At 63.2% G+C, this 55903-nt stretch carries 58 protein-coding genes (2 of these 58 only partly in view); 20 read left to right on the forward strand and 38 right to left on the reverse strand.

What is annotated here, in order from left to right; translation table 11 throughout:
* On the reverse strand, positions 1–816 hold the 5' portion of the coding sequence (locus LB524_RS23205) for an aldo/keto reductase (RefSeq protein ID WP_224530465.1). Its footprint begins 213 nt before the window's first position; only the first 816 of its 1029 coding nucleotides appear in the window; its start codon is at positions 814–816; its stop codon lies off the left edge, out of view.
* 182 nt (positions 817–998) lie between these two features.
* Here LB524_RS23205 and LB524_RS23210 point away from each other — a divergent pair, with 182 nt between their 5' ends.
* The 4 genes from LB524_RS23210 (at position 999) to kdgD (ending at position 5106) form a co-directional block, all read left to right on the forward strand.
* Positions 999–2090, forward strand: a complete 1092-nt coding sequence (locus tag LB524_RS23210; protein ID WP_141907291.1) for a sugar ABC transporter substrate-binding protein — start codon at positions 999–1001, stop codon at positions 2088–2090.
* A 111-nt stretch (positions 2091–2201) separates the two neighbouring features.
* Positions 2202–3269: an ABC transporter permease gene (locus tag LB524_RS23215; RefSeq protein WP_224530468.1), complete on the forward strand. Its 1068-nt coding sequence runs from the start codon at positions 2202–2204 to the stop codon at positions 3267–3269.
* Positions 3266–4093, forward strand: coding sequence for an ATP-binding cassette domain-containing protein (locus LB524_RS23220; RefSeq protein WP_224530470.1), 828 nt, complete (start codon positions 3266–3268; stop codon positions 4091–4093). The genes LB524_RS23215 and LB524_RS23220 overlap by 4 nt, the downstream gene beginning before the upstream one ends.
* Before the next feature lie 65 nt (positions 4094–4158).
* Positions 4159–5106 carry a 5-dehydro-4-deoxyglucarate dehydratase gene (gene kdgD / locus LB524_RS23225; protein WP_224530478.1) on the forward strand — a complete coding sequence of 316 codons (948 nt, stop codon included), beginning with the start codon at positions 4159–4161 and terminating at the stop codon, positions 5104–5106.
* Between the two features lie 49 nt (positions 5107–5155).
* Here the strand turns inward: kdgD and LB524_RS23230 are convergent, their stop codons facing one another.
* Positions 5156–5887: a FadR/GntR family transcriptional regulator gene (locus tag LB524_RS23230; RefSeq protein ID WP_140789313.1), complete on the reverse strand. Its 732-nt coding sequence runs from the start codon at positions 5885–5887 to the stop codon at positions 5156–5158.
* A 156-nt stretch (positions 5888–6043) separates the two neighbouring features.
* Here LB524_RS23230 and LB524_RS23235 point away from each other — a divergent pair, with 156 nt between their 5' ends.
* Positions 6044–6868: an NAD-dependent epimerase/dehydratase family protein gene (locus LB524_RS23235; RefSeq protein ID WP_224530480.1), complete on the forward strand. Its 825-nt coding sequence runs from the start codon at positions 6044–6046 to the stop codon at positions 6866–6868.
* Here the strand turns inward: LB524_RS23235 and LB524_RS23240 are convergent.
* A complete protein-coding gene (locus LB524_RS23240; RefSeq protein WP_224530482.1) occupies positions 6865–8466 on the reverse strand; it encodes a GMC family oxidoreductase in 1602 nt (533 codons plus the stop codon). The genes LB524_RS23235 and LB524_RS23240 overlap by 4 nt on opposite strands.
* A 211-nt stretch (positions 8467–8677) precedes the next feature.
* Between LB524_RS23240 and LB524_RS23245 the strand changes: the two genes are divergently transcribed.
* From LB524_RS23245 to LB524_RS23260, 4 genes are all read left to right on the forward strand, one after another.
* Positions 8678–9754 carry a sugar ABC transporter substrate-binding protein gene (locus LB524_RS23245; protein WP_141907284.1) on the forward strand — a complete coding sequence of 359 codons (1077 nt, stop codon included), beginning with the start codon at positions 8678–8680 and terminating at the stop codon, positions 9752–9754.
* Positions 9755–9875: 121 nt separating this feature from the next.
* Positions 9876–10859 carry an ABC transporter permease gene (locus LB524_RS23250; RefSeq protein ID WP_140789321.1) on the forward strand — a complete coding sequence of 328 codons (984 nt, stop codon included), beginning with the start codon at positions 9876–9878 and terminating at the stop codon, positions 10857–10859.
* Between the two features lie 5 nt (positions 10860–10864).
* Positions 10865–12367 (forward strand): sugar ABC transporter ATP-binding protein, encoded by a 1503-nt coding sequence (locus tag LB524_RS23255; RefSeq protein WP_224530716.1) that lies wholly within the window; start codon positions 10865–10867, stop codon positions 12365–12367.
* Positions 12368–12371: 4 nt separating this feature from the next.
* A complete protein-coding gene (locus tag LB524_RS23260) occupies positions 12372–13340 on the forward strand; it encodes an ABC transporter permease (RefSeq protein WP_141907283.1) in 969 nt (322 codons plus the stop codon).
* Between the two features lie 71 nt (positions 13341–13411).
* On the opposite strand, the gene gloA is transcribed toward LB524_RS23260, so the two are convergent.
* Complete coding sequence (gene gloA / locus LB524_RS23265; protein ID WP_019856614.1) at positions 13412–13822, reverse strand: lactoylglutathione lyase; 411 nt, start codon at positions 13820–13822, stop codon at positions 13412–13414.
* Positions 13823–13983: 161 nt separating this feature from the next.
* Here gloA and LB524_RS23270 point away from each other — a divergent pair, with 161 nt between their 5' ends.
* Together LB524_RS23270 and LB524_RS23275 are read left to right on the forward strand one after the other, a co-directional pair.
* Positions 13984–15420, forward strand: a complete 1437-nt coding sequence (locus LB524_RS23270; RefSeq protein ID WP_224530488.1) for an FAD-binding oxidoreductase — start codon at positions 13984–13986, stop codon at positions 15418–15420.
* Positions 15421–15423: 3 nt separating this feature from the next.
* Positions 15424–16227, forward strand: a complete 804-nt coding sequence (locus LB524_RS23275) for a FadR/GntR family transcriptional regulator (protein WP_140789327.1) — start codon at positions 15424–15426, stop codon at positions 16225–16227.
* Between the two features lie 74 nt (positions 16228–16301).
* Here LB524_RS23275 and LB524_RS23280 read toward each other — a convergent pair whose 3' ends face one another.
* Complete coding sequence (locus LB524_RS23280) at positions 16302–17207, reverse strand: NAD(P)-dependent oxidoreductase (RefSeq protein WP_224530489.1); 906 nt, start codon at positions 17205–17207, stop codon at positions 16302–16304.
* A gap of 119 nt (positions 17208–17326) precedes the next feature.
* On the opposite strand from LB524_RS23280, the gene LB524_RS23285 reads away from it, so the two are divergent.
* Positions 17327–18067: a FadR/GntR family transcriptional regulator gene (locus tag LB524_RS23285; RefSeq protein WP_140789331.1), complete on the forward strand. Its 741-nt coding sequence runs from the start codon at positions 17327–17329 to the stop codon at positions 18065–18067.
* A 26-nt stretch (positions 18068–18093) separates the two neighbouring features.
* On the opposite strand, the gene LB524_RS23290 is transcribed toward LB524_RS23285, so the two are convergent.
* The 5 genes from LB524_RS23290 to LB524_RS23310 all read right to left on the reverse strand — a co-directional run bounded on the left by LB524_RS23290 (position 18094) and on the right by LB524_RS23310 (position 22699).
* The gene (locus LB524_RS23290) at positions 18094–18825 is read right to left on the reverse strand and encodes an ABC transporter ATP-binding protein (protein WP_224530490.1); all 732 of its coding nucleotides are present in this window, start codon (positions 18823–18825) and stop codon (positions 18094–18096) included.
* Positions 18822–19541 (reverse strand): ABC transporter ATP-binding protein, encoded by a 720-nt coding sequence (locus LB524_RS23295; protein WP_224530491.1) that lies wholly within the window; start codon positions 19539–19541, stop codon positions 18822–18824. The genes LB524_RS23290 and LB524_RS23295 overlap by 4 nt, the downstream gene beginning before the upstream one ends.
* Positions 19538–20548: a branched-chain amino acid ABC transporter permease gene (locus LB524_RS23300; RefSeq protein ID WP_224530493.1), complete on the reverse strand. Its 1011-nt coding sequence runs from the start codon at positions 20546–20548 to the stop codon at positions 19538–19540. The genes LB524_RS23295 and LB524_RS23300 overlap by 4 nt, the downstream gene beginning before the upstream one ends.
* Positions 20545–21417, reverse strand: coding sequence for a branched-chain amino acid ABC transporter permease (locus tag LB524_RS23305; RefSeq protein ID WP_096455234.1), 873 nt, complete (start codon positions 21415–21417; stop codon positions 20545–20547). The genes LB524_RS23300 and LB524_RS23305 overlap by 4 nt, the downstream gene beginning before the upstream one ends.
* A gap of 73 nt (positions 21418–21490) precedes the next feature.
* A complete protein-coding gene (locus LB524_RS23310; RefSeq protein ID WP_140789339.1) occupies positions 21491–22699 on the reverse strand; it encodes an ABC transporter substrate-binding protein in 1209 nt (402 codons plus the stop codon).
* Between the two features lie 176 nt (positions 22700–22875).
* Between LB524_RS23310 and LB524_RS23315 the strand changes: the two genes are divergently transcribed.
* The gene (locus tag LB524_RS23315; RefSeq protein WP_224530495.1) at positions 22876–23862 is read left to right on the forward strand and encodes an aldo/keto reductase; all 987 of its coding nucleotides are present in this window, start codon (positions 22876–22878) and stop codon (positions 23860–23862) included.
* 131 nt (positions 23863–23993) lie between these two features.
* On the opposite strand, the gene LB524_RS23320 is transcribed toward LB524_RS23315, so the two are convergent.
* The 10 genes from LB524_RS23320 to LB524_RS23365 form a co-directional block, all read right to left on the reverse strand.
* Complete coding sequence (locus tag LB524_RS23320; RefSeq protein WP_224530719.1) at positions 23994–24221, reverse strand: hypothetical protein; 228 nt, start codon at positions 24219–24221, stop codon at positions 23994–23996.
* A 140-nt stretch (positions 24222–24361) separates the two neighbouring features.
* Complete coding sequence (locus tag LB524_RS23325; RefSeq protein WP_224530496.1) at positions 24362–25447, reverse strand: tartrate dehydrogenase; 1086 nt, start codon at positions 25445–25447, stop codon at positions 24362–24364.
* On the reverse strand, positions 25434–26525 hold the full coding sequence (locus LB524_RS23330) for an isocitrate/isopropylmalate dehydrogenase family protein (RefSeq protein ID WP_224530500.1): 1092 nt from the start codon (positions 26523–26525) through the stop codon (positions 25434–25436). Before LB524_RS23330 ends, LB524_RS23325 begins: the two co-directional genes overlap by 14 nt.
* 58 nt (positions 26526–26583) lie before the next feature.
* Positions 26584–27993 (reverse strand): MmgE/PrpD family protein, encoded by a 1410-nt coding sequence (locus tag LB524_RS23335; protein ID WP_224530502.1) that lies wholly within the window; start codon positions 27991–27993, stop codon positions 26584–26586.
* A gap of 242 nt (positions 27994–28235) precedes the next feature.
* A complete protein-coding gene (locus LB524_RS23340; RefSeq protein WP_224530505.1) occupies positions 28236–28943 on the reverse strand; it encodes an FCD domain-containing protein in 708 nt (235 codons plus the stop codon).
* A gap of 210 nt (positions 28944–29153) precedes the next feature.
* Positions 29154–30884, reverse strand: coding sequence for an ABC transporter permease (locus tag LB524_RS23345; protein WP_224530517.1), 1731 nt, complete (start codon positions 30882–30884; stop codon positions 29154–29156).
* 134 nt (positions 30885–31018) lie between these two features.
* Positions 31019–32065 carry an ABC transporter substrate-binding protein gene (locus LB524_RS23350; protein ID WP_224530520.1) on the reverse strand — a complete coding sequence of 349 codons (1047 nt, stop codon included), beginning with the start codon at positions 32063–32065 and terminating at the stop codon, positions 31019–31021.
* A gap of 13 nt (positions 32066–32078) precedes the next feature.
* Entirely contained in the window at positions 32079–33137 is a 1059-nt protein-coding gene (locus LB524_RS23355) for an ABC transporter ATP-binding protein (protein ID WP_224530720.1), read from the reverse strand.
* A gap of 166 nt (positions 33138–33303) precedes the next feature.
* Positions 33304–33843 (reverse strand): chromate transporter, encoded by a 540-nt coding sequence (locus LB524_RS23360; protein ID WP_224530522.1) that lies wholly within the window; start codon positions 33841–33843, stop codon positions 33304–33306.
* Positions 33830–34411: a chromate transporter gene (locus LB524_RS23365; RefSeq protein WP_224530525.1), complete on the reverse strand. Its 582-nt coding sequence runs from the start codon at positions 34409–34411 to the stop codon at positions 33830–33832. Before LB524_RS23365 ends, LB524_RS23360 begins: the two co-directional genes overlap by 14 nt.
* Before the next feature lie 105 nt (positions 34412–34516).
* On the opposite strand from LB524_RS23365, the gene LB524_RS23370 reads away from it, so the two are divergent.
* The 3 genes from LB524_RS23370 to LB524_RS23380 all read left to right on the forward strand — a co-directional run bounded on the left by LB524_RS23370 (position 34517) and on the right by LB524_RS23380 (position 37382).
* Positions 34517–35227, forward strand: coding sequence for an FCD domain-containing protein (locus LB524_RS23370; RefSeq protein WP_224530527.1), 711 nt, complete (start codon positions 34517–34519; stop codon positions 35225–35227).
* Positions 35224–35973: an SDR family NAD(P)-dependent oxidoreductase gene (locus LB524_RS23375; RefSeq protein WP_224530530.1), complete on the forward strand. Its 750-nt coding sequence runs from the start codon at positions 35224–35226 to the stop codon at positions 35971–35973. Before LB524_RS23370 ends, LB524_RS23375 begins: the two co-directional genes overlap by 4 nt.
* A gap of 65 nt (positions 35974–36038) precedes the next feature.
* Positions 36039–37382, forward strand: coding sequence for an MmgE/PrpD family protein (locus tag LB524_RS23380; RefSeq protein WP_224530534.1), 1344 nt, complete (start codon positions 36039–36041; stop codon positions 37380–37382).
* Between the two features lie 85 nt (positions 37383–37467).
* Here LB524_RS23380 and LB524_RS23385 read toward each other — a convergent pair whose 3' ends face one another.
* Positions 37468–38541 carry a tartrate dehydrogenase gene (locus LB524_RS23385; protein ID WP_224530547.1) on the reverse strand — a complete coding sequence of 358 codons (1074 nt, stop codon included), beginning with the start codon at positions 38539–38541 and terminating at the stop codon, positions 37468–37470.
* 31 nt (positions 38542–38572) lie between these two features.
* A complete protein-coding gene (locus LB524_RS23390; protein ID WP_224530550.1) occupies positions 38573–39631 on the reverse strand; it encodes a PdxA family protein in 1059 nt (352 codons plus the stop codon).
* Between the two features lie 173 nt (positions 39632–39804).
* On the opposite strand from LB524_RS23390, the gene LB524_RS23395 reads away from it, so the two are divergent.
* Complete coding sequence (locus LB524_RS23395) at positions 39805–40767, forward strand: alpha/beta fold hydrolase (RefSeq protein WP_224530552.1); 963 nt, start codon at positions 39805–39807, stop codon at positions 40765–40767.
* An 88-nt stretch (positions 40768–40855) separates the two neighbouring features.
* Here the strand turns inward: LB524_RS23395 and LB524_RS28920 are convergent, their stop codons facing one another.
* The 14 genes from LB524_RS28920 to trbB form a co-directional block, all read right to left on the reverse strand.
* Positions 40856–41050, reverse strand: a complete 195-nt coding sequence (locus tag LB524_RS28920; protein ID WP_263486748.1) for a pyruvate kinase alpha/beta domain-containing protein — start codon at positions 41048–41050, stop codon at positions 40856–40858.
* Between the two features lie 60 nt (positions 41051–41110).
* Positions 41111–41335, reverse strand: a complete 225-nt coding sequence (locus LB524_RS23410) for a hypothetical protein (RefSeq protein WP_224530733.1) — start codon at positions 41333–41335, stop codon at positions 41111–41113.
* 846 nt (positions 41336–42181) lie between these two features.
* Complete coding sequence (locus LB524_RS23420; RefSeq protein ID WP_224530554.1) at positions 42182–42343, reverse strand: hypothetical protein; 162 nt, start codon at positions 42341–42343, stop codon at positions 42182–42184.
* Between the two features lie 251 nt (positions 42344–42594).
* Positions 42595–42816 carry a DUF2274 domain-containing protein gene (locus LB524_RS23425; protein WP_224530555.1) on the reverse strand — a complete coding sequence of 74 codons (222 nt, stop codon included), beginning with the start codon at positions 42814–42816 and terminating at the stop codon, positions 42595–42597.
* A 1-nt stretch (position 42817) separates the two neighbouring features.
* Positions 42818–43951 (reverse strand): TrbI/VirB10 family protein, encoded by a 1134-nt coding sequence (locus LB524_RS23430; protein WP_224530557.1) that lies wholly within the window; start codon positions 43949–43951, stop codon positions 42818–42820.
* Positions 43948–45009: a P-type conjugative transfer protein TrbG gene (gene trbG, locus LB524_RS23435; protein ID WP_224530559.1), complete on the reverse strand. Its 1062-nt coding sequence runs from the start codon at positions 45007–45009 to the stop codon at positions 43948–43950. The genes LB524_RS23430 and trbG overlap by 4 nt, the downstream gene beginning before the upstream one ends.
* Positions 45006–45695 carry a conjugal transfer protein TrbF gene (gene trbF / locus LB524_RS23440; RefSeq protein ID WP_224530562.1) on the reverse strand — a complete coding sequence of 230 codons (690 nt, stop codon included), beginning with the start codon at positions 45693–45695 and terminating at the stop codon, positions 45006–45008. The genes trbG and trbF overlap by 4 nt, the downstream gene beginning before the upstream one ends.
* Before the next feature lie 2 nt (positions 45696–45697).
* Complete coding sequence (gene trbL, locus LB524_RS23445) at positions 45698–47065, reverse strand: P-type conjugative transfer protein TrbL (RefSeq protein WP_224530565.1); 1368 nt, start codon at positions 47063–47065, stop codon at positions 45698–45700.
* A gap of 2 nt (positions 47066–47067) precedes the next feature.
* Positions 47068–47394 carry a putative entry exclusion protein TrbK-alt gene (trbK-alt, locus tag LB524_RS23450; RefSeq protein ID WP_224530567.1) on the reverse strand — a complete coding sequence of 109 codons (327 nt, stop codon included), beginning with the start codon at positions 47392–47394 and terminating at the stop codon, positions 47068–47070.
* An 11-nt stretch (positions 47395–47405) separates the two neighbouring features.
* Positions 47406–48164, reverse strand: coding sequence for a P-type conjugative transfer protein TrbJ (gene trbJ / locus LB524_RS23455; RefSeq protein WP_224530575.1), 759 nt, complete (start codon positions 48162–48164; stop codon positions 47406–47408).
* Positions 48161–50611: a conjugal transfer protein TrbE gene (gene trbE / locus LB524_RS23460; RefSeq protein ID WP_224530578.1), complete on the reverse strand. Its 2451-nt coding sequence runs from the start codon at positions 50609–50611 to the stop codon at positions 48161–48163. Before trbE ends, trbJ begins: the two co-directional genes overlap by 4 nt.
* 10 nt (positions 50612–50621) lie before the next feature.
* The gene (locus LB524_RS23465) at positions 50622–50903 is read right to left on the reverse strand and encodes a VirB3 family type IV secretion system protein (protein WP_140789410.1); all 282 of its coding nucleotides are present in this window, start codon (positions 50901–50903) and stop codon (positions 50622–50624) included.
* On the reverse strand, positions 50903–51235 hold the full coding sequence (locus LB524_RS23470) for a TrbC/VirB2 family protein (protein WP_140789412.1): 333 nt from the start codon (positions 51233–51235) through the stop codon (positions 50903–50905). Before LB524_RS23470 ends, LB524_RS23465 begins: the two co-directional genes overlap by 1 nt.
* Positions 51232–52215 (reverse strand): P-type conjugative transfer ATPase TrbB, encoded by a 984-nt coding sequence (trbB, locus tag LB524_RS23475; protein WP_224530581.1) that lies wholly within the window; start codon positions 52213–52215, stop codon positions 51232–51234. Before trbB ends, LB524_RS23470 begins: the two co-directional genes overlap by 4 nt.
* 409 nt (positions 52216–52624) lie before the next feature.
* On the opposite strand from trbB, the gene LB524_RS23480 reads away from it, so the two are divergent.
* Genes LB524_RS23480 through LB524_RS23490 form a run of 3 tightly spaced genes read left to right on the forward strand, consistent with a single transcriptional unit; the run spans position 52625 to position 54709 of the window.
* Positions 52625–53284: an amino acid ABC transporter permease gene (locus LB524_RS23480; RefSeq protein ID WP_141907260.1), complete on the forward strand. Its 660-nt coding sequence runs from the start codon at positions 52625–52627 to the stop codon at positions 53282–53284.
* Positions 53274–53933 carry an ectoine/hydroxyectoine ABC transporter permease subunit EhuD gene (gene ehuD, locus LB524_RS23485; RefSeq protein ID WP_224530584.1) on the forward strand — a complete coding sequence of 220 codons (660 nt, stop codon included), beginning with the start codon at positions 53274–53276 and terminating at the stop codon, positions 53931–53933. Before LB524_RS23480 ends, ehuD begins: the two co-directional genes overlap by 11 nt.
* On the forward strand, positions 53933–54709 hold the full coding sequence (locus tag LB524_RS23490; RefSeq protein WP_224530587.1) for an amino acid ABC transporter ATP-binding protein: 777 nt from the start codon (positions 53933–53935) through the stop codon (positions 54707–54709). The genes ehuD and LB524_RS23490 overlap by 1 nt, the downstream gene beginning before the upstream one ends.
* Positions 54710–54793: 84 nt before the next feature.
* On the opposite strand, the gene LB524_RS23495 is transcribed toward LB524_RS23490, so the two are convergent.
* Together LB524_RS23495 and LB524_RS23500 are read right to left on the reverse strand one after the other, a co-directional pair.
* The gene (locus LB524_RS23495) at positions 54794–55492 is read right to left on the reverse strand and encodes a winged helix-turn-helix domain-containing protein (protein ID WP_140789421.1); all 699 of its coding nucleotides are present in this window, start codon (positions 55490–55492) and stop codon (positions 54794–54796) included.
* 106 nt (positions 55493–55598) lie between these two features.
* On the reverse strand, positions 55599–55903 hold the 3' end of the coding sequence (locus LB524_RS23500; protein WP_224530590.1) for an acyl-homoserine-lactone synthase. Its footprint extends 310 nt past the window's final position; 305 of the gene's 615 nt are visible here — the last part of the coding sequence; the start codon falls outside the window, past its right edge; it ends in the stop codon at positions 55599–55601.

Consider the following 55903-nt stretch of genomic DNA (forward strand, 5'->3'; position numbering starts at 1 on the left):
GATGCGGCGGACACGTTCGAGCACCGGCTCAGGCGCCGGCTTGGTGTTGAAGGTCGCGCCCTTGACGGCGCCCGTCGCCAGGATGCCGGAATTGTAGGGCCCGCCGATGATGATCCTGGTTCCGCGCTGCTCGCAGAGAGGCAGCAAGGTCGACAGCGGCTCCTGTTCGAGCAGCGTGTAGCGGCCGGCGAGCAGGAAATAGTCGAACGCTCCAGCCACGACGAAATCGGACAGCATCTGCCATTGGTTGATGCCGACGCCGACCGCCTTGATGACGCCTTGCGAGCGAAGTTCGTCGAGCGCCGGATAGGCGCCGTCCATGGCTTCCCGGAAGCGGCTCCGGGCATATGGATCCTCGCCTGCAGCAAAATGAATGGCCTCGTCGGGATCGTGGATCGAGACCATGTCAACATAGTCGATGCCAAGACGCTTCAGCGTGCCTTCGAGCGAACGCATCACCGCATCGCGTGAATAGTCGAACTCGGCGCGGAACGAACCGGGCTGGTCCCACAATGCCGGTTTCAGCTCTTCCGGCGGGATCGGCACGAGGTCGTAGCCGATCTTCGACGAGATGACGATGTCCGCGCGGGGTAAGGATTTGATCGCCAGCCCAAGCCGTGTCTCGCTGACGCCGAAGCCATAGACAGGTGCGGTGTCGAAATAGCGGATGCCGTTGTCATAGGCCGCCTGCGCGGTCTTGACCGCGGCGTCGGTATCGACGGCGCGGTACATGTTGCCCAGCCCGGTGCCGCCGAGCCCGATGGTCGTCACTTTCAAGCCGCCCTTACTAACAGCCCTGAACTCGATTTCAGCCATTTTCTCTTCCTATAGTCCGTGATGGTCCATTCGTGCCGGCCAGCGCCGTCTTCCCCGCCATTCAGTCGCAAAGGCCCGTCCTGAATTCGGCATCGAAAGACCATTGACACAAAAGTTGTCATATAACAATGTAACCAGATGACTAATGCTGCAACGCCTACAAAGGGACAAGGGAGGAACGCATGGACGACGAAACAAAGAAGCACACCGAGATGGTGAATGCCGCCATCTCGAGGCGCAGCGCTTTCGCGCTGGCCGGGAAGCTTGGCCTGGGCGCGGCTGGCCTCGCCAGCGGACTGGCGGGCGCAGGCTTGGCCGGGGGCATCAGCGCGGTCCGAGCAGCCGATTCATCGCCCGGCCTGCCGAAGAAGCCCTACAAATTCCACTTCGTCTGCCATGTGACTCTCGACCAGTTCTTCACCCCGACCGTCTACGGCATCCAGGATGCCTGCGCCGCCTTCGGCTGCAGCTATCAGTGGACCGGTTCGCAGAAGAACGTGGTCTCCGAAATGGTCAGTGCCATGCAGACCGCGATTGCGCAGAAATCGGACGGCATCGCGGTGTGCCTGGTCGATCCGACCGCCTTTGACGCCGCCACTGACATGGCGGCGCAGGCGGGTATCCCGGTCGTCGCTTTCAACGCCGACGTGGCGGTCGGCAGCCCCAACAAGCGCCTGTCCTATGTCGGCCAGCCGCTCTACCAGTCGGGCTACAATTCGGCGCTGAAGTGGTTGAAGCTGATCCCCAAGGGCGGCCATGTCATGCTGTCGATCGGCGTGCCCGGCTCGCTCAACACGCAGCCGCGTCTCGACGGCTATATCCAGGCGATCAAGGACTCCAACAGCGGCGTCACCTACGATGTCGTCAACACCGGTCCGGATCCGGCAACCGAGATCTCGCGTGTCGAGAGCTATTATCTCAGCCACAAAAACGTCAACGGCCTGTTCGGCACCGGCGGCTCCGACACCTATGCCTGCGGTTTCGTGTCCAACAAATATGGCCTGGTGAAGGGAGGCGGCGCGGTTGCCGGCTTCGACCTGTTCCCGCAGACACTGGACTTCATCAAGGCCGGCGATGTCAACTTCACCACCGACCAGCAGGCCTATCTGCAAGGCTTCCTACCGGTGCAGCAGATGTATCTCTACAAGCTCTCCGGCGGTCTCGTCGGCCCGGCCAACAGCGACACCAGCCAGGCCTATGTTACGAAGGACAATGTCGACGCCTATGTCGGCAAGTCGCGCTTCGAGGGCCGCAGCGACGTCGAGCCAACCTGACGCGGCCAACCCCGTGAAATACCTGCTCTCGCCGCGTCATTTGGGGTGATGTGGCGGGGGCGGCGACGGCTGCCGCTTCTTCGCCCATAGTTCGAAATCAGGAAGACAAGAGTGCCGCCCACAGAAACCAAGCCTGCGAAGAAGACCGGCGTCAAGGCTCCGCACACGATGACGGAAAGGCTGCTGATCCTTTTGTCCCGTTATCGCGAGGCCAGCATCGCCGTCGTCGCCACCGTGCTCGTCATCTATTTCCAGTTCGGCAGCGATGGCGGCTTTCTGTCGTCGCAATTCATGAGCGTCGTGCTGCGCGACACCGGCCGGCTTGGCCTGATCGCCGCGGCGGAAGTCATGCTGATGATCACCGGCGAGATCGACCTGTCGCTCAGCGCCATCTTCTCGATCGCCCCCTATGTCATGGCGCTGCTGTCGGTCACCTATGGTGTGCCGCTGGCCGTCGGCGCGCTGATCGGCGTGCTGATCGGAATATTGGTCGGCGCCATCAACGGCTTCATCACCGTGCGCTTCAAGGTGCCGTCGCTGATCACCACCGTCGGCATGCTGTTCTTCCTGCAAGGAATTGTCGTCTCAATCTACAACAGCCAGCCGATCGTGGCGCCGGTCGAACCGCCCTTCAACGCTTTCTTCGGCCAGAGCCTCTACCAGCCATCGGACGCGCTCTTGTCCTGGCACGGCATCACCGCCTTCACGCCCTTCCTGTGGGCGGTGGTGCTGGTTCTGGTGCTGGCGCTGGTGCTTTCCCGCACCACATTCGGCCTGCACACCATCGCAACGGGCTCCAACATAATCGGCGCGCGCGAGATCGGCGTGCGCACCGACCGCATGAAGATCTACAATTTCATGATCGCGGGCGGCTTCGCGGCCTTCGCCGGCATCATCAACACGGCGCAGTTCACCTCGGCCGACCCGCAGGCCGGCAGCCCCTTCCTCACCTTGCAGGCGATCGCGGCGGCGGTCATCGGCGGCACCTCGCTGCTTGGCGGCTCCGGCACCGTCATCGGCGCGCTGATCGGCGCCTTCGTCGTCGCCTCGCTCAACAACGGCCTGGTGATGATCGGCGCCCAGGCCACCGTGTCCGACATCTATCTCGGCGCGGCCATCATCGCGGCGATGATCCTATCGATCCAGGTCGACCGCCTGCGCACACGGAGGCGCGTATGAACAATCAAACCATTCCGCCCCTGGCTCCGGACGCATCCGTGGTGCTGGAGATGTCCAACATCTCCAAGAGTTTCGGTGCCGTCACCGCACTTGTCGACGTCTCGATCAAATTGCGCCAGGGCGAAGTCCTGGCCCTGGTCGGCGACAATGGCGCCGGCAAGTCGACGCTGATCAAGATCCTGTCCGGTTTCCACCAGCCCGACACCGGCACGATCGTCTCGCAAGGTAAGGAGGTGCGTTTCGCCTCGCCGCGCAATGCGCGCGCCCAAGGCATCGAAACCGTCTATCAGGACCTGGCTCTGATCGGCGACCTCAGCGTCTTCCACAATATGTTTCTGGGCCGCGAGTACCACAAGCGCTTCTTTGGCCTGAACCTGCTGGACAACAGGAAGATGCGCGAACAGGCGCAGCTCTATCTCGATACGCTCGGCATCTCGATTCCCAGCGTCAACAGCACAGTCGACCTCCTGTCGGGCGGGCAGCGCCAGTGCATCGCGGTCGCCCGCTCGATCTATTCGTCACCGAAGATCCTGGTGCTTGACGAACCGCTGGCGGCACTGGGCGTGCGCGAGAGCGCGCATGTGCTGGGCCTGATCCAGAATTTGCGCCAGCAGCGCCAGGTCTCGGTGATCCTGATCGTCCATAACTACAACCAGATTTTCGAAGTCTGCGACCGCATCAACTTCCTGCATTCGGGCGAGGTCGCGCTGGATGCGTCCACCGCTGACACCAGCGAGGAGGAACTGATCCGCATCGTCAAATCGGGCCTCGGCCGCAAGGCGATAGACGCCGCCGCGGCTGAAGTGCGGCCGGGCCCCGTATGAACCTGCCGGCAAGTCACGGCTGAACCAATCCCCGCCGGCCCGACCACGATCGGCCGGCCCCTTGCATGGGAGTGCTTGTTTTGACGTTCTCACCCACCGAACTGACCAGATCCCTTGGCCGTGGCCTGCTGTCCTTTCCGCTGACCTTTTTCGACGATGACGGCGGCTTCAACGAAGATGGCTATCGCGCCCATGTCGCCAGCCAAGGCACTGCCGGCGCCAGCGGGCTGTTCGCCGCCGGCGGCACGGGCGAATTCTTTTCGCTGACGCTCGAGGAATACAAGCGCGTCGTGCGGGCGGCGTGTGACGAGGTGCCTGATCATTTGCCGCTGCTGGCCGGCGTCGGCTACGGCACGCATATGGCGGTCGAGTTCGCCAAGGCCGCCGAGGCCAATGGCGCCGATGGCTTGCTGGTGCTGCCCCCCTATCTGGTCAAGTCGGAGCAGGAGGGCTTGCGCCGGCACCTGACCGCCATCTGCCGCGCGGTTGGCATCGGCGTGATCGCCTATAACAGGGACAATGCCATTCTGACACCCGAGACGCTCGAGCGTGTGGCTCAGGATTGCCCTAATTTGATCGGCTTCAAGGACGGCGTCGGCGACATCGAGTTGCTTACCGCCACACGCTACCGCATGGGCGACCGGCTGGTCTTCATCGGCGGCATGCCGACGGCTGAGGTCCATGCGAGTGCGGCGGCCGCCATCGGCATGACGACCTATTCGTCGGCCATCTACAATTTCGCGCCCGAGACTGCGCTGCGCTTCTTCAATGCGCTGCGCGCCGGCAACAAGACGGAAGTCGACGACCTCATCCGCTCGTTCTTCCTGCCCTACCTCGCCATCCGCAACCGACGCGCCGGCTATGCCGTGTCGATAGTCAAGGCCGGTGCGCGCATCGCCGGCATCGATTGCGGCCCGGTCAGGTCGCCGCTTCTCGACCTGACTGATGATGAGGAGCGGCAGCTCGCTGATCTCATGCAGTCCTGCGAGATGCCGGTCGCGGAGCTGGCGTAGGGACGGGATGATTTGCTGGAGTGGATCGAAGACCGGAGTTGACGGCGCGCTACGATCGGGCCGAACCGTCGACCATGCGGCGATAGCGTTCCCGGCCAGCCTCCAGATGCTCGCGCAATGTGAAGCGGGCGGCTTCGACATTCTGCCGCTCGATGGCCTGATAGATGCGGCGGTGCTCCATCTGGACTTGTTCCAGATAGTGCCGCCGCTGCTCCGGCGTTTCGTCGCGCGGACGCATCAGCTGGCGTGGAATGACGACGGGTCCGAGAAAATGCATGAAGCGTTCGAAATAGGGATTGCCGGTGGCCGAGGCGATCGCCCGATGGAAGGCAAAATCCGGCTCGATGGCGCTCTCTCCCGCCGCGATCGAGGCATCGATGGCGTCGAGGCAGTCGCGCATGCGGGCAAGGTCGTCGTCGCTGCGTTTCTCGGCGGCGATGCCGGCGGCTTCCTGTTCCACCGCCAGCCGGAGCTGCAGCACGTTCTGGACTTCGGTCAGCGAGTGCAGCTCGTCGGAGACGATGCGAAACGTGGTGTTGGCCTGATGGTCGGCGACGAACACGCCAGAACCCTGGCGGCTGAGGACGAGCCCTTCCGATCGAAGAGAAGCCATGGCTTCGCGGATCACCGTGCGGCTGACACCGAATTGCGCGATCAGTTCCTGCTCGGTCGGCAGTTTCTCGCCGCTCGTCATATGGCCGGCACGTATTTCGCGCGCAAACCAGTCGGCAACCTGCGCCGTGCGGCTGATCTGCGGGGGAAGGCCAAAGGAACGTTTCATTGCCACCAAAGCAATAAACGAACCGCCGTCCTTGGCAACTGGTTATTTATACGGTGATATGATGACATTTGCGGGATCCTCGCCACGACCAATCTTCATTCGCCTTATCAGCTCCGCGCGAACATGTCCGCGGTCTCAGCGAAAGGACAGGGCGTGATGATCCCCCAAAAACCGGTGCTGTTGACCGGAGCCTCCGGCACGATCGGACGGCTGCTCTCGGCCAGGCTGGCGGCGCTCGGCTGGACCTTGCGGCTGACCGATGTCGTGCCGTTACCGATCCCGTTGCCGCCAAACGCAAGCTTCACCATCGCCGATCTCGAAGACCAGCAGGCGGTGAACGATCTGGCGGAGGGCTGCGGCCTGATCCTGCATTTCGGCGGCATCTCCACCGAGCACTCCTTCGAGACCGTGCTTGGCCCCAATTTTCGCGGCAGCTTCCACATCTACGAGGCGGCACGCAGCCAGAAGGCGCGGGTGGTCTTCCCGTCTTCGGTCCATGCGGTCGGCCTCTACGAGCGGACGCAGATCCTCGATCAGGACTGCCTGCTCAGGCCCGACGGCTATTACGGCCTGTCGAAGGCCTATGGCGAGATGCTGGCGCGGCTCTACTTCGACAAGCATGCGGTGGAAAGCGTGCTGATCCGCATCGGCTCGGTGCTGCCCGAGGTGCCGGACGAACGCATCCTGTCGACCTGGATTTCGCATGACGATTTCGTGCGGCTGATCGAGCGTTGCGCAGCGGCGGAGCGGGTCGATTGCTCCGTCATCTGGGGCCAGTCCAATAACAGCCGCGGTTTCTGGCGTCATGATGCCAGGGACAAGATCGGCTGGACCCCGCTCGACAGTTCAGACGACCAGGCCGAACGCGTGCGCGGCAAGGTGACTGATAATCCGGTGGTCGAGCGCTACCAGGGCGGCAAATTCATCGTGGTGGACTACAGCCGCACCGACTTTCCGCCGCGTGAGATGTTTGACGACTAGGCCGTCGCCGCAGGCAGCGGGCCGCGCCCAGCGATTAGATCCGCCGCCTTCTCGGCAATCATGATGACCGCGGCGTTGGTGTTGGACGACACAATGCTTGGCATCACCGAGCTGTCGCAGACACGCAGGCCTAGCAACCCGCGCACACGAAGCTCGGGATCAACGACGCTCCCGGCATCGCCGCCCATCCGGCACGATCCGACCGGATGATAGGCGCTGCGCCCATGTTCGCGGGCGAAGGCTTCGAGTGCGGAGCGTCCCTGCATGGCGCCTGGAAGATGCTCGCGGCTGATGTATTTTGAAAAAGCCGGCTGCGACAGGATCTCGCGGCTGATCTCGATGCCGTCGATGGCGCGCTCGAGATCGTAGCGCTCGGCGAAGGGGTTGGGGTCGATGACCGGCGCATTGCGCAGGTCCGCCGAGCGCAGCGTGACGCTGCCGCGCGAGCGGGGGCGCACATGGTAGGAATTCAGTGTGCAGCCATTGCCGCCGGGAACCGAGCCGATGCCTTCCTCAACGCCGGCGCCGGGCAGAAAATGGAACTGGATGTCGGGCGTTTTCTCCGCGCGGTCGCCCCACCAGAAACCGCCGGCTTCGACGATGTTGGAGGCCACCGGCCCCTTGCCGAATAGCGCATATTCGAGGCCTGCGACGGCCTGCCAGCGCTTCTTCTTGTAGCGATCTATGCCATGCGGTCCGTTGAGCTCGGCGACGACGTCGACATCCATGTGATCGTGCAGGTTCTGGCCAACGCCGGCGAGATCGTGGACCACCTTGATACCGTGCGCGCCGAGATGCGCGGCCGGGCCGATGCCGGACAGCATCAGCAGTTTCGGCGAGCCGATGGCGCCGGCGGTGACGATCACCTCACGCTCGGCGCGCAAGAGTTCGGTGCGGTCCTTGACGATGACCTCGACGCCGATGGCGCGGCCGTTCTCGACGACGATGCGGCTGACCGTGGCGTCGGTGCGCAGCGTCAAATTCCGACGGCCAATCGCCGGCTTGAGATAGGCGACGGCCGTGCTCGAGCGTTTCCCCTGACGCGTCGTCGTCTGGTAGAATCCGGCGCCTTCCTGCTCGCCGGCATTGAAATCGGCGCGGAAGGGAAGACCGGCCTGCTGCGCCGCCTTGACGAACACCCGGGTCAGCGGATGCGGGGCGCCGCTTGAAACGCCGAGCGGGCCATCGATGCCGTGCTCACGACCGGCGAAGGTGTCGTTGCCCTCGGAGCGGATGAAGTAGGGCAGCACCTCGGCGTAGCTCCATCCCTTACAGTCATCATCAGCCGCCCAGCCGTCGTAATCCTGCGGGCAACCGCGCGTGAACACCTGGGCATTGATCGAGGAGCCGCCGCCCAGCACGCGCGCCTGCGGATAGACCATGGTGCGGCCGTCGATCGCCTTGCCGGGGGCGGTATCATAGCCCCAGATCAGCGGCCCCGACGTCATCTTGAAGAAGCCGACCGGCAGATGGATGTAGCGATTGGTGTCAGGCGGGCCGGCTTCGAGCAAGGTGACGGAAACGTGCGGATCCTCGCTCAGCCTGGCGGCCAGAATGCAGCCGGCCGAGCCGCCGCCGACGATGATGTAGTCAGACATTCTCACTCCCTTGGCAGCGCGAAATCATCGCCCTGCTCTGCTGCGCAACGTCTCAAGTCGCTTGTGCGGCGTCAAGAGAAAGGGTATGGTTATCGTGTTGAAGGGTTGTCGTACAAGCGGAGGAGCTTGGCAACACGTCGATCGGAGGCCCGGCCGCGCTCCCCGCGCATGCCGCCGGGCGGGAAACAGATTTCAATCGGGAGGTTTGAACATGAAGGACAGGACAGATTTTACGCTTTCGGTCAGCCGCCGGACGCTGATGATGGGCGTCACCGCCGGCGTGGCGGCGCTCGCCATGCCGAGGGTCTTGCGCGCCCAGGAAAAGCCGACGCTGGTGACGTCGATCCGCTCGCTCTCAAACCCCTATCATGCAGTGTGGAAGACCGGGGCCGAGGCCTACGCCAAATGGGCCGGGCTCGAACATGTCACGCTGGTCTCGGAAGGCAACAGCGAGAAAGGCATCGCCGACATCAAGGCGATGCTGGCAAAGACTGGCGGCAACATGGTGCTCAATTCCGATCCCAACGACACGCCGGATGCGCGCCCTATCGTCGAAGCCTGCGCCAATGCCGGCGCCTATGTCGTGACGCAGTGGAACAAGCCGGCGGATCTGCATCCGAAGGACTTCAACCCGAACTATGTGTCGCACATCGAGTTCGACGGCATCGCAAGCGGCAAGACCATTGCCGAGATCCTGTTCAAGACCATCGGCGGCAAGGGCGGCATCGTCGCGCTCGGCGGCCTGATCTCGACCACGGCGGCGATCGAACGCAAGAAGGGCCTCGACGCGGCGCTGGCCGCCAATCCTGACATCAAGCTGCTCGACTTCCAGGTCGCCAACTGGAAATCGACCGAGGCCTTCGACCTGATGGGCAACCTGCTCACCCGCTTCGGCGACGACATCAAGGGCATCTGGGCCGCCAATGACGACATGGGCTCCGGCGCGCTCGAAGCGCTGCGCGCCGAAAACCTCGCTGGCAAGGTCCCGATCGTCGGCGTCGACGGCATCAAGACGGCGGTTGATGCGGTGCGCACCGGCGAATTTGCCTGCACCGTCACCTCCGATCCGTTCTGGCAAGGCGGCATGGGTCTCGCCATCGGCTACAACGCCAAGATCGGCAAGTTCGATCCGACCAAGGAACCGCCGGAACACCGTGAATTCTACGGCAAGGCGGTGCTGATCTCGCACGACAATGTCGAGGAATATTACAAGACCAATGTCGACGCCAAACCGGAGATCGACTGGAACGATCTGTGGGGCCGGGTGACTGGAGCCATCCGCACCTGAGCGCCGGGCGGGCCGCTGCTCCCTGGCGGCCCGCTCCCCTTTTCAGCAGACGGGAAGCGGTTTCTTGACAATCCATACAGAACCCCTGAAGTCCGTTTCGGACATCGAGCGGACAACGCTTATGACATTGATCCCCGGCCGTATCGCCGCTGTGTTCGGTGGCAGGCGCTGGCGCAGCCTGGCGCCGCTGGCGGTACTGATCGTGCTCTGCGTACTGATCGCCATCGCCAATCCCAACTTCATCGAGCTGCGCAATCTGGTGCGGCTTGCCAACTCGGCCGCCGTGCCGCTGACGCTGGCGATGGGGCTGACCTTCATCATCCTGATGGGCAGCATCGACCTTTCCGTCGAAGGCACGCTTTCGGTCTCGGCCATGGTGGTGGTGCTGCTCGCCGCCAATGACGCGAACGGCAATGACTATGGCTGGTGGGCCGTGCTCGCCGCCGTTATTGCAGGCACCGCGATGGGCCTGCTCAGCGGTCTTGTCCAGACCATGCTGCGCATCCCATCCTTCATGGCGACACTCGGCATGTGGTTCATCGGCCTCGGCCTGTCGGTATATATGCTGGGCGGCTCGGCGATCCGCCTAAACGACGCCTCGATCCGCGACCTTGCCTTGCATCGCTTCTTCGGCCTGCCGCTGGCGGTCTGGGTCGCGTTCGCAGCCTTCCTGCTCGCCGCTGTCATCCAGTACCACACCAAGCTCGGCCGCCACATTCTGGCGATCGGCGGCGACGAGGATGTCGCCAAGCTATCCGGCGTCAACGTAACCCAGGTGCGCATCACCGCCTTTGCGCTGGCCGGTTTCTTCTTCGGCATATCAGGCGTGCTTGCCGCCGCGCAGCTTGGCCAGTCCCACGCCGTCATCGGCGACGGCAGGCTGTTTGCCGCCGTCACCGCCGTGGTCGTCGGCGGCACGGCCCTGACCGGCGGCGAAGGCGGTGTCGTCAACACGCTGATCGGCGTGCTGATCGTCACTGTGCTTGCCAACGGCATGATCCTGCTCGGCATCTCGCCCTACATCCAGCAGACCGTGCAGGGCCTGATGATCATTGCCGCGGTGGCACTGTCGCTCGACCGCGTGCGCCTGCGGATCGTCAAGTGAGCGCCATGCTGAACGCCTCCCACATCATCAAGAACTTTCCCGGCGTCCAGGCCTTGCGCGACGTGTCAATCGAGGTGCGGCCCAACGAAGTGGTCGGGCTGATCGGCGAGAACGGCGCCGGCAAATCGACGCTGATGCGCGTGCTGGCCGGCAGCTACCGGCCCGATGGCGGCAGCCTGACACTGGACGGCGAGCAGTTTCGCATGCGCGGCCCTCGCGACGCTGCCAGGCACGGCATCGGCATGGTGTTCCAGGAGCAATCGCTGGTGCTCAACCTCTCGGTCGCCGAAAACATCTATCTCGGCGATGAAGACCGTTTCACTCGCTTCGGCATCGTCAACTGGCGCGCCATGAACGCCGCGGCGCGCCGGCAGCTGGCCAAGATCGGCATCGACATCGACGTCACCCGGCGCATCTCCGAACTCACCTTCGCGGCGCGCCAGATGGTGGAGCTCGCCAAGGCGCTGACCTTGGAGGAAGTGGTCGAGCGGCCGCTGCTCATCCTGCTCGACGAGCCGACCTCGGTGCTCAACGCCGCCGATATCGAGGTGCTGTTCGCGCGCGTGCGCTCGCTCAAATCCCGCGCCAGCTTCGTCTTCGTCTCGCACCGCCTCGACGAGGTGCTGGCGATATCAGATCGCGTCTACACGATGAAGGATGGCGCTGTCGTCGCCGAACATCGCGCTGCCGATGTCACCGCGCCGGAGCTGCACGAGATCATGGTCGGGCGCGGCCTGCAGGCCGAATATTATCGCGAGGCCCGCCAGCAAGCGCCGCGCGACACCGTCATGGTCGAGGCCAGGGGATTGGGCGCCAACGGCTGTTATCACGGCGTCGACCTGAAAATCAGGGCCGGCGAGATCGTCGGCATTGCCGGCGTCGTCGGCTCGGGCCGCGAGGAGGTGACGCGCACCATCGGCGGCTTCCTGCAGCATGATACCGGCGAGATGAAGATCGCCGGAGACACAGTGCGCTTCGGCTCGCCGGAACCGGCGGTGCGCAAGGGTATCGGCTATGTGCCGCGCGAGCGCCGGCTCGAAGGGCTGGTGATGTTTCTGTCGATCGCGGAAAACATCTCGCTCGCCGATCTTTCCAGCGTCATGCGTCATGGCGCCATCGACTATGGCAAGGAGCGCCGGCTGGCAGCCGACTGGATCAAACGGCTGCGCATCAAGGCGCCCGGCCCCGATGCCGCCTGCCGCAAGCTCAGCGGCGGCAACCAGCAGAAGGTGGTGCTGGCGCGCTGGATGACGGCCGGCTCGCGCATCCTGGTGCTCGACCACCCGACGCGCGGCCTCGATGTCGGCGCCAAGGAGGAAGTCTACGAACTGGTACGCGATCTCTCCGCGCAAGGCGTGGCGATCCTTTTGATTTCCGACACGCTGGAAGAGACGATCGGCCTGTCGCACCAGGTGCTGGTGATGCGCGACGGCGAAATCACCGCGCGCTTCGACGCCAGCCCGGGCAAGAAGCCGAACCAGGTTGATCTACTGCGAGCGATGGTATGAACCGATGAGTGAAGGCTTTTCTATCAGGCAGGTGTTCGAAGGCAAGTGGACGCAGGGCGCCATCCCGCTGGTCCTGCTGGTCGCGCTTTTGCTGATCATCGAACTCGCCGCGCCCGGCTTCCTGACCGGCGAGACCGTAGCGCTGCTCTTCGCCAACACCGCCGTGCTGTTCATCCTGGCGACCGGCGTCACCTTCGCCATCCTGCTCGGCGGCATCGACCTGTCGATCCAGGCGGTCGCCTCGCTGGCGAGCGTCATCCTGGCGCAGTTGCTGCCCTCGCTCGGGCTTGCCGCCTTCCCGGTGGCAATTCTGTCCGGCCTTGCCTTCGGCACGCTGAGCGGCATCGTTCATGTCAAGCTGCGCGTCCCATCCTTCGTGGCGACGCTCGCCACCGGCGGCGTGGTCACGGGTCTGGCGCTCTGGGTTTCCGACGGCCGCGCCATCACCATCGAGGAAGGTGGCCGCCAAAACACCGCCTGGATCAACGCCACCGTCGCCGGCGTTCCAGTGGTGGTGCTGATTTCGGCGGTCATCGGCATCGCCGCCTTTCTGGCGCTACGCTACACGCGCTTTGGCCGCCAGGCGATCGCCGTCGGCGCCGGCGAACCGGCCGCCTGGGCGGCGGGCATCAATGTCGACCGCACCAAGATCATCGCCTTCGCCGCCTCAGGCATGCTGGCCGCTGTCGCCGGCGTGGTGCTGGCGGCAAGGCTGTCGAGCGGCTCGCCGGTGCTTGCCAATCAGCTTTTGCTGCCAGCCATCGCCGCCGTCATCGTCGGCGGCACCGCCATCACCGGCGGGCTGGGTGGCGTCGCCCGCACGGCGGTCGGCGCGCTGATCATCTCGATCGTGCGCATCGGCATGACCTTCGTCGGCGTCAACATTTTCCTGGAAAACATGGTGTTCGGCGCGGTGCTCATCGCCGCCGTCGCCATCACCATCGACCGCAGCAAGATCGCGGTCATCAAGTGATCCCGCCTCCCAAGCAAGCGCGGACAGGACGGGGTCGCATCATAAACTCGATGCGGCCCCGCCTGAGATCCTTACATCGTGTCAAGGCCGATCAGTTCGATCTTGTAGCCGTCCGGGTCTTCGACGAAGGCAATGTGAGTGGTGCCATGCTGCATCGGCCCGGGCTTGCGCGGAATCTTGGCGCCGCGCTTTTCGAGCTCGGCGCAGACGGCGTAGATGTCGTTGACGCCGAGCGCCAGGTGGCCGAAGCCGGTGCCGATCTCATAGGGCTCTTCCCTGCCCCAGTTCAGCGTCAGCTCGACGACGGCCTCCTTGTCCTCCGGCCCATAGCCGACAAAGGCGTTGGTGAACTTGCCGCCGGGATAGTCGTCGCGGCGCAGCAAGGTCATGCCGAGAACCTCGGTATAGAAGGCAATCGACTTGTCGAGGTCGAGCACCCTGATCATGGTGTGCATATAGCGAAAGCCCGGGGCGTCGCTCATTGGGAAAATCCTCCGAATTCAGTGATTTGCTGGTCTGATCATCCACATCAAACAGGTGGTGGGAACGCGGCCTCGCTTGATGTTCTAAATCAGGGTTGTATGATAACACGACAAGAACAGTGCTTGTCCAGTCGTTTTACCAGAGGGTCCATAACCAGGTCATGACTATCGTGCCCTCCCTATCCCTGATATCGGCCCTTGCCGGCGTGCTGCCGAATGGTGGGCTGCTGACCGCGGACGAAGACCTGGCGCGCTACAGCCGCGACTGGTCGGGCGACCATTTCGGCCGCCCGCTGGCGGTGGCGCGGCCGGCCTCGGTCGAAGAGATGTCGGCGCTGCTGCGGCACTGCCATGCCGAGCGCATCCCCGTCGTGCCGCAAGGCGGCCTGACCGGCCTCGTCGGTGCGGCGGTGGCGGCCGATAGCGGCGAGATCGTCATCTCGCTGGAGCGCATGAACCGGATCCGTTCGATCAGTCCGATCGACTTCGCCATGGTGGTCGAGGCCGGCTGCATCCTCGAGGACGCCAAGCGCGCCGCCGAAGAGAGCGACTGCCTGCTGCCGATCACCTTCGGCGCGCAAGGCAGCTGCCGCATCGGCGGCAATGTCGCCACCAATGCCGGCGGCTTTAATGTGCTGCGCTACGGCATGACGCGCGACCTGGTGCTCGGCCTCGAAGTGGTGCTGGCCGACGGCCGCATCTGGAACGGGCTGAAGGTGCTGCGCAAGGACAATCGCGGCTACGACCTCAAGCAGATCTTCATCGGCTCGGAAGGCACGCTCGGCATCGTCACCGCTGCCGCGCTGAAACTGTTTCCCAAGCCGACGCAGATCGAGACCGCGCTGGTGGGCCTGCGCTCGGTCGAGGATGCGATGGCGCTCTATGCCCGCGCCCGGCGCGATTGCAGCGACCTGCTGACCGCCTTCGAACTGATCCTGCGCGGCGGCATCGAGATCACCATGCGCGAAGGCAAGGATTTTCCTGATCCGCTAGGCAAGCCCTACCCGGCCTATGTGCTGATCGAGGTTTCCTCCGGCGGGTTGATCGACCTGTCCGCCATGCTGCTGGGGTTTCTCGGCGGCGTCGCGGATATCGTCGAGGACGGCATCGTCGCCTCGACGCGGGCCCAGGCCGAGCGGTTGTGGCTCTACCGCGAGATCATGGTCGAGCGGCAGGGCCGCGGCGGCCGCTATCTGCGCACCGACGTTTCGGTGCCGATCTCGAAACTCGCCGATTTCGTCACCGACGCGCTGGCAGCGCTGGAGCAGACGCGACCCGACGCGCTGGCCGTCACCTACGGCCATGTCGGCGACGGCAACATCCATCTCAATGTCGTGCCGCCGGAAGGCATGGGCGCTGAAGCGATCGAGCAGCTGTTCGAGGAGGCGGAGGCCGAGATTTTCGCCGTCGTCGACCGCTATGGCGGCTCGATCAGCGCCGAGCACGGCATCGGCCGCGTCAAGCAGAAGGCGTTCCTCGAACGCATCGATCCGGTGACGCTCGACCTTGCCGCCGGCATCAAGGAAGCGTTCGATCCGCGCCACATCTTGAGCAACGGCCGCATTCTGGCGTCCACATCCGCCGTCGACTATAGGTGAGCGATGACGCTGAAACTTGACAAGGTCAATCGCGGTCCGCACCTCTCCACTTTGGTGGCGAGTTCCATCTCGCGCGAGATCGCGCAAGGGCGCTTGAAGCCCGGCGACCAGTTGCCGACCGAGCAGGCGCTTGCGACCACTTTCGGCGTCAGCCGCAACGTGGTGCGCGAGGCGATCGCGCGGCTGCGCTCGGAAGGCCGCATCTGGTCGCAGCAGGGGCGCGGCGCCTTCGTGGTGGAGAGCAACAACCCGACGGTGCTGACCATCGACTATGAGGCGCTGCAGCGCGCCGATTCCTTCCGCAACCTGTTCGAACTGCGCGGCATCCTCGAAGTGCAGGCGGCAGCCCTTGCCGCCAAACGGCGCTCGGAAACCGATCTCGCCGCGATGGGCGATGCGCTGGCCGGCATGCGGGCGGCCCCCTATGGCAGCGTCGCCTGGCTGCGCAGCGACCTCGAGTTCCACCGCACCGTCGCCGAGGCGACGCGCAATTCCTATATGGGCCAGTTCCTGGTCTTTGTTTCCGAGCGTGTCCGCGAAAGCATCCTCGCCGCAGGCAACCAGCAGAAGTCGGACGACATGGCCCGCATCACGCTGGGCGAACACGAGCGCATCCTGTCCGCCATCCGCGCCGGCGATGTGGAGGGCGCGCAAGCGGCGATGCGCGACCATCTGGCGGGCGCGGCGCTGCGGGTTGGGCTGCATGATGGGGACGTGGCTGCGGAGGCAGCGCTGGTGCCGGAGGCGGCGTCTCCGATGCGGCATTCGAGATCGCGAAAGGCGGTTCGTGGGCGGGCTGGGGGATAAAGTCTTAGCCAGCCGCGCTCGCCTGAACCATGCCGATCGCCAGGCAGCCCCCACTCCGGAGCCGCCACGCGATTTCACGCCCCCGGTGGCTCCACCAACGACACCCCATTCAACCCCGCGACAATATCCGACAGCGCCGGCACGAACTTCTCGCCATGGCCTGTCGTGACGGCGGTGGCAAACCCGTTGCGCACCGCCGCGCCGATCGGATTGGCGATGCCGGCAGCCTGCGCGAACGAGGCAAGATAGGTCATGTCCTTCAGCGCGTTCGCGATGGCGAAGCGCTGGGCGTTTTCGTTGCGGTTCAGCACGAAGTCGAAGAAGGCCTGGTAGAAGCCGCAATCCATGCGGCTGCCTGAGATGACGCTGTTGAAGACCTGCGGCGTCAGTCCGGCCTTGGCGCCGAGCGTCAGCGCTTCCGAATAGATGGCGGAATAGCCCATCGAGACGAAATTGTTGAGCAGCTTCATGGTGTGGCCGCTGCCGGTCGGGCCGGTGTGGACGATGCGGGCGGCGAAGGCTTCGAGCACCGGCCGCGCGCGGGCGACTGCCTCGGCCGGGCCGCCGACCATGACGTCGAGCTTGCCTTCGGCGGCTTCCTTGGGCGTGCGCGCCAGCGGCGCGTCGATCAGCGTCATGCCGTGCGTGGCCAACTCGGCGGCAAGCGCCGTCGTCGAAGACGGGTTGGAGGTCGAGCAGTCGATGATCAGCAGCGGCGTGCCGGCTGCGGCCAGCCCATCCGGCCCCTTGACCAGCGCTTCGACCTCGCGCGAGCCGGTGACGCACAGGATGACGATGTTGCTGGTGGCGGCGAGTTCGCGCGGACTTGCCGCCTCGGCGGCGCCGCCCGCGATCAATTGGTCGGCGGCGGTGCGGCTGCGGTGCACGCAGACAGTCAGCGGCCAGCCCTTGCGCAGCAGATTGTCGGCCATGCCGGCGCCCATGCTGCCCAGGCCGATGAAGCCAATGCGTTCTTTCATAAAATCCTCCTTTGACCCGCGTGGGCGGGCTCAACTTTCGTCACCTTGCGGCGCGCACCTGTCGATGCAATCCTTTGCCGAATCGGCCTTTGCCGAAGACTCGGACCGGAGCCCGCGCGATGGCAGAGACCATGCTTTTCGATGCCATACCGCAGGCGCCCAATTTGCGGACCGGGCTGGTCAACACGCTGATCGCTCAGATCGAGTCCGGCGATCTGGCGCCCGGCCAGCGGCTGCCGACCGAGCAGGAGATCGTCGCCGCCACGGGTGTGAGCCGCACCGTGGTGCGCGAGGCGCTTGCAGCACTGCGGGCTCGCGGGCTGATCACTACCCGCCAGGGCCTCGGCGCTTTCGTCGCCAAGGATCCGCTGCCACGGACTTTTTCCATCCTGCCCGACGATCTCGAATCGATCGACGAGGTGCTGCGCGTGCTGGAACTGCGCATGGGCATCGAGGTCGAGGCGACCGGCCTCGCCGCCGAGCGACGCAGCGACGCAGCACTCGGGCAGATGAGCGCGCGGCTCAACGCGCTGGAGGCGGCGGTGCGTGGCGGCGGCTCGGGCTCGGAAGAGGATTTTGGCTTCCACCGCGCCATTCTCGCGGCGACGCAGAACCTCAATTTCACCCGGCTGTTCGACACGTTCGGCAGCGCCATGATCCCGCGCCAGTGGACACGGCTCGATCGGATGACCGAGGCCGAGCGGGAGAAATACCTGGACCGAATGCAGCGCGAACACCATGCCATTCTTGCCGCGATCGAAGCCAGGGATGTCAACGCGGCGCGGCGCGCCATGCGCAACCATCTGACCAAGAGCTATGCCCGCTTCGAGGATTTGCGCGACAAAGCTGCTCACGACTGAGAGGCAAGCCACGACAGAGGGATTGCTCATGCGGCTGCTCCCGCCACGCCGCCGAGATAGAGTTCGCGCATCAGCGACATGTCGCGCAATTCGGCGATCGGCCCGGAGACGACGATGCGGCCGTTCTGCATGAGATAGCCGCGCGAGGCGACGGCGAGCGCGAGACCGGCATTCTGCTCGACCAGCAGCACCGAGGCGCCGAAGCGCACGCCGATATCCAGAATGATCGCCTTGATCTCCTTGACCAGCAGCGGCGACAGGCCGAGCGACGGCTCGTCGAGCAGCAACACGCGCGGCCGCGTCATTAGCCCGCGCGCGATCGCCAGCATCTGCTGCTGGCCGCCGCTCAGCGAGCCGCCTCTGTCGCGCCGCTTGGTGGCCAGGATCGGGAAGAAGGCCAGCATGGTTGCGAAATCGACTTCCACGGCGGCCTCGTCGCGACGCGCATAGGCGCCGAGGCGCAAATTCTCCTCGACCGTCATGTCGACGAAGATCCTGCGGCCTTCCGGCACCAGAACGACGCCGCGCCTGGCCATGACATCGGCGGCAAGCCCGGTCACCTCGGCGCCATCGAAAGCGATGCTGCCCGCGCGGGGTCTGATCAAGCCGGCGATGGCCTTGAGCAGCGTCGACTTGCCGGCGCCGTTGGGGCCGAGGATGGTGACGATCTCGCCTTCGGCCAGTGTCAGCGAGACGCCGCGGTTGACGATGGTCGGGCCATAGCCGGTGACGACATCGGAGACGGCGAGCAGGCTCACAGATCGCCTCCGAGATAGACTTCCAGCACCTTGGGATCGGCAAGCACCTTTTCCGTCGGTCCGTCGGCGATCTTGGAGCCGAAATCGAGCACGGCAAGGCGCCGACACAGAATCTGCATCAGCTTCATGTCGTGGTCGATGACGCAGACAGTGATGCCATGGCCGGGAAGCTGGCGGACAAGGCCGACCAGGGCCGTGGTTTCGCGGTCGTTGAGGCCGGCGGCGGGCTCGTCGAGCAACAGCAGCGACGGACGCGTGGCGAGCGCCAGCGCAAGGCCGAGCAGGCGCAGGCTGCCGAACGGCAGCACGCCGGCTTTTTCGCCTGCAAGCGCCTTCAGGCCGACGAAATCGAGCAGTGCCTGTGGACTGGGCCACGGGCTGGCGATGCCGGCTCTGGCATGCTCGCCGGCGATCTGGACATTCTCCAGCACGCCAAGTCCGGCAAAGGCCATGGCCTGCTGGAAGGTGTAGCCAATGCCTGCCCGCGATATGGCGTGCGGCTTGAGACCGGTGATGTCTTGCCCGCGAAACGCCACGCTGCCGCCGCTTGGCCTGTGGACGCCGGTGACGACGTTGAACAAGGTCGTCTTGCCCGAGCCATTCGGGCCGACGACGCCAAGGATTTCGCCTTCTTCGATGGCGAGGTCGACGCCGGCAAGGGCTGTTACGCCGCCGAATTGTTTGCTGAGGCCGCTGATCGCCAGGAACGGGCTCATCGCCGAGCCTCCGCTGCGTCGCGCTCTTCCGTCTCCTGTTTCGGCTTGCCCGAAAATGCCGCGCGGAGCGCTCGGACGATGCCGGCGATCAACCCGTCGGGCAAAAGCATGATCACCGCAATCAGGCAGACGCCGTAGACGATGCGCGACTGCACCGGATCGAGGTTGAGCACCTCCGGCAGGAAGGCGACAAGGATGCCGCCGGCCAACGGTCCCTCGATCAGCCTGGCGCCGCCGATCATCACCATCAGCGCCAGGTAGATGCTTGGGAAAGAAGAAAATTGCGAGGGCGAGATATGGCCAAGGAAATAGGCCAGCAGCACGCCGGAGATGCCGGCAAAGATGCCGCTGACGACAAAGGCGCCGATCTTGTGCCGTCCGACATTGATGCCGAGTGAAGCGGCCAGTTTTTCGTTTTCGCGGATGGCCCGCAATGTGCGGCCATAGGAGGAGTGGATGATCGCCCAGCTCGCCACCGCCGCTATGGTCACGAAGGCAACGACCATCAGATAGTAGCGCGTCAGGTCGGTCATATCGGCGCCGAACAGGGTGACCGGACCGGCGATATCAAGCCCGGTCGCAGCACCCGTATAGTCGCTGCCATTGGTGAGCACGATGGCCAGCAACTGGCCGAAGGCAAAGGTCATGATGACGAAGTGATGGCCGCCGACGCGCAGCGAGGGAATGCCGACGATCATGGCGAAGACAGCACTCGCAACAGCCGCCGCCGGCAGCGCCGCCCAGAAGCCGACGCCAAAGTCCCGCGCCAGGATCGCCGCCGCGTAGGCGCCGACGCCGACCAGTGCGGCGTGGCCCATCGACAGGATGCCGGTCTGGCCGAACAGCACCGACAGGCCGTAGAGCGCAATCACATTGATGCCGGCCGATATCGCCAGCGACAGGAAGCGGTTGCTCGGTGAAAACAGCGGCACGGCCGCGATCAGCGCGAGGATGACCAGTACCGGCAGAAGCGACCGCGACGGCTTGAGGGCAGAACCTGCATTCATGACGCCATCCGGGGTCCGCTGGTGCCGCCGAACAGGCCGTGCGGGCGCACGATCAGCACCAGGATCATCAAGGCGAATGAATAGGCATCGGTCCATTGCGAGAAGCCGTAGCCGGCGCTGAAGCCTTCGACGATGCCGAGGATGAGGCCGGCGGCGACGGCACCATAGATGTTGCCGAGCCCGCCGATCAATGCCACGGCAAACCCCTTCATCACCATGGTGCCGCCGGTGAACGGCGTGATCGGAAACAGGGCGATCAGCAGCGCCCCGCCAAGCCCGGCCAGCGCACTGCCGAGCACGAAGACGCCGGTGATGTAGCGGCGCACCGGAATGCCCATCAGTGCGGCCGTATCACGGTCCTCGACGCTGGCGCGCAGCGCCCGGCCGTAGCGGCTTGCAGTGATCATGCGGAAGCTCAGCGCCACCACGGCGATGGTGATCAGGATCACCATGACGCGCACCGAGGCGATACGCACGCCGCCAACTTCCCACACCGTGGTCAGCGGGCGCGGAATGCTTTTCTGGTTGGGGTTCCAGAACAAGACGACGACATGCTGCAGCACGACGATGAGGCCGAGCGAAACGATGAAGCCATTGGTCGGTCGCTCCAGCGTGAAGCGGAACAGGCCGCGCTCGAGGATGTAGCCCATCAGCCCGACCGCCAGGATCGCCAGCACCACCGCCAAGGGGAAACCGAGGCCGGCGCTGACGGCGAGCCAGGTGACGATGCCGCCGATCATCAGGAACTCGCCATGGGCGAAGTTGATGATGCCGGTCAGGCCGAAGATCAGGGTCACGCCGATGGCAATGAGCGTGATGACGCTGGCGATGGAAAGGCCGTTGAGGATTTGCTGGATGAAAATATCCACGGCGATCGAGACCTGTATTGCAAGAAACGGAGTTGGCGGCGGGTAGCGCCGCCAACTCGGGGACTATGCTGGATCAGCTCTTCGGCGCTTCGGCCGGCGGCTGCTGCATGGCGCAGGAGATGGTGCCGCCGGGTGCCGCGGCGCAGACCTCGGTGGCGTGGGTGACCTGATGCGTCGGATTGAACGTCAGATCATCCGAGACCACCCCCTGATGGTGGAGGCTCAGCAGCGCCTCGACCGTCTTGTCCGGATCGAAACTGTCGGCCTTCTGCCAGGCTTCGACGAGGAAGTGCACATAGTCGTGGTAGAGCAGCGACACCGACGAGGTCACGCCATGCGGCGCGCCGGCGGCAAAATAGGCGTCGAAATAGGCCTTGGCCTTCGGGTTGGAGGACTCGCCCCAGCACACCGGCACACAGCTCATCGCCACCGGCACATCGGCCGAAAGCTGCTTTTCCTTCCAGATGCCGGGGTCGACGCCGAACAGGAAATAGCTTTTCGCGGCCCCGAGTTCGAGCGCCTGCGGCAGCGCCGTCAGCGTTGAATCGCCATTGTACCAGAAGTGGATGATGTCCGGATTGAGGCTCTTGGCCCGCGTCAGGAAGGGCGAGAAATCGGTCGTGTCCGGCGGGTAGAAGATGATGTCCGGAACATCCTGGCCCTCGGCCTTCAGCGCCTTGTAGTAGTAGGACGACAGGAACTGGCCGGTGGCGTCATTGCCGACGATCATCACCGATTTCTTCGGCTTGAAGCCAAGCAGCGGCTCGAGCAGGGAGAGCACGCCGCGCGCGGTCGATCCGGAGCGCTGGAACTCCTGCGGTTCGGACTGGAAGAGATAGTGGTCCTCGCCGCCCGGCTTGACGCTATCGGGGTTGAGGATTTTTGCCAGCGTCGAATTGCCGGCGAAATGGATGATCTTGGCCGGCTGGGTGATCTTGGCCATGGCCAGCGTGAAGTCATGCGTTTCCGAGCCGAAGATTGCCTGCACCTTGACGTCGCGCACCAATTCCTGGGTGGCGGCGATTGCGGTCGCGATATCGGTGCGGTCGTCGCGCTTGACCATTTCGAGCTTGTAGGTCTTGCCGCCGACTTTGAAGCCGCCGGCATCGTTGATCTGCTTGACGGCAAGGCCGACGCCCGCCGGCAAGGTATGGCCGGCGGACACGAACGAGCCCGACTCGGCCGCGACAACGCCAATCTTGACGATGCTGTCCTCGGCCAATGCAGGATGAGCAAGCGCGCCAAGGCACAGGGCCGCGCCCAGTTTAAGAACGGTTTTCAATTTGAGATCCTCCCGACTCCAAATGATTGCAGCCTTACCGGGTTGTCATACAACCCTGTAATCTGGTAAATCTTACGGACGGGGATGTCAATCGCATTGCCATGCGATAAGAGGCTTCCCGAAAATCAGAATCGCAAAGCCGGAATTGCCGGCAAGCCGCAGTCAGGAATAGCAAGATGCAATCACGGAAATTCGGCCGTACCGGCAGATCAGTCAGCGAAATTGGCTTTGGCTCATGGGCGATCGGTGCCGCCTGGGGCGAGGTCAATGACGACGATGCGGTGGCCGCTCTCCATGCAGCCCTCGATGCCGGCGTCACGTTCGTCGACACCGCGGACGTCTACGGCGACGGCCGCTCCGAAAAACTCATCGCCAGGGTGATGAAGGAGCGCGGCGGCGAACGGCCGTTCATCGCCACCAAGGCCGGAAAGCGGTTGCCGTCACAGAGGGTCGAGGGCTTCAGCCAGGAGAACCTGACCGACTGGATCGACCGCAGCCTCAAATATCTCGAGGCCGACACGCTCGATCTCGTGCAGCTGCATTGCCCACTGACCGACCTCTACTATCACCCGGAGGTTTTCGAGCGCCTCGACCGGCTCGTCGAGCAAGGCAAGATCCGCAATTACGGCGTCAGCGTCGAGCGAGTCGAAGAGGCGCTGAAGGCGATGCAATATCCCGGCGTCGTCAGCGTGCAGATCATCTTCAACGCCTTCCGCCAGCGCCCGGCCGAACTGTTCTTCGAGCAGGCGAAAAAAAACGATGTGGCCATCATCGCCCGCGTGCCGCTGGCCAGCGGCTTGCTGTCGGGCAAGTTCAAGGCCGACACCAAATTCGAGACCACCGACCATCGCCTGTTCAACCGCAGCGGCGAAGCCTTCGATGTCGGCGAGACGTTTTCGGGCGTGCCCTATGAGGTCGGGCTGGCGGCGGTCGAGCGCATCCGGCCGCTGGTTTCCGGCGACACGACGATGGCGAAATTCGCGCTGCGCTGGATCCTGATGTTCGACGCGGTGAGCGTCGTCATTCCGGGCGCTCGCAATGCCACACAGGCCCGTTCCAACGCCGAAGCCGCAGACCTCCCGCCGCTATCCGATGAACTCATGAGCAAGATCCGGGACGTCTACGACCAGGACATAAAGCCCCATGTGCATCAACGCTGGTAAGCAATATCTCCTCGACATCGCGAGCGCCACATTGACGCTTCCGCAGCCTGATATGACGAAATAAGCGTTGCCTCAGAAACCAAAGGCCCAAGCGGCCCCAATCAATCCTGATGCCGTTTCTCCGCGATCGATCAGGTGGTTTCGATCGTCTCGACGGCCAGCGTTGCGATGGCGAGGTCGAGAACCGGCAAGCCGGTCAGATCGACGATCGTGATGCGGGCATCCGTGTTTCGTCCCAACGCCTCGCCGGCCAGGATCCTGCCGAGTGACGTGTGGCTGTGGGGACTGACGAAGCCGCCGCGAACCGCATGACCAAAGTCGCCATGATCGGTCCATTGTTGGTGATCGTCGGTGGCGATATCTGAAGCCGGAAGATGGCGACCAGGTCAGCGGCCATCAACGCGGAACAAAGCCTTAGCGCGACCGATAATAGCGAGCGCGCAAGCGTCTGCAGTCTGGCGAAAGGCGCGTGTAATGTGAACTTCTGTCCGGGCGAGCGTCAGGAGCTTGGACTGTTCACACCCGAAACTGCGGCGATCACCGCGGCGGTTACCTCGGCGGTGCTGGCGGCGCCACCAAGGTCGGGGCTCAGATATTCTCCTCGGCCGGTGACGGTTTCGATCGCAATCATGAGACGTCGCGACGCAGCCTGCTCACCGAGATGGTCAAGCATCAAGCTTGCGGTCCAAAACGATCCAAGCGGATTGGCGACGCCCTTGCCGGTTATGTCGAAGGCCGAACCATGGATGGGTTCGAACATGGACGGCCGGCTGCGCGACGGATCGATGTTCGATGTCGAGCCGATGCCGAGCGACCCGCCAAGTGCTGCGGCCAGATCGGAAAGGATATCGGCATGGAGGTTGGTCGCCAGAACCGTGTCGATGCTGCCGGGCTTGTTGACCATGCGCTGTGTCATCGCATCGACCAGCATCCAGTCGACGATCAGACCGGGGTAGTCGCGAACCACTTCGCGCACGACTTCGTCCCAGAGCACCATGCCATGGCGTTGTGCATTGGACTTTGTGACCACTGTCAGCAGCTTGCGGGGGCGCGACATGGCAATGTCACAGGCAAAGCGGGCGATCCGTTCGATGCCGGTGCGGGTAAAGACGGCTACATCCATGCCGACTTCGATCGGCAGGCCGCGATGGGCGCGACCGCCGACGCCGGCATATTCGCCTTCGCTGTTTTCGCGGACGATTACCCAGTCTATCTGCTTGCCGAGTTCGGGCCGCAGAGGGCCGGTCAGCCCAGGCAGGAGGCGCGTCGGCCGCACATTGGCGTATTGGTCGAATCCCTGGCAGATAGCCAAACGCAGGCCCCAGAGCGTGATATCGTCGGGAAGGTTCGGATCGCCGACCGAGCCGAAGTAGATGGCATCGAAGCCTTTGATCTGTTCGAGGCCATCCTGCGGCATCATGCGGCCGTTGCGGCGATAGTAGTCCGAGCCCCAGTCGAAGCGCTTGAAGTCGAAGGCAAGGCCCGGCTCGACGGCAGCCAAGGCTTCCAGTACCTCGACGCCGGCCTCAACCACCTCCGGCCCAATACCGTCACCGCCAATGACCGCAATCTTATGCGAGCACATTTTCAGATTCCTTCTCGATGGCAGCGACAATGGCGCTGGTCATTCCTTCGGTGTGGGTGGTTCCGCGTATGTCGCCCGTTCGCGTTTCGGGCCGGGCAAGTGCGGCAACGGTGGCTTCGGCCATGATCGACGCCGCGGCGAGCGCCTCGGCAATGCCACGGTTGTGGCCAAGCCATTCCAGCAGCATGCGGGTGGATTCGATCATCGCGTAGGGATTGACGATGCCCTTGCCGGCGATATCGGGGGCTGACCCGTGCGCCGCCTGCGCCATGGCTATGTTGCCTTCGCCGATACACAGGCCAGGCGCCATGCCGAGGCCGCCGACAAGGCCTGCGGCCTCGTCGCTCAGTATGTCGCCGAACATGTTGGTGGTGACGACGACATCGAATGTCTGAGGATCGCGCAGCAGCCGCATGGCGAAGGTGTCGACGATAACCTCATCGACCGCGACATCGGGGAACTGCTCGGCGGCCCGATAGCACTCCTCCACGAACATGCCGCAGCCCAGCTTGAACACGGTGTCCTTGTGAACGATCGTCAGCTTCTTGCGCCGGTTCCTGGCAAGTTCGAGCGCGGCCCTGGCGACACGATAGCTGCCGGCGCGGGTGATGACACGAACTGAAATCGTCGTGTCGTGCGTTGGGCGAAATTCTCCCGAACCAGCGACCACATTGCGATCAGGCTGGAAGCCTTCGTTGTTTTCCCGAACGATGACGAGATCGACGTCGTCGAACAGTGCGCCGAGACCGGGGAAGGAACGCGTCGGCCGGACATTGGCGAAAAGGCCGAAGTGCTTGCGCAGGATCGGATGCGGATTGATCGCACCAGGCACCTTTGGATAGGCGCGATGCCCGATCGGGCCGAGGATGAAGCCATCAAGCGTCGAAAGCGTCTCAAGCGTGCCGTCGGGCATTGTCGAGCCGTGCGTGTCGAGTGCCGAGCGGCCGATCGGCATTGGTCGCCAGTCGATCTCCAGACCCGTTCGAGCCGCGGCGGCCCGGGCGATGCGCACCGCAGCGGGCACGATTTCGTCTCCGATATCATCGCCATTGAGCATGCCGATCGTGAGATGGGCCATCGGACCAACCTTTCTAAATGCCGGCTGCGGCGCTGCCGCCGCAGCGCCACGAAGACCGTCAGCCGGCCTTGGCGACCAGTGCCATCAACCGCTCGAGCGAGGGCTGTTCTTCGAGGTCACGCACCAGCGAGACGACCTCGTCGGCCGCCGAACGGGCAAGGCGGGCATGAGCCGCATTGTCCCGAAATTTGTCGGCAACCTCTTCATAGCTCATCGGATTGGCGGGGCTGCCCTTGCCGAAATCAGCCTCGCCGTGGATGACGCGGCCATCATTGAGCGTGATGTCGATGATCGTCGTCATCTTGTGATAGCCGGCCTTCTCTGCCCTTTCGTCAACGACGAAATCAACCTTGTCGATCATCGCTTTGACGTCGTCGCGCTGAGTGGTCGCATCCGTAAACTCGCCAAGCCCGGCCTTGCCGTCGAGCAAGAGGATCGCCATGCAGAACTCCATGGAGAACTTGGCTTGGAGTTCGTCATGTGGATGGTGATGGATCAGGGCATTCGGCATGTTGGAGTTGGTGCCGACCCGCACGTGCTTCACATCCCCAGCCTTGATGCCATGCTCGCGGATAAGGCGCGCCATCTCCGTCATCCCCGGATGAGTCAACGACCCCGAGGGATGCGGCTTGATCGAGATGCCCGGGTTGGCGAACGTCCAGGAGGCGCCGAGGCGTCCGCGGATGGCGTTCTCGTCGTAACCGCCGCCGGCTGCCTGGAAGAACCCGCGCGGGGCCTCCAGTATCTTGTCGGTAGCAGTCCATCCATGGGCGGCGAATTGTGCAGCGGCGACGCCGCTTTCCGATGCACGCCCCGCATGGAACGGCTTGGTCATCGTGCCGAAATTCTCCCGCAGGCCAGCCGACTGGCTGCCGGCGATGGAAAGCGCGCGAGCCGTGGTTTTCGCGTCGAGACGCAGAAGCCAGGCCGCAGCCGAGGCGGCGGCAAAGGTCCCGCAAGTGGCCGTCGCGTGAAATCCGGTCTGATAGTGGCGGGGCGCGATGGCCTCGGCGATCTTGCACTCGACCTCGACGCCGAGATGGTACGCCAACATGACCTGCTTGCCCGAGGCACCCACCTGTTCACCGATGGCCAGGGCCGCGGGCAATGCCGGCGCCGTGGGATGGGTCAGCAAGCCGTAGACGCGATCTGTCGCCACGGCCAGCTGGGTGTCGTCATAGTCGTCGGCATGAATGCCGACACCATTGGCGAATGCCGCAAAGCGGGGGGCAACCTTGCGGCCAGCTCCGATGACCGTCGCGGCACCTGGCATAAGCCCGAGCTCATCGAGATGGCGGCGGACAAGGTCGCCGCTTTGCGCGACCGAACCTGAAAGAGCCAGCCCAATGCCATCCAGTATCGACTTCTTGCCGAGAGCAACAACGTCGGCCGGCAGATCCTCCGGAGTGGCTGTTGCGACGAATTCCGCCACGTAGTTTGTGAGACCTGCAGGCGCGGTGTCGTGCATTGGTAATCCTCTCCGTCGACCGGTATAGCGGCACAGACAGGCACCGAGTTCGAGCTCGACTCCATGTCATGGCCTCGTGGTGCAGAGGACTAGGAAGGCAGTTTTGGTAAACTGTCAACAATTTTTTGTCGACAGGATGAGTAAGTTTTTTGGAAGGCAAACCACATCACCGGCATGCCAATGCTACGGGCGCCCGTATCCTCGACGTCGCATGCAGAAGTGAGTGCGAGCGCCCTGGGAGATCAGTCGGAGCCGTGGCGCAAAGCCGCGTTGGCCCTGCGTGTGCGCGACGTGCCATTGACGATATGCGCGCGCCCGGCCGTGAAGGCCCGTTGCGGATCGCGAGCGGCGACAGCCTCCACTATGGCCCGATGCTCGTGGTTGGAAATGTCGAGCACGTCACCACTTGCCAGTGCCCGATAGCGCTGGATATGGAGCTCACGAGCGAGACCGAGATAAATCTGCGCCAAGCGTGCGTTGCCACACATCCTGGCCAGTTCGGAATGGAATTCCAGATTGACCGGATAGTACTGGCTCACCTCGCCGGTCTTCGCCAGCGCATCCATGCGATCGACGAGCGCACTCAACCTGGTGACCTCGGGGTCGGTGATCCTCTCCGCAACACTCATGGTCATGCAGGCAAAGATGTACGCGCGCGCTTCCGAGACATCACGGGCCTCGTCATCGCTGAGTTCACGCACGAAAAACCCCCGGTTGGGGATCACCTGGATCAGTCCGAGAGCCGCCAGCGCGCTGCACGCTTCCCGGATCGGCCCCCTACTGACCTTGAGTTGCTGGGCCAGGGCGTTTTCGTTGATCCTCTCGTTAGGCGTGAATTCTCCCTCGACTATCATTCGCTCTATTTCGTGCTGCACGACATTGGCGAGCGAGCGCGTGCGCAAAAAGTCGATGGGCGAAAATCCCTGCATGCTCTCGGTTTCGTTAGCCATGGGCCCGAATTCCGTTCAATGCCCCACGGAAGATACCGCTTGCTTGATCCGGTCTCGATGGCCGCCAGCGCCTTGCCTGCGCGTCATCCACGGTTTGATCTCCCTCATCGAATTGATGCCGACACATCCAATCGAACCCATGACTGAGACGATACTTCCTCTTGTCAAGCGAAACGCTGATAATTGCTGTGGAACCAGACCACCATCCCGTCAACTGCCACTTCTCGAAGGCGCTCCGCCGAGAACTGGAACCTTGTTGGCTATGAAGACGACGGTGAACGAGACCACCAGCAGCAGAATGCCAAGCACCGAAATCGCCCCATAGTCGCCGCTTTCGTTTAGGTCATAGATGATGACCGAGACCAGCTTGGTCTGCGCCGTCGTCAGCAGGACCGTCGCCGACAATTCCCTGATGGTACCGATGAAGACGAAACACCAAGCTGCGATCAGGCTGGTGCGCAACAGCGGTGCGGTGATCTGCCAAAGCGTCTTCAGACGGGTGGCGCCGAGAATGCGGCTGGCTTCCTCCAACTCCGGATGCACGCCGTGGAAGGCTGATGACAGTTGCTGATAGCCGGCCGGAAGCTCGATCGTCAGGAACGCAATCAGCAGGATCCAGAGCGTGCCATAAAGTCCGAAGGTCGGATTGGCGTAGGCCAGGAAGAGGCCGACGCCGAGGACAATGCCTGGAATTGCAATCGGGGCGGTTGCCAGCATGCCGAGCAGCGAGGCGCCCGGCACGGCTCGGCGCGCGACCAAATAGGACACGACAAGAGCTATGCCGGTCGCGATCGTTGCCGTCGCCAGGCCGAGGATTAAGGTGTTCCAGATGGCGAGCCGCGTGCTGGAAAATTCGAAAAGCACGAAATGGAAGTTGTGGAGCGTCAAGGAACTCCAGGTGAGCGGTTCGGAAATGTTGTGGGTCAGAGCCACCTTGAGCAAGGCCAGGTAGGGAAACAGGATCGTCACGCACAGGATGAACAGGACGTATGCACCCGCCAGCCATTTCCAGTTGCCCAGCTTCACACGCCGAGGGGTGCCGCTCTTGCCGCCGAGCACGGTGTAGCCACGGCGTCCGAGCAGCCATCTCTGCCCCCACAGCAAGAGCATGGTCACCACAAGCAGGGGCACGGCGCTCGCTGCCGCCAGATCAAGCCGTGGAGGAAACTGGAAGAAACTCCAGATCTTGGTGGTGAGAACGTGGAACCCGGCCGGCAGCGCCAGGATCGCCGGCGAACCGAACATGGTGAAGGCTTGGACGATGGCAACCAGGGACCCAGCGAGCATCGCCGGCAACACCATCGGCAACGTCACCCGCCGCAATGTGGTGCCTGGCTTGCCGCCAAGGATCGCCGATGCTTCCTCGAGATCGGATGGCACTTTGTCGAACGCGTTGGCGACAAGCGTGAAGACGAAAGGGAACGAGTAACAAGTGACCGCGAACACCAGCCCGGTGAAGGTGTAGATGTTGAACAGGGCCTGTGATTGATCGAGGCCAAATGCCCAGCGGTAGATATTGTTGAGAATGCCGCTGTTCGGTGCGGCCAGCATCGCCCAGGCAATAGCACCCAGGAATGGCGGCGTCACAAAGGATGCCGTCACCAGACTGCGGACCAGGCGCTGTCCCGGCATATCGGTGCGCGCGACAAGCCAAGCCAACGGTGTGGCCACCAGGCAAGAAAACAGGCCGACACAACCGGCCATGCTCAGCGATATAAGGAAGGCCCGGCGAATTGTGGCATCGGTAAAGAGACGAGCCAGGTTCGCCAGGGTTGGTGAACCAGCCTTGTTGGTCAGAGCATAGTATCCCAGCCAGAACAATGGCAGCAGGACCAGCACACACAGAACGACCGCAAGAAACACGAACAGCGGCGTCGACAAATCGAACCTGCCGAGGTGTCGCCTGTTGGCGGAATCGGGGGACAATGCAGCGATGGTCACCTGGTCACCTCTGGGTTTGATCCGATGTCGGCGAGACATCCGCCGGACTGGCCCGGGATCTCGCGATGTCGCCAGCGGCGACATCGCCTGATCTTCTACTCCGCGGCCCAATCCGGGGGGCGCCGAGCCGCTTCTTAGGTGCCGAAATACTCTTCGTACTTCTGCTTGATCTCTTCGACGGCATCCCGAACGTTGGATGGATCTGAGTCGAGAAGCTTGATTTGCGACAGCGGGGTGCGGTTGGATTTCTCCTTCACATCTGGGCGAACCGAACGCAAACCACCGAAATCATCGTTCAACTGCTGTGCTTCCTGCGAGAACATGAAGGAATAGAACAGCTTGGCTGCGTTCGGGTGAGGAGCGTAGGCCAGGATCGCCGCGTTGCCGTAAGCGATCGAGGTTCCTTCCGCCGGATAGACAGCCTTGATCGGCACGCCTTTGTCCTGGAGGATGAACACGTTGTATTCATTGCCGTCAGCCTGGATCGGGCGTTCACCCTGGGCGAGGACCTTCGGCGGTTCCGTCGAGGACTGAACCTGCATCACACCCTGCTTGCCCAATTTCTCGAAATAGTCCCATCCGAGAAGCTGGCTAAGAGCATAGGTGGCGGTCATCACGTTGCCGCTGTAGCCGGGGTGCGACTTCACCAGCTTGTCCTTGTATTTGGGATCGAGCAGATCGGTCCAGGTCTTCGGCGCGTCCTCTTCCTTGACCATGTCGGTCCGGTAGGCGATTACCGTCAGCGTGGCGCGGAAAGCCGCATAGAGACCATCGGGGTCACGATCCTTTTCCGGCCACATCTTGGCGACATCCTCCGGAACGGCAGGCGTCAACCAGTTCTGATCCTTGAACGTCAGGAAGTGGGATGCGTCGGAGGTCTCGATGACGTCGGCGTTGTGGATGCCGCTCGAATACTCCTGGCCTATGCGCTGGAAGACGCGCTCCGAACCGGCCCTTTCAACGTGGACCTTGATGCCCGGATAGTGCGCCTCGAATGCGGCGCCCAGTTTCTCGGCGACCTGGACGTCGGTGGAGGTGTAATAGACGACCGACGCTTCCTTGGTTGCGGCGGCGACAAGATCGTCCGTGACCTTGTAGGGCTCGGGCGGGGCTGCCCATGCCATCTGCCCCCATGTCAAGGCCGCCAAGAGCGCGCCTGCTGCGACTTTCCTGTTGGACATTCTCTCTCTCTCCCTAGTGTGCGAGCGCCCGGCAACGATCAGGTGGGCAATGAAGCCAAATTTGCTGGTTTTCCGGGACCGCGACATCGACAGGCGCGATCGCCCGCACGGTTTCGCCACCTGATAGATTGACGAGATAATCGCGATGCGACCCGAGATAGACCTGGCGCACGACCTTTCCGGTGGCCCAGTTACTCGGATCGCCTTTCTGTTTCTCGTTGGTGAGATGCAGATCGTGATGCCGCACGGATACGGCGGTCTGGCCACTGGCGGCATAGTCGCCGCTGCCACAGCGCAGCACCAGACCGTTGCCGCAATCGACGGTGTCCGTTCCGACCCGATTGCCCTTGAAGATGTTGGTGCCACCGATGAATTGCGCGACAAATTCCGATCGAGGCCGCTCGTAAATGTCCTCGGGTGAACCCGCCTGCTCGACATTGCCCTGGTTCATCACCACGATGACATCGGCGGCGGTCATGGCCTCCGTCTGATCGTGCGTGACATAAACAGTCGTGTAGCGGAACTCGTCGTGAAGCCGGCGGATTTCAAACCGCATCTCCTCGCGAAGATTGGCGTCGAGGTTGGAAAGCGGCTCGTCGAGGAGCAGCGTCTCCGGCTCGATGACAAGGGCCCTCGCCAGGGAGACACGCTGTTGCTGACCGCCTGACAACTCGCCCGGATAGCGCTCGGCCAGACATTCGAGCTTGGTCGCCTGGAGGATGCGACCTGTCTTTGTCTGAATATCGGCCTTGCCCATGCGACGAAGCCGCAAACCGTAGGCGATGTTCTCGAACACCGTCATATGCGGCCAGAGCGCATAGCTCTGGAAGATCATCGACATGTTGCGCGCTTCCGGCGGTTCGCTGGCGTGCGGCGACGACACAACACGGCCACCGACGCGGATCTGGCCATCCGACGGCTGAACAAAGCCAGCGATCAAGCGCAGGGTCGTGGTCTTGCCGCAGCCCGACGGTCCGAGCAGGCACACCAGCTTTCCCTTTTCGATGGCGAGATCGACACCGTTGACCACCGTCAACTTGCCGTAGCGCTTGGTCAGCTTGTCGAGCTCCACAAAGGCCAAAGGGGTCCTCCCGAACATTTCCTCACAAGCGCGATGCGCTTATGCATGCTGCTAAAGGTCCGTCTAATTTTGTCAATTGTCAACAATTAACTGACGACTATCTGCATGATGCAGAGGCGCCGTGACGTCTTTCGGCCCGGAGATAGGGCTGAAACGCCTATCCAACAGTCGTCATCAGCCCGCAGAAAACGACCGATCCGACGATCATCAGCGTCAGTGGCCCGAGGCGGATCATCCGCGCCGCGACAGCGACCATGATAGCCACGCACCAGGCAATCCATCCGCCTTTCGCATTGCTCAAGAGAGTGAACACGCTTGACAGGACCAGCCCGGCGGCAAGCGGTGCCAAACCATAAACCAGAGCACCTTGCCATGCCGCATTGGGGCGGCTGTGCCAGAAATGCGCGACCACGATCACCAGCAGCGACGACGGCGCAAAAATCGCAATCGTCGAAACGATCGCGCCCGCCCATCCAGCCAGATGCCAACCCATCAGGGTGACGATCAGCGTGCCCGGTCCGGGTGCAACGCGGGAGATGGCAAACATGTCGAGGAAGCTCTTGTTGGTCAACCAATGCCGGTTGTCGACAACGCTGTGTTGCAGTTCGCCCAGGATGGAGGCCCCGCCGCCGATGGCCATCAAAGACAGGGGCGCGAAGACCAGAAACAGACTGACGAGCAGATTATCGTCTTTCATGCCGGTTTCTTGAAAAGCCGACGCCGATGCCGATGGGCGCGAGCACCGCCACCACGACGAGAGCCGAGAAATGAAAGACCGTCGCGCCGATCAGCGTGCATGTGAAGAGGGCTATTGAAACAACGTCGATGCAGGCATAACGCATGGCAAGGTAGCCGACCGATAGTGACAACCCGGATGCCGCAACCGCGAGACCCACGAGCATCGCGCCGATCACAGGATCGGTGCTGAGCCTCAGCACGATGTTTCCTACCAGGACTATCGCCACAGCAGGGGGGAGCACCACCGCAGCCAGCGCAACCACGGCTCCAACAACACCGCGACATTGAAACCCGAGCCAGAGCGCCAAGTTTGCAACATTGACACCCGGAAGGGACTGGCTAAGCGCCAGCCCGGACAAAAACTGCTTGTCGGTGAACCAGCGCCGGTTCACCACGAACTCGGTGTGCATCATACCGTTCACACCACCACCGATGCTGGTTATGCCGAGCTTGGTGAATGCCAGGAAGAGATCGAGGAGGCCTGGCGGGGGCAACGCGTCTGTCGTCGGGACGTCCATTTGGTCCATGAAACCTCCGATTTTCGTGCTTTCACCCAGGAACGCCCACGACCGTGATCAGCGGACACACTGTATTCTGTTGACAGTTTGCAGTAAATAGTAGATCACGATGCCATGAGGGCCGAGCTTGAATTTCTCCAGACCCACTCCCTGACCAGCGTCCTGCGGCGCGAGTTGGAGACCCTCATCCTGTCGGGAGAATTCGCCCCTGGCGAGCGATTAAATGAGAACTCGCTGGCGATCCGTTTCTCTGTGAGCCGCGGCCCGATCCGCGAAGTCTGCCGCGCACTTGCCGAAAAGGGCTTGCTCGAACTCGTGCCCAATCGAGGCGTGTTCATGCGCAAGATTGGCGAGGAACAGGCCGCGGAACTTTACGATGTGCGCGCCGGTCTCTTTGCATCAGCGGCGCGACTTCTGGCCACGAGAGTAACGCCGGAGCAGATTTCGGAACTCGAAAGCTTGCTGGATCGCATGGAAGAGGCGGCCATCGCGCATTCCCTCGATGATTATTACCCGATCAATCTGACGTTCCACGATTCCATCCTGCGCTTTGCAGGAAACAGCCGGTTGCACAAAGCCTATTCCGAACTCGTCAAGGAACTGCACCTGTTTCGGGAACGCGCCTTGCTGCAGGGCGGCGGCCTGATCGTATCCAATGTCGAGCATCGCCGTATCGTTGCAGCATTGCGGGAAGGCGACGCCGCGGCAGCCGTGGAAGCGGCCTTCCTTCATGTGCTCAGCGGCAAGAGCCGCATGACCTTGCCGGCGTCGGCCGACCCGACGCATGCGATCGGCGATGCTGCCAAAACCAGGGATATCGTATGAACGGCGCTCGGGAACTTGAGGGCCGCGTCGCAATCGTGACCGGAGCGGGACGCAATATCGGCCGCGTGATGGCCCTGGAACTGGCTCGTGCCGGAGCCGCGGTGGTCGTCAACGCACGCACGTCTCATGCTGAAGCCGAATCCGTCGTCAATGATATCACCGCTGCCGGAGGCAGGGCCGCGGCCCTCCTCGCCGACGTCGTCGACCCAAATGCCGTCGACGCGCTGATCGACGCGACGGTCCGGCAGTTCGGCGGCATAGACATTCTCATCAACAGTGCTGCCGTGCGACGCGAGACCGCCTTTGCAGATCTGAGTTTTGTCGAGTGGCGCGAGGTGCTTTCCATCATTCTCGATGGTGCGTTCCTGACCGCTCATGCGGCGCTCCCGCACCTCAAGAAATCTGGACAGGGCGTGGTGATCAACATCGGCGGTCTGTCGGCTCATACGGGCGCCAGTGGCCGCGCGCATGTCATTGCGGCGAAGGCTGGCCTGGCCGGCTTCACGCGGGCGCTCGCCCATGACCTTGCCGGCGAAAACATCACCGTCAACTGCGTTTCGCCTGGGATGATCGACACGCAGCGTGCTGGCGAAGAACCTTCTCACCATGCCGGGAAACTGCCGCCTGTCGGGCGGCGCGGAACGCCCGAGGAAGTTGCATCGCTCGTGCGCTACCTCTGCGGGCCGGCGGCTCGCTACATCACCGGCCAGACCGTCCACGTCAATGGCGGTGCCTTCATGGCGTAATCCACGCCAGTCCGAAAGCATGCCGGTGCGCCGCGCGATGCTCAGCAGCGATCCAGGGAGATCCAATGATGGACGTCACAGCCACACTGGCGCGCTATGTCGTGTCGGCATCCGCAGACAGCGTACCCGCCAGCGTCAAGCGCGAGGCAGTGCGCTCGTTCCTCAACTGGACCGGCTGCGCGGTTGGCGGCTCGCAACACCCAAGCGTCGACATTGCCCTAGGCGCAGTGTCGCCTTTCGCCGGCAAGGATCAAGCGGCGATCCTCGGCCGTGGCGAACGGCTGGACGCCTTGAATGCCGCGCTCATCAACGGCATCGCCAGCCACGTTTTCGATTTCGACGACACGCATCTGAGGACCATCATCCATCCGGCAGGGCCGGTCGCTTCCGCGATCCTGAGCCTCGCGCAGCTGCAGCCGACGAGCGGGCGCGATCTCCTGCATGCCCTCATCCTTGGGGTCGAGGTCGAATGTCGCATCGGCAATGCCGTCTATCCCGCGCACTATGACGTCGGCTGGCATATCACGGGAACGGCCGGCGTTTTTGGCGCGGCCGCCGCCGCGGGACGGCTGCTTGGCCTCAACGAACAGCAGATGATCTGGGCGCTTGGCATCGCCGGCACGCAGTCTTCCGGTTTTCGCGAGATGTTCGGAACCATGTGCAAGAGCTTCCACCCCGGACGGGCGGCGCAAAATGGCCTGCTCTCGGCCGTGCTGGCGCAACGCGACTTCACCTCGTCAAACCGCGTGCTCGAGGCGCCGCGCGGTTTCGCCCATGTCATGTCCACCGAGCGGAATTTCGACGAGATTACCAAAGGCCTGGGCGATAGTTTCGAGATCGCTCTCAACACCTACAAGCCGTTCGCTTGCGGTATCGTCATCCACCCGATCATCGACGGCTGCGTGCAGTTGCGCAATGAATTCGGCCTGGAGGCCGATGAGATCGAGAGCGTCGAGTTGGAAGTAGACCCGCTGGTGCTGGAATTGACCGGCAAGAAAACCCCGCAAGTCGGCCTCGAAGGCAAATTCAGTGTCTACCACTCGGCAGCGGTCGCCGTCATAGAAGGCCGCGCCGGCGAAGCCGAATACAGCGACGCGAAGGTATGCGATTCCCAGGTCATTGCACTGCGCGATCGCGTCAGTGCGCTGGCGTCACACAGCGTTGCCGAAGACGAATGTCACGTCACGATCAAGCTCAGGGATGGCCGTGTCCTCAAGCGACATGTCGAGCACGCGATCGGCAGCCTGGCGCGACCGATGACCGATGAGGATCTGAACGCAAAGTTCGGCGGTCTGGCCGAGCCGGTTCTGGGTGCAAAGGCAGCGGCGCGCTTGCGCGATCTGTGCTGGGATATCGAGAGCCTCGACGATACCGCCGTCATCGCCCAGGCAGCGACGCCGGCAGCCTAGGCGCAGGTCGATGCGACGGCATCGGTCAGGGCCGACGAGGCAGCCTGCCGTCCCGGTTCTAGGCCAACGTGATTGATCTAAAAAATCAGAGCGCGGCGACGATTGCCTTACCGCACTCGACGGTGTTTGCGGTTCCGCCGAGGTCACGCGTGCGCAGCGATGGCTCGGCTAAAACGGTCTCGATGGCCGAAACAATCCAGGCACCCGCCTCGGCATGTCCGAGGTGGTCAAGCATCATAGCAGCCGACCAGATCTGTCCAACCGGATTTGCAATCCCCTGCCCGGCGATGTCCGGTGCCGAGCCGTGAACCGGCTCGAACAGGGACGGAAAATTGCGATCTGGATTGATGTTGGCGCTCGGCGCGATGCCGATCGTTCCCGTGCAGGCAGGCCCGAGATCGGAAAGGATATCGCCGAAAAGGTTCGATGCGACCACGACGTCGAACCAGTCGGGGTGAAGGACGAACTGAGCCGTCAGGATATCGATGTGATATTTGTCCCAGCGCACGTCGGGAAAGGCCTTGGCCATTTCCACCACGCGTTCGTCCCAATAGGGCATGCTGATCGAGATGCCGTTAGACTTGGTCGCCGAGGTCAGGTGTTTGCGCTTGCCCTTGCCGGCAAGCTCGAACGCGAACTTCAGCACGCGATCAACGCCGATACGCGTCATGACCGTTTCCTGCACCACCACTTCGCGCTCGGTACCCGGGAAGATACGGCCGCCGATCGACGAATACTCGCCTTCTGTGTTTTCGCGCACGACCCAGAAATCGATATCGCCAGGACCGCGACCGACGAGCGGGCTCGGAACCCCGGGCATAAGGCGCACCGGCCGTAGATTGACATACTGATCGAACTCGCGCCTGAACTGGAGAAGCGACCCCCACAGCGACACATGATCAGGCACGCCGGCTGGCCAGCCGACGGCGCCAAAGAAGATCGCGTCATGTGATCCGATCTTGTCCTTCCAGTCTTCCGGCAGCATCCGGCCGTGGCGGGCATAATAGTCGTAGGAAGCGAAATCGAACCAGTCGAACGACAGCCCGATGCCGAACCGCGAAGCGACCTTTTCCAGGACGCGCACGCCCTCGGGTACGACTTCCTTGCCGATCCCGTCGCCAGGGATGACCGCGATGCGGAAACTGTTGGATTGTGTCATTTTGCTTTCCAGGCTGATCGGCGGAAATTGCTCAGGCTGCGGCGTCTGCGTGCTGCACGCCCTTTCGGCGCGCAAGCTGGGCCGCGAGTTGAATGGCGCTCTCCAGCGCGCCTGTCGACGCGATACCCTTGCCAACGATGTCGAAGGCGGTGCCGTGCGCCGGCGTCGTGAACACGGTCTCCAGGCCAGCCGTGACGGTTACGCCGCGGTTGAAACCGCGCAGCTTGGTCGCGATCTGTCCCTGGTCGTGGTACATGGCGACCACGCTGTCATACTCGCCCGCGAAGGCCTTTATGTAGATGGTGTCCGCGGGGAAAGGCCCCTTGCAGTTGATGCCGGTTGCCGCTGCCGCCTCGACCGCCGGTCCGATCAGGTCGATTTCCTCACGGCCAAACAGCCCGTTCTCGCCGGCATGGGGATTGAGGGCCGCAACGGCGATGCGCGGTTTCTCCATACCGGCGCGCCGCATGGTGCGGTTAACCAGTTCGATCGCCTCGATGATGCTGTCATGGGTGATCTGATCGAGAGCCGTGCGCAGTGACACATGCGAGGTGACGCGCGACATCCATTGGCCGTCGAGCACATTCATCTCCGAGAAATAGCCTTTGTGTCCCAATAGGTGGGCAAACATCTTGTGCTCGTCGGCAAATTTCCAGCCGCCGGCATGAAGCGCTGCCTTGTTCAGCGGCGCAAAGGTGATGCCGTCGACCTCGCCGTTCATCGCCAGCCGCACCCCCTCGGCCAATGTGTCCCCGGTCAGTTTGCCGGACTGCGGTGAAACCACGCCGCGCGGCAAGGCTCGGGGATCGATGTTGCCGAGGTCGATGAGAGGCGTTCCGGCTGCATCCCAGTCGACAGATGCGACATCCGGCACGGTCTTGATAGCAAGGGATACGCCGGCGTCGCGAGCCCCCATCTCCAGGACCCGCCGGTCCCCCAGAACGACAATGCGCGCAACTTCGGAGAGCCTGCCATCAGACAGCACGCGGGCAACGAGCTCCGGGCCGATGCCGGTCATGTCGCCAGGCAACAAGGCCAGACGAGGCAGGGGTGAAGCACCCTTGCGCGCGGATCTATCTTGATTTGCCATGGATATGCCCTTCGGCTCGACGGTGTGAGGCCACCCGATAGCGGCCGCGCAAGCTTGGCTTCGTGACCCTTGCGAAGCGATGTTGCGCCGCATCCAAAAAAAGTCAATTGAAAATTGTTGACAATCTTCAATTTGGAGGAGAAGGCTTAGGAAGACCTTTTTTGGAGAGCACCATGGACACTCAGCACGCCTCGGACGCCGCATCCTCCATGCCGCCACTGGAGGAGAACCATGGGAGCTTGATGGAGGGCTTCTCTTACAGGACGGTGGAGACCAGGGGCGCGGAGATCAATGTCGCGGTCGCGGGATCTGGCCCGCCATTGATGCTTGTTCACGGCAACCCGTTGACGCATGTCAGTTGGCATCGCATCGCGCCTTCCCTGGCAAAGTCCTTCACTGTGGTCGCCATCGACCTGCGCGGCTATGGCGACAGTTCGAAACCCGATGGCGGCGAGGACCATGCCGCCTACAGTTTCCGCGCCATGGGCGAAGACGCCTTCGACGTGATGAGTGAGCTTGGCTTCGAACAATTCGCGCTTGCCGGCCATGACCGCGGCGCCCGGGTCGGTTTTCGCATGGTGCTCGACCAGCCCGACAGGATCACGCGCTTCTGCGCGCTCGACATCATTCCCACCTATCATCTTCTAACCAACGTCACCCTCGGCTGGGGGCTGGAGAGCTACCATTGGTTCTTCATGGCGCAGAAGGCGCCCTTCCCCGAGAAGCTTATCTGCGCCGACCTCGACTATTACATCAACTACAAGCTCAACAAGAAAGGCGTGGGCCTGGAGATATTCACGCCCGAAGCGTTCAAGGAATACGCCCGCTGCACGACGCCCGAGCAGATCCACGCGGTGTGCGAGGACTACCGCGCGACCGTGACGCTCGACCTCGCCATGGACACAGCTGATTTCGGCAAGAAGACGATCAAGTGCCCGGTGATGGTGATCTGGGGCGGCAACAGCCATGTGGGCCGTCATCTAACGCCAATCGAGGCTTGGGCACCCTGGGCTCCAAACCTCAGGGCCTGGGCGATTCCGACAGGCCATTACCCGGCCGAGCACCGCCCCGACTTGGTCTATGAGAGCTTCTGGACCTTCTTCAATGGCGGTGAGCCGACCCCGTATCGTTCGTGATGCAGCTCCTGACCTTAGGGCGTCAGAGCTTCTGCTCTGACACCCATCTCCCGACAGTCCGGAAACGTTCGCCGTTGTAACCGGACCGTCAGGCAGGCTCTCCGACCACCGCGATACGAACCATGTTGGTTGCTCCCGGCGTGCCGAACGGAATGCCGGCGACAACGAGCACGCGCTCACCTGCGCTGGCGAAGCCGTCCTTCGCTGCGGTTGAAGGACAGCGTCGAAGTCGCGTTGGCGACGATGACGTTGCCGGCGCCGGCATTGCCTGATGTGCCGCCATTGCCGATGATCAGGTTACCGTCGTTGACGACGGTGTTTCCGGTGAAGGTGTTGTTGCCGGTCAGGACCCCGGGCCGCTGTCGTTCTTGGCGAGCGTGGTCGTGCCGCCGGGCCCGTTGGCGATGGTGCCGCCCATCGTGTTGAGGCCGGTGTTGGCGCCGCCGAGAGCGAGCGTGCGGTTGCCACTGCCGGTATACAAGGCCGAACCGGTGTTGCTGAAGACGATGGCGCCGGGGCCCTTGGCCAGCAGCGCGAAGGAACGTTGGAGTGCGCTGCGTTGGCCCAAACTTGCATTCGATCAGGCTGTTCCAGCGCATGGAAAAAAGCCGGCCGGCGTGAGCCAAGAGGCGAGGTCAGGAGTGTCACTGGAAGAATCCAGCCATACCAAAATACAAGCCAGGCGACCGACAGGAAACGTTAGACTGTTCTAATGGATGATTCGAATGTTGGGCGGCCGTGGCGTATCAGGTTCGAGAAATCTTGTCGGGGCGAATGCTTGCCGAATTTCACGTAGAGGCCAGCACCTCTTTCAGAGCCGCCGAGCAGGTTACAGGGCGCCCACTGACGCTTCACAGATGGGGTGATTATTTTCTTTAAGTGACAGACGACCGGAGCGGGCGAGTGTCCATATACCAGTACGCCGACTTGCCCTACTAAGCAGCTCGTGTCGAGGAACGAGTGTCAATAAAAAAGCCTGCCACCAAGGAGGCAGCGGGCGGGTGCAGGAGTGCGCTCGATCACCCGGCGTCGGCGCTAGAGGTCTCTTCAACGCCTTCGGCGAGCCGACCAGCACCGGCAGTATCGTCGGGGTCTGCGCCCGATTTCCGTTCCCTCGGCCCATTTCTTTAAGCTGCCGGCTGCAGTGCCGCCCTCCGCGGCTCTGCCTGGCCGGTAGCACCGGCGTTGGACCTGTCGAGAAGGTCAATGGGTTTGAGATCACACCGAGCTCCCGGGCATTGACGAAAAGAACGTCGGCATCAAGCTCGCCAACAACGTCCTGACCATCAAAGGCGAAAAGGGCCGGGAAAAAGAGGAAAGAAAGACTGTTATCTCGGAGCAGCGCTACGGCTCGCGCCAGCGATCGTTCCAGTTGCCCGGCGGGCTGGCAGCCGGGACTCGTCCGGATTGGCTGTTAAATTGCGGATGTCTGCCCGCCGGAGCCGGCGTGGGTCGTCGCAGGCACGGACTCCTCTACTTCGATCAGGTCGAGATAGGGTTCGTGTCCCTTGTTGTGAAACAGCCGCAGGCTCTCGCCATCGGTCACCGCGGCAAGTGCGCCGTTATTCAGGATCATTTATTTCTCCCGCCGGATCAGGCGAGCGCTGCAGCGCCGTCCGATCGTTTCATTGCCATTGCCAGCAGGTAACGCCGGATCGAGCTGCGTCGCTTGACCTTGATCAAAGCTGTGCAAGGCCATGACCGGTCCATGATCGCGAACGATTTAGCCGTTCAAGCCTAAGTGGCCGTAAGCCATCGACAAGAGCGCATCCTAGCGGCGTCCCGGCTCAACACGCTCGCAGGTCGTCGGCCATAGGAGAGCTCGGTCTAAGCCTCTTCCTTCTTTGCTCTCGCAAAGCCGCGGTCCGTTGCGATGAACCGCTCAAGCATCGGCGCAATCAAGCGTGATGGATCGGCAGACGGCCGCCCAGTCTCGCGCCCAAGGATCTCTGCGTATTTCACCAAGTCGCGATGCAGAGGCGCCGGCAGTTCCACCGTAATCTTCACCGGCTTGTCGTCGGCGATCGTTGCGAGTTTCAACTTGGCCATTTCAACCTCCGTATGGTTCAAGGGCAAGGTCGCGGGTGACGAGGACGCGAACGGGAAACCCCGGCCGGATCGTGAGCGTCGGGGCGATAGCGAGTTGCCGCTGAACGACCTGTTGCCCTACCTGGCTGACGCTATCGGAAGCGCCGCTACGCAGAGCCCGCACGATATCGCTGTCTTGATCAGAAGAACCGGCCTGCGCGCCAACGCTCAGAATGGTCGACAACGCCGCGGCCTTGAACAACTCGCCCCAGTGATAGTCGACGGCATCCTCTAGGCCGGCATAGCCCTGAGCGTCCGCGCCAGGCTGCCGCTCCAGCACCATGGAGCGTCCGTCGGGAAAGATCAGCCTGTTCCAGACAAGCAGCACGCGGCGCTGCCCGGAACCAATTCCGCTATCGTACTGCCCAACAATTCGAGTGCCTTGCGGGATGAGCAGCGAGCGACCGGTGGGGCTGTCATAGACATTTTCGGTCACCTGAGCGCTGATCTGCCCGGGAAGGTCCGACCGGATACCTGTGACGAGCGCGGCGGGGATCACGGCACCGGCTTGAAGCACATAGGGTGACGCCGGAGGCGTGATGTGATCCGGGGCCACGGTCCGCCGGTCAGCGGCGGCGGACAGGAAGGAAAGCTGGCGATCCTGCGCATTTGGCTGAGCGTACTGACTGGCAAGATCGCTGACAGCAGGAGCGGACGCTTCGGCGGTCCTGGAAGCTCCTTGCGCCGTCTGGAAGAACACGCGCGAGGTTCTGGCCGCTTCCTCTTCGGCTTGCCGGCGCTGCTCGGCTTCGTCGATCGCGGGGCTTGCGATTGATGGGGGCACCACGGCTTGCCCCTTGTTCTGGGCATCGAGAATCGGCCTGCCAAGATCGCCAGGCAGCGGCGGCCCAAGGATCGGGCCGGCATAGTCGCGCGGCAGTCTTGCCAACCCGTCGGCGGGCGGCCGATTGGAGGTAGGGTAGAGTTCCTCGCCCTGCTTGAATGTGTTGGTGTCCTGCAGAGCGTAGATCAGCGCGCCGCCGACACCGAGCGAGGCGACGAAGCCGATGCCTGCGAGCATCTTGCGCGACAGACGCGTTACACGCGGCGGGTCGGCGCGAAGCCGCATGGGTTCGGCCATATTCTTCTCGTTCATGGCTGCAGCGCTCCCCTGTGCATTGCGTTCGGCAGCTCGGGCGCGGCCCTGTCGCTTAGGCCCCGCCACAACCCATCGCTTCTTTTGTCGACGCGCACTATCCGGACCGTCTGCTGCCGCTTACCTGCGCCAAGACGCAGTTCGGCCGCACCAAAAAGGCGGTCGATGATGAGGACGTTTTGATAGACGCGGCTGTTGGTGATTTCAGCCTCGCCGTCCGGACCGATGACAAAAATCGGCGGCATCTCGCCTTGCACGATGCCGCGCGGAAACTGGACATAGACCCTGCGGCCATCGTCATAGGCGCTCACCGGCTTCCAGGGCGGGCTGTCGCCGGTGAGGCCGTAGCGATAGTTGCGCACCGTAACGTCCGGTATGACCGGGGTTGCGGCGATCGTCTGCAGGAGGCCCGCTTTCAGAGCCGGATAGGACCACGCAACGGCGGGCATGTAGGGCTTCGCGCCTGAGCGTAGCTCAAGCATATAGCTGCGCCGGTCCGTGGCGATGATAAGGTTCGTTGTGATGTCCGCGCGCGAGGGTTTCACCAGGACGTGGACGCGTCGGGAAATGCCGGACCCGCTTTCGGTGTCGCCGATGATCCAGCGCGCGGTATCACCAGCCGCGATCGGACCGTCTCCGGTCAAGCTCTCGCCCGGCTCAAGCGCGATGTCCGTTATCTGGCCAGGTGAGGCGTAGACCTGGTAGAGCGCACCTTCGCTCCATGGGTAGATCTGAATCGCGTTGTAGTAGCCCTCACGGCGCGGTTGCACGCGCGCCGCGGCATTTGCGTTCTCGACGCGGGCGGCCGGCGTTTCTCCGGTGGCGCCGCCCCGCGCGGGCGCCCAGCCTGGTGGGACGCGAAGGGGTTTCGGCCGTTGGTCGGTCGCGGCGGCCGGAGCCGGCGGCAAGGGCGGAACATAGGTATCGTAGCCGATGTTCGGCGGCTTCTTCGCCGGCGTGGCGCAACCCGCAAGCAGCGTCGTCCCCGAGACCAATATGGCGGATAGCAGATATGTTGGGAAAGTCGTGCCGGTAACAAGACGCGATGTCGGGCTCATTGGCTCATCTCCCGCGACCAGTTGATGGCGTTGACGTAAATGCCGAGCGGATTGGCGCGAAGCCGTTCGGCGTCGCTTGGCATCTGCGTCACGATCGTCAGGATCGCGGTCCAGCGCTCGGTGCCTGAAAGCTGACCGTTTTCGTAGTGATGCTCGATCCAGGCGACACGAAAGGAGCCCGGCGAGGCTCTGATGACCGAAGAAACGTCCACCGCGACCTGCTGCTTGCCGACCTTGGCGAAAGGATCCGCAGCGCGCGCATAGTCGTTGAGCGCCGCCGCGCCCTGGTCGGTGGTCCAGTCATAGGCGCGCAGCCAGTCCTGGCGCAGGATGATCGGATCAGCGGGGATGGAGCGTACCTGCTCGATAAAGCGGGCGAGATGCCACGCGATCTGCGGATCGGTAGGCCTATAGTCGGCGGTTGCGGGCTCGACCGCTTGAGCCTGGCCGAGCTTATCGACCTGCACGACCCAGGGCACGACCGTGCCGCGGCCCGACTGCCAGACCAGTGAGGTGGCGAGCCCCGCCGACAGGATGAGCGACCCGAACGCCATGGCGCGCCAGTTGCGTGCCTGCACGCGTGCGGAGCCGATGCGTTCATCCCAAATCTGCTGCGCCTTTTGATAGGGAGTTTCCGGTCGAGGGCTCTTGCCGTAGTGGACGGCGGGGCGCCTGAAAATGTTCATGGTCATTCGCCTTCAGAAAGAGAGATCGAGGCTCCGCCGCCATGGCTGTCGCCGGCGCGCACCGCGTGGGCGGCGGTCTGGGCGCCGTGCGCGAGGCGTTGGGAGCGATGCAAGCGTCTGGCCCACTCGGGCTGACCTTGAGCGCTGGATGGCTTGCCCACGGCGGACGCCGCCGGGTTTGACGCAGCGGCGTCGCCAATCGTTCCCATTGTCGACGAACCGCCGGTGATTTCAGCGGCCGAACCGGCGCCAGAGGCGAAGTTCGAGTTAAGAGATCGACCGGTGTTTGCGGCGGCGCGCTTGAGTGGAGAGGCTGCCGCTGAAGCGCCTGCGCGCGCAATGCCGCCCAGGCCGGAAGCGACGCCTGCCACGCCAGACTGCCCGGCGGCGCCAAGCATATAGGCGGCCGAACCGCCGCCAGCGAGGAATGTCCCGCCACGCGCGGCTGACATGGCTCCCGCGAATGCGGCTGTCCCGCCTTGCGCCGCGAGGCTGGCTGCTCCGTAGCCTGTAACTGCTATGCCGGCCGAGGCAAGGCCAGTCCCGACTGCCGCGCCGGCGCCCAGCTGCGGTCCACCCGCGACGAGGCCGTTGGCGATGCCAGGACCGAAGATGCCGAGGCCAAGCAGCGACAGCGCCGCCAGCACGATCGCCATGGCCTGGTCGATGGTGGGGCTCTCGCCGCCGAAGCCTTGGGTGAATTCGCCGAAGAGCGTCGATCCGATGCCGATGACCACGGCAAGCACCAGAACCTTTATGCCCGACGAGATGACGTTGCCGAGCACGCGTTCGGCCATGAAGGCCGTCTTGCCGAAAAGGCCGAAAGGGATCAGCACGAAGCCGGCCAGCGTCGCCAGCTTGAACTCGATCAGCGTCACAAAGAGCTGCACCGCCAGGATGAAGAAGGCGAGCAGCACCAGCGCCCAGGCAAAGAGCAGGCAAGCGATCTGGATGAAGTTTTCAAAGAAGGAGATGTAGCCCATCAGACCGGAGATGGCCTCAAGCAATGGTCGTCCGGCATCGAGCCCGGTTTGCGCCACCTTGCCCGGATGCAGCAGATCCTGTGCCGAGAAGCCGGTTCCACTCGCCTTGAGACCAAGGCCGGAGAAACTCTCGAAGACGATTTGGGCGAGGCTGTTCCAATTCGAAATCAGGTAAGCGAAGACACCGACGAAGAGCGTCTTCTTGACGAGCCGCGCGAGGATGTCGTCATCGGCGCCCCAGCTCCAGAAGAGCGCGGCAAGTGTCACGTCAATGACGATCAGCGTGGTGGCGACGAATGCGACCTCGCCGCCGAGCAGGCCGAAACCGCTGTCGATATAGCGGGTGAAGGTGGCCAGGAATTGGTCGATGACGCCGGTATTGCCCATGGCTATCGAGCCTCGTGGGGCCCAGCGTCCGGCGACCGCGAAGCGGCGGGCTGGCCTATCGAACTCCCCGACGGCCTTTCGAGACCGAGGAAGCGATCACGCTGTTCGGCCCACAGCCGCGCACATCCATCCTCACGCAGGGCAGCCTCGCCGAGGGCCTGGCAGCGGCGCAGGCCATCGGGAAGCGCATTCGGCACCGAGGCCGCCGGTGTGTGCGGGCCCTCCCCCACCGGCTTGTCTTCCTTCCGGCTCATCTCGAGCGCCGTCGCCGTCATGGCGACGGCGACGAACATGACGGCCACGATGCGAGCGAGGGTTTTGCCGTCCATGGCCATCGACCTCAGCGGTTGAACATCTGGACCGAGTCGGCCTGGTAGCCAGAGCCTGGGGTCAGGAAGCGGCGGCGTTGCTCACGCCCCTGATCGACCGCGGCGGCACGTTCCGCCCCGCTCAGCGCCTGGGCGCGACCATTGGCGGCTACCAGGGCGGTCAGGTCCGCAAGCTGCTGGCCCTGCAGCGCAAGCAACTGGTTGCCAGCTTGCGTCGCCTGCAGCGCACCGGTCGCCGATTGACTGGCGCTGACCAACGCCGACATCTGCGCACGGCCGGTGTCGATGTTTCCGACGACGCCCGCCTGGACGCGCATTGCGTCCTGGAGACCGCCCACTGTGTTTTGCCAGCGCGAGCGCGCCTCCCTGACGAGTTGCTGGTCGGAAGCAGAGAGCGAAACGCCGCCGTATTGCTGCTGAAATGCCTTGTCGACCTGCTGGACGTCGAAGGCGATGTTGTGTGCTTCGCCGAGAAGCTGTTGGGTGCGCTGCACCGACTGTTGCAGTTGCTGCACCGATGACAAAGGCAGGCTCGCGAGGTTGCGCGCCTGGTTGATCAGCATCTGGGCCTGGTTCTGAAGCGAGGTGATCTGGTTCGTGATCTGCTGCAGCGAACGCGCAGCCGTCAGGACATTCTGGGAATAGTTCGATGGATCAAACACGATGAAGGCATGCGCTGGCGCAGTTATCAACGGCCAGATCGCGATCGGCGTGGCGAGCGTCGCCGCGACCATAAGAAGGACGCGCCGGCGGGTTTGACGAATAGTCATGGTTTGGACTCCTTTTCAGGTTCGGGAACGGTGAGGTTGGGAATGAGGTCGGCGGCCCAGCCGACGTCGCGGGCACGCAGCCAGGCCGACAGGAAGCCGTCGCGGCCATGCTCGGCGATGATGCTGCCGATCAGCGCCTGATCGCTCTTCGACGACGCGGCGCAAAGTGCCAGCCCGACCTCTGACAGGCCGAGCTCGAAGAGACGGTTGCCGCGACGGGACTGGCAGTAATAATCGCGCTTGGGTGTGGCTCGCGCCAGAATCTCGATCTGGCGGTCGTTCAGGCCGAAGCGGCGATAGATGGCGGTAATTTGCGGCTCGATCGCGCGTTCGTTGGGCAACAGCAGCCGGGTTGGACAGCTTTCGATGATGGCCGGCGCGATAGCCGAATTGTCGATGTCGGAGAGTGACTGGGTGGCGAAGACGACGCTGGCATTCTTCTTGCGAAGCGTCTTCAGCCATTCGCGCAACTGCCCGGCGAACGCGTCATCGTCGAGGGCAAGCCAGCCTTCGTCGATGATGAGCAGGGTCGGGCGACCGTCGAGCCGGTCGCCGATGCGATGAAACAGATAGGACAGGACGGCTGGCGCGGCCTGCGTGCCCACCAGACCTTCTATTTCGAACGCCTGCACGGATGCCTGGCCGAGATGTTCGGCCTCTGCGTCGAGCAGCCGGCCGTTCGGGCCACCGACACAGTAGGGACGAAGCGCCTGCTTCAGGTCATTGGCCTGCAGAAGCACGCTGAGCCCGGTGATGGTACGCTCCTCGAGCGGAGCCGAGGCGAGCGAGGTCAGGGCCGCCCAGATATGCTCCTTTGCGTCCGGGGTGATCTGGATGCCCTCGCGCGTCAGGATCGCGACGATCCAGTCAGCCGCCCAGGCGCGCTCATACGTGTCATGAACGCGGGCGAGCGGCTGCAGCGAAACGGAAGCATCCATGCCTTCGGTGAGATGGCCCCCGAGATCGTGCCAGTCGCCGCCCATGGCGAGCGTCGCCGCGCGGATCGAGCCGCCGAAGTCGAATGCGAAGATCTGAGCGTTGCGATAGCGGCAGAATTGCAGCGCCATCAACGCCAGCAGCACCGACTTGCCGGCGCCGGTCGGGCCGACGACCAGCGCGTGACCGACATCGCCGACATGAAGAACCAACCGGAACGGGGTCGAGCCTTCGGTCTTGCCGTAAAGCAAGGGAGGACTGACCAGATGCTCGTCCCGTTCCGGCCCCGCCCACACGGCAGAGAGGGGGATCATGTGGGCGAGATTGAGCGTCGAGATAGGCGGCTGACGGACATTGGCATAGACGTGCCCGGGCAGCGAGCCGAGCCAGGCGTCGACCGCGTTGACGGTCTCGACTACCGCCGTGAAGTCGCGGCCCTGGATGACTTTCTCGACGAGCCGCAGTTTCTCGTCGGCCACGCGCGGGTCGCAATCCCATATGGCGACGGTGGCGGTGACATAGGCCATGCCCGCCATGTCGGCGCCGAGCTCCTGCAGCGCCGTGTCGGCGTCGGCCGCCTTGTTTGCGGCGGCCGTGTCGAGGAGTGCTGATGCCTCATTGGTCATCACCTCCTTGAGAATCGAGGCGATGCTCTTGCGCTTGGCGAACCATTGCCGCCGTATCCTGGTCAAAAGGCGGACAGCGTCGACCTTGTCGAGCAGGATCGCGCGGGTCGACCAGCGGTACGGGAAGGCCAGCCTATTGAGGTCATCAAGCAGGCCGGGTGTCGTGGCGGTCGGAAAGCCGACGATGGTGAGCACGCGAAGATGCTTGTCGCCAAGCCGCGGTTCGAGCCCGCCGGCGAGCGGCTCGTCGGCCAGCAGCGCATCGAGATAGATCGGGGTCTCGGGAACGCGCACCGGATGGCGCTTGGTCGAGATGGTCGAATGCAGGTAGGTCAGCGTTTGGCAATCATCGAGCCAGTGACATTCAGGCATGAACCCGTCGAGCAGGGACAGCACGCGCTCAGTGCGGTCGACAAAAGCGCGGACGATCTCGCCCGGATCTGCGCCCGACTGGTCGCGACCCTCATAAAGCCAGTCCTCGGCGCGCGTGGCGTCTGCGGGCGGCGGCAGGAAGAGGAATGTGAGAAAGTAGCTCGATACGAAATGGACCCCCTCCTCGTCGAAGTCGGCTTTGCGCTCGGCATCGAGCAGGCCGGAGGCCGCATTGGGAAACTGGCTTTCGGGGTAAGAAGCCGCTTCGTGCCGCTGCGCTTCGACGAAGATGCTCCATCCCGAGCCGAGACGACGAAAGGCATTGTTGATGCGCGATGCCACCGCGACGAGTTCCGCCGCTACGGCGGAGTCCAGATCGGGTCCGCGAAACCTCGCGGTGCGCTGACAGCTGCCATCCTTGTTGAGCACGACCCCGGGAGCGACGAGCGCGGCCCAAGGCAGAAAGTCGGCGAGGCGAGCAGCAGTCCGGCGGTATTCGGCAAGGCTCATCATGGCGGCGCCCTCAAACCGACAGATGTCCGGGCAGCCGCAGGTGCCGGCGTCCGACTTCGAAAAAAAGCGGATCGCGCCTGGCGGCCCATACTGCCGTGAAATGTCCGATTCCCCAGATGAGGAGACCGGCCAGCCAGAGCCGCAGCCCAAGACCGACAGCGCCCGCCAGCGTGCCATTCAGGATCGCGATTGCACGCGGCGCGCCCCCGAGCAGGATCTGCTCGGTCAGCGCCCGGTGCACGGGCACCGTCCACCCCGGCACTGTGTCGAGCTGTTCAAAACCGGTTGTCATCAGATCAACGCTCCGCCGCCGAACGAGAAGAACGAAAGGAAAAAGCTTGATGCCGCGAAGGCGATCGAAAGGCCAAAGACGATCTGGATCAGCCGCCTGAAGCCGCCTGAGCTGTCGCCGAAGGCCAGCGTCAGGCCGGTGACAATGATGATGATGACGGCGATGATCTTGGACACCGGTCCCTCGACCGACTGCAGGATCTTCTCGAGCGGCTGTTCCCACGGCATCGAGGAGCCCGACGCACGGGCGACCGGCGCGACCATGAGGTTGAAGGCAATGGCGGCGCTGGTCGCGGCCAGGCCGGCGCGGCAGCGAGAAAGCAGGCGGATCATGAAATCTCTCCTGTGTTGATCGGGGTAGCTTTAGCAATGCGATAATCGCCATCGGGGCCCAAACCCTCGACCCGGACAAGTTCGACAAGCCGTCGCTCCGCGCCGCGTCCGGCGAGCACGGCGACAAGGCCGATCGTGTCGGCGATCAGCGCACGCGGGACAGTGACGACGGCCTCCTGGATCAGTTGTTCAAGTCGGCGCAGAGCGCCAATACCGGAGCCGGCGTGAAGGGTGCCGATGCCACCGGGATGCCCGGTGCCCCATGCCTTCAATAGGTCCAGCGCTTCAGCGCCGCGCACCTCGCCGATGGGGATGCGATCGGGCCGCAGGCGCAGCGACGAACGAACCAGGTCGGAAAGCGTGGCGACGCCATCCTTGGTGCGCATGGCGACGAGATTGGGGGCCGCGCATTGCAGTTCGCGGGTGTCTTCGATGATGACGACCCGGTCCGTCCCTTTCGCCACTTCGGCGAGGAGCGCGTTGGTCAGGGTCGTCTTGCCCGTCGACGTGCCGCCTGCAACGAGGATATTTGCGCGGCCAGCAACCGCGGCGCGCAACACTGCGGCGTCGCCAGAAGTCATGATGCCCGCCGCGACATAGTCATCGAGCGTGAAGACGGCGACCGCGGGCTTGCGGATCGCGAAGGCCGGCGCGGCGACCACCGGCGGCAGCAGACCTTCGAAACGCTCGCCGGTTTGCGGCAACTCGGCCGAGACGCGCGGTGACCGGGAATGGACCTCGGCGCCGACATGATGGGCGACCAGACGCACAATCCGCTCGCCAGCGGCAGGCGCGAGCATTTCCCCCGTATCGGCCAAACCTTTCGAAAGCCGATCCACCCAGATCCGGCCGTCAGGGTTCAGCATGACCTCGACGATCGCGGGATCGTCCAGGAACCGGGCGATGGCGGGTCCGAGCGCGGTGCGCAGCATACGGGAGCTGCGCGCGCGTCCTTCGGTATCGTTGTGCGAGATAGCCATCCTGTCCCCGTTGGATCGGGAACTCGTCGAGCGGCTCCCGGTCGGGATGAGCAAGAAAGGCCTGGAGCGGCCGGATTCAACAGCTTTTGACTGCCGTCGTAGCGCAGCGAACAAAAACCGCCGAACGGCGGCGCCGAGGTCAGGACGCTTTATGGCGACATAGCGGGGCGTTCCAAGATCGGCGGAGTATAAACTTCGGCAATCATATGTACATGTATATTGACACTCGACTCCCACCGGGTTTATGAAATCCCTGGCAGTGGCGGCGATCGCCCTTTCCACGGCGCGGAGGATTGTCATGCGGTTCGGTCCCGAGGACTCGGCGCCAAATAGTCGTTTCCAAATATGCTCGAAGGGCCCCGACAGTCGCAACGCCGCGCCCCTTGACGACAAAGGGCGCTGAAGCGTCATGAGCATGCTAGACATCTGGCTTGGGATTCTGCAAGGACTGCGGGTAACGGCAGCGGTCACCGCCTATGGCTTGGTCTTCGCAGTGCCCTTCGCGCTTGTTTTCGGCGTGGCCCAGTTTCTGACCACCGGCTTTACGCGCTTTCTGGTCACCGCAATAATCGAATTCTGGCGCAGTTCGGCGGTCGTCATCCTGCTCTTCGTCTTTTACTACGTTCTGCCGGTCATGGGGGTCACTCTATCGGCGATGACCGTCAGTGCATTGGTGCTCGGCCTCAATAGCGGCGGCTATGCCAGCCAAGCGGTGCGGGCCGGGCTTCAATCTCTTCCTGCCGGCCAACGCGAGGCTGGCATGGCGCTCGGCCTCTCGCGCCCGGCGATCCTGCTTCTGATCGAGCTGCCTCAGGCGTTGGTCGCCATGAGTCCCACATTCGTCAACAACCTTATTCAGCTCGTCAAGGCGACTTCCCTCGTCTCGTTGGTCACGCTGACGGACATGACCTTCCGCGCCAAGGAAATCTCGCAGACCGAATACGACCCGGTGGCGATCTATTCGGCGCTGCTGCTCGCGTTCTTCGTCGTCTGTTATCCAATCGCGCTCGCCGGCCGCTGGCTCGAGGCGCGGGTCAACCCCGAAAGAGGAACGCCCCGTGGGATTTGACCTCGACTTCGCGCTCTCGACAATCCCGACCATTATCGGTGCGATCGGGGCGACCCTGCTGGCCACCGTCTTGAGTTGCGTCGGTGCGTCGGCGCTTGGCTTCGCTTTCGAAATGATCCGCCGCGGGGGCGGTGCGCCTGGCCTCGCCGTGCGCTTCCTGATCGACTTCATCCGCTCGACGCCGGTCTTGGCCTGGCTCTATTTCCTTTACTTCGTTATGCCCTTCTATGGGATCCGGCTTGGCGCCATGACGGTGGGCATATTGGGGCTAAGCCTGTATTACAGCGGTTATCTGGCAGAGGTCTTCAAGGCGGGCATCGACGCTATCCCGAGGGGCCAGCAGGAAGCAGCCAGAGCCTTGTCGCTCACACGCCGCGACACGGTCATGTTCGTCATCGCACCCCAAATGCTGCGCAACATCGCCGCGCCGCTCGGCAACTACCTGGTTTCGATCCTTAAGGCGACGCCTTATCTCGCGATACTGGCCGTCCCGGAAATGCTCGGGCGCGCGTTCGATATCGCTTCCGAGACCTATCGCTATGCGGAGCCGCTGACCGTCGCCGGCGTTCTGTTTCTCGCCCTGGCGCTGATCATTTCTTATGGAGTGAAGCGCATCGAGAAGCGCCTGCTTGCGAGCGGGCGCCGCTGATGCTCGACCGGCGCGCGCTTCCGACCTCGGCGCTCCAATCCGTCCCCCTCGTGCGGATCGAAGGCCTCAACAAGTGGTTCGGTGCCGTGCACGTTTTGAAAAACATAGATCTGACATTGCGAGCGGGCGCACGCGTCGTCGTTTGCGGACCGTCCGGGTCCGGCAAGTCGACATTGGTTCGCTGCATCAACGGTCTTGAGCGTTTCCAAAAGGGCACGATAGAATTTGAAGGGAGAATTCTGGGAAAAACCGATCGCGATGCCGCGACGGCGCGCCGGCTGACCGGCATGGTGTTTCAAAGCTTCAACCTCTTCCCTCACCTCACCGTGCTTGCCAACTGCACGCTGGCGCTACGCCGGGTCCTGTTGAAATCGGCACACGAGGCCGAAGAGATCGCCATGCGGCATCTGACGGCGGTGCACATCCCCGAAAAGGCACGGGCCTATCCGGCTGAGCTGTCGGGCGGCCAACAACAGCGAGCGGCGATCGCGCGCGCTCTGTGCCTCGATCCCCGCATCATGCTGTTCGATGAACCCACCTCGGCTCTCGATCCGGAAATGATCAAGGAAGTGCTCGACGTCATGATTGCGCTGGCGGGCAGCGGCGTGACCATGGTCTGCGTGACGCATGAGATGGGCTTTGCACGCGAAGTGGCCGATGAGGTCGTTTTCATGGATGAAGGCCGCATCGTCGAGCACGCGTCTTCCAGTGATTTCTTCTCTGGAGCCGCTCATCCGCGCGCCAGGCGGTTCCTGGATACGATCCTGAGCCACTGAGAGCTGATCCTGTGAACGTCGCGCACTCAAACGGGCGCGATCGCCGACATGACAATTGGATTGATGCCTGAATCGCCGCGCGGACTACCAGTCCGGCGCGAATGCGTAACCAGCAGAGCGGACGGTTCGGATCACGTCGCTTCCCACGGATGCCCGAAGCCTTTTGCGCAACCTGGCAATATGAACGTCAACACCCCGTATATCGGTGGCAGCGGCGTGTCCAGGCCATGCGGTCGCGACCAGTTCCTCGCGGCTGAAGACCTTTCCAGGTTGCGCCAGAAGGCTGCGCAACAGTTTGAACTCTATCGGTGGCAGGATGATTTCTTTTTGTTTGAAGAATGTCCGGTGGGTCTGTCGCTCCAACCGGAAATCGCCCTGCACCAGATCGCCTGTCTTGGTTTCCCGCGCGAGCTTCGCGACCCCTGCCTTGGCATGCAGCCACGTCAGAAGCTGCTCGGGCGCAAACGGCCGCGAAAATATTTCGTCGACGCCCGCTTTGATAAGGTCCAGGTGCAGTTTGCCGGAACGAGGCGCAACCAAGCCGACAAGGGGCGTTGCTTTTGTCGCTTCGGCCGACTTCAGCGCCAGGCATTGCTTGGCGATTGCGCGGTCGCCCGCATGACAGTCCAGGATGACGGCAAGCGGCGCCGCCGCCTTGATGGCGGGGGCAATCTTCGTGTCTGCCGTGATCAGCCGGGCTTCGAAGCCTGCCACCGAAAGGATGTGCCCGTAAACCAGAAAGAAATCCGGGTCCTTCGAAGAGATCAGGACCAGCGGCGTCATGAGTCCATCAACCGAATTCGGTGCATCATAGGGCTGACTACCGCGCAAGTGGGCGCGAGACAATATCCCCTGGCGGGCGAACTTTCAGCTACCGGTGGGTACCATCCTAGATTTTGTCTGCGAGTATGACGCCGCTGATGCCATAAGCGCGGCGCGTCTGCTCAATAGCCTCAGGGGTTACATCGATAAGCAGCGCAATGATGTCACCATCCGGATGCTCGAGAGCGTTGCCGAGCTCGAAAATCGTCCAGCCAAGCGCACGCAGGCGTTTCGGCCAGAATGTTTCGCACACCACGCTGATCTGTCGAATTCCCAGACTTTGGGCCGTCTCAAGAAGACCGCACAGAACAAAGCCGGCGATCGGCGACGACGCTCCGTGCGTGCGAAGCGATGGAACGACAAAAAAACGCG

Origin of the sequence: Mesorhizobium sp. ESP6-5, assembly GCF_020164695.1 — a bacterium.
Classification (GTDB): Bacteria; Pseudomonadota; Alphaproteobacteria; order Rhizobiales; family Rhizobiaceae; genus Mesorhizobium; species Mesorhizobium australicum.

Coding starts and splice junctions, on each gene's coding strand:
- LB524_RS23210 (WP_141907291.1), top strand. CDS start 999: ATGGACGACGAAACAAAGAAGCACACCGAGATGGTGAATGCCGCCATC.
- LB524_RS23220 (WP_224530470.1), top strand. CDS start 3,266: ATGAACAATCAAACCATTCCGCCCCTGGCTCCGGACGCATCCGTGGTG.
- kdgD (WP_224530478.1), top strand. CDS start 4,159: ATGGGAGTGCTTGTTTTGACGTTCTCACCCACCGAACTGACCAGATCC.
- LB524_RS23230 (WP_140789313.1), bottom strand. CDS start 5,887: ATGAAACGTTCCTTTGGCCTTCCCCCGCAGATCAGCCGCACGGCGCAG.
- LB524_RS23235 (WP_224530480.1), top strand. CDS start 6,044: ATGATCCCCCAAAAACCGGTGCTGTTGACCGGAGCCTCCGGCACGATC.
- LB524_RS23240 (WP_224530482.1), bottom strand. CDS start 8,466: ATGTCTGACTACATCATCGTCGGCGGCGGCTCGGCCGGCTGCATTCTG.
- LB524_RS23245 (WP_141907284.1), top strand. CDS start 8,678: ATGAAGGACAGGACAGATTTTACGCTTTCGGTCAGCCGCCGGACGCTG.
- LB524_RS23250 (WP_140789321.1), top strand. CDS start 9,876: ATGACATTGATCCCCGGCCGTATCGCCGCTGTGTTCGGTGGCAGGCGC.
- LB524_RS23255 (WP_224530716.1), top strand. CDS start 10,865: ATGCTGAACGCCTCCCACATCATCAAGAACTTTCCCGGCGTCCAGGCC.
- LB524_RS23260 (WP_141907283.1), top strand. CDS start 12,372: ATGAGTGAAGGCTTTTCTATCAGGCAGGTGTTCGAAGGCAAGTGGACG.
- gloA (WP_019856614.1), bottom strand. CDS start 13,822: ATGAGCGACGCCCCGGGCTTTCGCTATATGCACACCATGATCAGGGTG.
- LB524_RS23270 (WP_224530488.1), top strand. CDS start 13,984: ATGACTATCGTGCCCTCCCTATCCCTGATATCGGCCCTTGCCGGCGTG.
- LB524_RS23275 (WP_140789327.1), top strand. CDS start 15,424: ATGACGCTGAAACTTGACAAGGTCAATCGCGGTCCGCACCTCTCCACT.
- LB524_RS23280 (WP_224530489.1), bottom strand. CDS start 17,207: ATGAAAGAACGCATTGGCTTCATCGGCCTGGGCAGCATGGGCGCCGGC.
- LB524_RS23285 (WP_140789331.1), top strand. CDS start 17,327: ATGGCAGAGACCATGCTTTTCGATGCCATACCGCAGGCGCCCAATTTG.
- LB524_RS23295 (WP_224530491.1), bottom strand. CDS start 19,541: ATGAGCCCGTTCCTGGCGATCAGCGGCCTCAGCAAACAATTCGGCGGC.
- LB524_RS23300 (WP_224530493.1), bottom strand. CDS start 20,548: ATGAATGCAGGTTCTGCCCTCAAGCCGTCGCGGTCGCTTCTGCCGGTA.
- LB524_RS23315 (WP_224530495.1), top strand. CDS start 22,876: ATGCAATCACGGAAATTCGGCCGTACCGGCAGATCAGTCAGCGAAATT.
- LB524_RS23325 (WP_224530496.1), bottom strand. CDS start 25,447: ATGTGCTCGCATAAGATTGCGGTCATTGGCGGTGACGGTATTGGGCCG.
- LB524_RS23330 (WP_224530500.1), bottom strand. CDS start 26,525: ATGGCCCATCTCACGATCGGCATGCTCAATGGCGATGATATCGGAGAC.
- LB524_RS23335 (WP_224530502.1), bottom strand. CDS start 27,993: ATGCACGACACCGCGCCTGCAGGTCTCACAAACTACGTGGCGGAATTC.
- LB524_RS23340 (WP_224530505.1), bottom strand. CDS start 28,943: ATGGCTAACGAAACCGAGAGCATGCAGGGATTTTCGCCCATCGACTTT.
- LB524_RS23350 (WP_224530520.1), bottom strand. CDS start 32,065: ATGTCCAACAGGAAAGTCGCAGCAGGCGCGCTCTTGGCGGCCTTGACA.
- LB524_RS23360 (WP_224530522.1), bottom strand. CDS start 33,843: ATGAAAGACGATAATCTGCTCGTCAGTCTGTTTCTGGTCTTCGCGCCC.
- LB524_RS23365 (WP_224530525.1), bottom strand. CDS start 34,411: ATGGACCAAATGGACGTCCCGACGACAGACGCGTTGCCCCCGCCAGGC.
- LB524_RS23370 (WP_224530527.1), top strand. CDS start 34,517: ATGAGGGCCGAGCTTGAATTTCTCCAGACCCACTCCCTGACCAGCGTC.
- LB524_RS23375 (WP_224530530.1), top strand. CDS start 35,224: ATGAACGGCGCTCGGGAACTTGAGGGCCGCGTCGCAATCGTGACCGGA.
- LB524_RS23380 (WP_224530534.1), top strand. CDS start 36,039: ATGATGGACGTCACAGCCACACTGGCGCGCTATGTCGTGTCGGCATCC.
- LB524_RS23385 (WP_224530547.1), bottom strand. CDS start 38,541: ATGACACAATCCAACAGTTTCCGCATCGCGGTCATCCCTGGCGACGGG.
- LB524_RS23390 (WP_224530550.1), bottom strand. CDS start 39,631: ATGGCAAATCAAGATAGATCCGCGCGCAAGGGTGCTTCACCCCTGCCT.
- LB524_RS23395 (WP_224530552.1), top strand. CDS start 39,805: ATGGACACTCAGCACGCCTCGGACGCCGCATCCTCCATGCCGCCACTG.
- LB524_RS28920 (WP_263486748.1), bottom strand. CDS start 41,050: ATGGCGGCACATCAGGCAATGCCGGCGCCGGCAACGTCATCGTCGCCA.
- LB524_RS23420 (WP_224530554.1), bottom strand. CDS start 42,343: ATGATCCTGAATAACGGCGCACTTGCCGCGGTGACCGATGGCGAGAGC.
- LB524_RS23425 (WP_224530555.1), bottom strand. CDS start 42,816: ATGGCCAAGTTGAAACTCGCAACGATCGCCGACGACAAGCCGGTGAAG.
- LB524_RS23430 (WP_224530557.1), bottom strand. CDS start 43,951: ATGAACGAGAAGAATATGGCCGAACCCATGCGGCTTCGCGCCGACCCG.
- trbG (WP_224530559.1), bottom strand. CDS start 45,009: ATGAGCCCGACATCGCGTCTTGTTACCGGCACGACTTTCCCAACATAT.
- trbF (WP_224530562.1), bottom strand. CDS start 45,695: ATGAACATTTTCAGGCGCCCCGCCGTCCACTACGGCAAGAGCCCTCGA.
- trbL (WP_224530565.1), bottom strand. CDS start 47,065: ATGGGCAATACCGGCGTCATCGACCAATTCCTGGCCACCTTCACCCGC.
- trbK-alt (WP_224530567.1), bottom strand. CDS start 47,394: ATGGACGGCAAAACCCTCGCTCGCATCGTGGCCGTCATGTTCGTCGCC.
- trbJ (WP_224530575.1), bottom strand. CDS start 48,164: ATGACTATTCGTCAAACCCGCCGGCGCGTCCTTCTTATGGTCGCGGCG.
- trbE (WP_224530578.1), bottom strand. CDS start 50,611: ATGATGAGCCTTGCCGAATACCGCCGGACTGCTGCTCGCCTCGCCGAC.
- LB524_RS23465 (WP_140789410.1), bottom strand. CDS start 50,903: ATGACAACCGGTTTTGAACAGCTCGACACAGTGCCGGGGTGGACGGTG.
- LB524_RS23470 (WP_140789412.1), bottom strand. CDS start 51,235: ATGATCCGCCTGCTTTCTCGCTGCCGCGCCGGCCTGGCCGCGACCAGC.
- trbB (WP_224530581.1), bottom strand. CDS start 52,215: ATGGCTATCTCGCACAACGATACCGAAGGACGCGCGCGCAGCTCCCGT.
- LB524_RS23480 (WP_141907260.1), top strand. CDS start 52,625: ATGAGCATGCTAGACATCTGGCTTGGGATTCTGCAAGGACTGCGGGTA.
- LB524_RS23490 (WP_224530587.1), top strand. CDS start 53,933: ATGCTCGACCGGCGCGCGCTTCCGACCTCGGCGCTCCAATCCGTCCCC.
- LB524_RS23495 (WP_140789421.1), bottom strand. CDS start 55,492: ATGACGCCGCTGGTCCTGATCTCTTCGAAGGACCCGGATTTCTTTCTG.